We start from the raw sequence: 43,479 nt of genomic DNA on the forward strand, positions 1-43,479 counted from the left end.
TCTCACCAACCCCGACCGCGCCATCGGTCAGCCGACCATGTGCCTGACCCCGGAGACCCACAACTGGGGATGTGGCTGCCCCACCGACGAACTGCCCCCGGGGCAGCGGATCGGAGACCGGGCCAAGCCCCTTGCCGACAAGACCATCGCCCGCATCGAGGCCGGGCTGAAGAAGTTCGCTCGGCCGGTGCCGATGATGGTCCCGGCCGGAGGGACGTGGCGTGACGCGGCCGTGTCCGTGGCGGAGCCAATGCCGGCCCGCACCACGCGGGAGAACGATGCCCTGATGGTGCCGCCGCTGATGGTCCCGGTCGAAGGCCGGGAGGGAAAGAGCGCGGCATCTGCGCACGGCCCGCTGCGTGCCATGACGACGCGGAACGAGACCGGGCTCGCGTGGCTGCCGTTCATCGCCGAGCTCCGCGGCGGCGGATCCGTCGCCCGGCCGGTGTCCGAGTCCCTCGCCACCGTCACCGCATCCGGCAACCACCACGGGCTCGTCGCCCCCGACGGCACCAGCGAGCACATGCTGATCCCGTACTACGGCAACGGCACCCCCCGCTCCGTGCACGAGCCGATCGGCGCCCTCACCACCCGCGACCGGTACGCCCTCGTCCAGGGCGAGATCCGCATCGACGACGTCCTGTTCCGGATGCTCGAACCGCACGAGATCGGCCGGGCCATGTCCTTCAGCGACGACTACATCGTCCTCGGATCCAAGCGCGACAAGGTCCGCCAGTACGGCAACGCCGTCACGCCGAACGCCGCCGAAGTCCTCGTCTGCGCCCTCGTCGAAGCCGTCACCGGCGAACAGATCGAACGGCACGCCCAACCCCGCCTCGCAGCCGCCGCCTAGACCACCCACCTCTTACTCCAGGAAGCAGACCTCCCATGGCACGTGGCCACGGCCGGATCCTCACCAGCATCTGGGAGGACGCCGACTTCCTCGCACTCGGCGAGCGGGAACAGCGCCTCTACCTGTTCCTCATCTCCCAGCCCAACCTGAACCACGCCGGCCTCCTCGACCTGACCCTGCGCCGCTGGTCCCGCAAGGCGCGCGGCCTCACCTCCGCCGAACTGGAGAAGCTCCTCCAGGCCCTGGAAGAGACCCGGTTCGTCGTCATGGACGAGGACACCGAGGAGCTCCTCATCCGCTCGTTCATCCGCAACGACGGCGTCTGGAAGCAGCCGAAGGTCATGGGCGCCGCCGTATCGGGGGCCCTGGAGATCTCCTCCAAGCACCTCCAGCGGGCCCTGCTCGACGAGATGGACCGCATCCCGCTCGACGAACTCAGCAACGACCCGACGAAGTACCGCGGCGAGGACGGGCCCTCCATCCGGGCTCAGGTCGCCGCTCACATCCAAGCCCTCCACAAGGCCTTCGGAACCCTCACGCCCGACCCTTCCGGAAGGGGTTCCGCAACCCCCTCCGGACCCCCCTCGGCACCCCCCTCCGATACCCCTTCCGAAGGGGGTAAGGAGGGGGGTCCGAAAGCCTCTACGCGCGGGCGCGCGGGCGCGTCACGCGCGCATTCCCCTGCCCCTGCCCCTACCCCTACCCCAGCCCCAGAAGAAGAGGGGGTCGCTGAGGAAGTCGGTCAGAGCGAGATCGTCGTGGTCACCGAAGCCGACTTCGTCGGAGCGGCAGAAGCCGCCCCCGGAGTCGACACCGAGAAGACGGCCAACACCCAGACGATCGTCGGCGAGTGGCTGAGCCGGGTGAACAAGCGGCCTCCGAGCAACGTCATCGGTCAGACCAGCAAGCAGATCAAGAAGCTCCTCGACGAAGGCATCGAACCGGACGACATTCGGGCCGGTCTCGGCCGCTGGATGCGTAAGGGCTCTGCCCCCTCCGCCATCCCCAGCTTCGTCAACGAGGCGATGAACGCCACGTCCCAGCCCTCGGGCAACGTCTTCCGACTGCCCACCGGCCAGCCCCTCGTCGGCACCGACGCGAAGGTCGCCGGCTGGCTTGCCCTCGCCGAACAGCTCCGCCAGGAAGGAGACCCTGCATGAACGCCGACGAGGCCGCCGAACTTCTGGGCCACTGCTCTGGCTTCGATAACCGGCAGCCGTCCATCGTCGCCGCCAAGTCGTGGGCCTCGGCCCTGTACGACGTGCCGCTCGACAACGACACCAAGGCCGCCGTCGCCGCCTACTACACGACCCCGCCGCAGAACCCGAACGAGCGGCTGTGGATCCTGCCGCACCACGTCCGCACGCTCCGGTCGAAGATCCGCTCCGCCCGGCTGGAGAACTTCCAGTACGAGCCCATCGCCAACGAGACCACCGCCGAGTACCTCGCCCGCTACCGCGGCCAGGTACAAGCCATCGCCAGCGGACGATTCCCCGCCCCCACGGGCAGGCTCCAGCTCGAAGGCGGACCGCACCCCGGAGTTCAGGCCGAACTCGAAGGCCGCGGCTGGCAGGGCAACCGAACCGTGCCCGACGAGGACGCCACCATCCCGCAGCCCCGGCTCGCCGACACCGTCCGCCGCCCCGGCCCCCTCGGTGTCGTATGCCCGGCCTGCTCCGCCGAACTCGGCCGTCCGTGCAAGGGACCCGTCGCCACCGCCAAGCACCCGCTGGGCAAGCCGCTCGCCAAGCCGCACACCGCCCGAATCCGTGTCGCAGCAGGCGAAGCGGCACCCGACCCGGCCCGGCAGGCCGCCGAGGAAGACCGCATCCGCGAAGCGTCCCGCCGCGCACTGCAGCGGATCGCTGAGGAACAGGCCATCCCTGACGCCGAGATCGTCGAAGAGGAGACGCCCGATGAGTGAGCTCACCCCCGAGGACATCGCCGCGATCCGCAAGGAGGACGGCGGCCTGCGTGCCCTCCTGCGGGCCCAGATCGACATCGGCAAGGCGCGGCGCCAGCAGCCTGCCCCGAAGCCCGTCAGGCGCCCCACAGGCCGCGCGCCGGGCGCCTGGCCGACCGGGACCACCCCCGTCGAGCGGCAGCCCTCCCGGCACACGGCAGCCGACTGGACCCGCGCCCTCGACGAGTACCGCCAGTGGCTCACCACCGCCGACCACCCCGAGTTCATGGACGAAGGCCAGATCTGCGGCTGCACCGGCTGCACCCCGCCCGCCAAGAAGGAGGACCAGTGACCATCCGCCCCAACGCCCCGATGCCCGTCGAGCTCCGCCACTTCATGCGCGCCGGCCAGCACCCCGCCCGGTCCGTCGCCTGCCCCCACTGCGGGGCCGCCGCCCACCGGCCCTGCCGCATCCCCGCCAACGGCCGCACCCTCAACAAGCCCCACCCCCAACGCATCGCAGCCTGGGCCGAGACCACCGCCTGCTGCCCCCACTGCCAGGTCGCCCCCGGCACCCCCTGCCACAACGACGGCTTCCCGCTCCCCGACCAGGTGCACAACCGGCGCCTCCTCGAAGCAGAGGAGATGGCCGCGTGAAGATCCGCCCCGACATCGCCAGCCTCGTGCACGCCGGCCACACGGACGCCTCCATCGCCCACCGCCTCCGCTGCGGCCGAGGAACCGCCAACGAGACGCGGAGGGCCATCAGCGCCCTCGACCGCCTGTACGCCGAAGAGGTGCCGACCGGCCAGGTCCGCGACTACCGGCCCGAGCGAATGCCGACCTCGCCCGCACAGCAAGCCGCCAACCGGGCCGCACTCCTCGCCGCCCTCCGCACCCCCGCCGCCGGCTGACCCGCCACCACCACACACCCAGGAGACACCGTGACCGAGCAGCCCGAGCCCGTCCCCTTCGTCCAGCCGACCGGATGCTTGGTCTCCTGCCTCCCGGAAGGCCACGGCGACCGTTGGACCTTCACCGCGCGGGTCGTCCACAAAGGCGGCGGCCGGTTCGCCGTCCGTCACGGCCTGAAGTGGTGGAGCACTGAGGGCGGCTGGGAGTACGAGCCCGGCTGGACCGAGGACGACGACCCGGCCGAGGAGGCGTGGAAGAAGGCGCACACCTTCGACTACGACACCGCCGTCCAGCACGCCTGCCGCTTGGCCCCGACGCTCACCTACCGCGGCTACACCGTCGCGGACGCCCTCGCTGCCGCCTGACCCATGCCGCAGCCCTCCCCGCAGTCGAAGTGCGGGGAGGGCCAGGCACCCACCGTAAACCGACAGAAGCACGCCATGCCCATCACCGCCACCTACCAGGTCCGTTGCGACGCCTGCTTCGGCGTCATGGACGGCGACTACGACACCCGCGACGACGCCGAGAACGCCCGCCAAGCCCTCGGCTGGGACGACCTCAACGGCGGGACCGCCTGCCCGGAGCACAACACCCGCCCGTCCGCCTGACCCCAGCCGTCTGCCGGGTCGTCCCCGTGACGGCCCGGCCCACCCACCAGGAGCAAACGTGATCCGCAACCTCACCCCGCACCCCATCCGCGTCTACGAATGGGCCCGCGAGGACGGCAACGACGACCTCGACCTCCAACTCAAGTACGTCATCGACCCCGAACCCGTTCCCGCCCGCCTCGCCACCATCGAACTTGGCACCCAGGCGGACGGCACAGAGCTTGTTGAGTACGGGCACTCCGAGAACCTGCCTCGTAAGCAGGACGGCTACCGGTACGTCGTGTCTCTGCCCGTCGCCCTGGCCCTGGCGCCCCGGCGCAGTGACCTCCTCGTCCCGTATGCCGAGGTCCGCAACGCGTCCGGCACCGTCATCGGCTGCCGTGCCCTCGCCCAGCCCGTCTGACAGTCAGGAGCCCACCATGACCTTCGAGTACCGCGACCACACCGGCGACGCACTGGTCGTCCACCAAGCCGCCACGACCTCAGGCCCCGAGGTCGCGATCCGGGTCAACGACGGCGTCGCCGTGTACGTCCCCCTGGACCGCGTCGAGGAGGTGGTCGCCGGGATCCGGGACGCCGCCCGCCAGACCGGCGGACAGCAGCCGGACACCGAGACCGTCGTCGCCTACCGCAGCGTCTACGCACCCGACCTCCTCTTCTGCCGCGCGCACAAGCAGGACTGGCCCGGCTTCACCCCGCTCACCTCCGACGACCTCCCCGACGGCGGCATCTGCACCTGGGGCCGCGAGTACGGCCACGAGTGCGGACGGGACGTCCTCATCCCCGCCGCCGCCGGGATCCGGGACGCCGCCCGCCAGACCGGACAGCCGGACACGGCGCCGTGGATCGCCGACGGACGGCACGGACCCACCCCCGACGAGGCCCAGCAGTTCATCCGCCACATGGCCACCGAGCACTCGGCCGCCACCCACGTCTGCGGCAACTGCGACGGCGTTGACCCGGCGACTTGTCTCACCAACCCCGACCGCGCCATCGGTCAGCCGACCATGTGCCTGACCCCGGAGACCCACAACTGGGGATGTGGCTGCCCCACCGACGAACTGCCTTCCCGCCGGATGGAGGAGGCGATCACGATCCTCCACGACGCCATGCAGCAAGGCGTGCAGGACCCTGTCACCCGGCAGAAGCTGATCGGCCAGCTCGTTGCCGCGTGCCGCCATGTCGAGGAGCTGCGCCCCGTTGCCGGGCTGGACGCCGCCCAGCCGGCCAACGAAGCCCGGCCCGCCCAGCACCGGTGGCACATCCAGGGCCACGACGCCGACGAGTGGAACCCCGTCTCCAGCTACAGCCAGGACTGGGAGACTGCGCAGCTTCGACGCTCCCAGGTCCAGGCCCGCTACCCGGACATGCCCACCCGCGTCGTGCGGGAGACGACCACGTGGACCGTCGAGGAGGACGAGACCCGATGACCCAGCCCAACGACCGCGTCCAGCTGCGAAGCGGGCGCCTCGCCCACGCCGCCCACCCCGGCGCGGAACGACGCTTCACCCTCTGCGGATACCCCACCAACAAGCGGGACCACTGGCTCCCCGACGACGAGCCCGTCACCTGCCGCACGTGCCTGCGCCGCATGGCCGACGAGGAGACCAGCCGATGACCCAGCCCAGCCCCGCCGACTTCCCGCCCGGCCTACTCGCCTATTTCGAGGAGAGCGTCCGACGCCGAGAGGCGGACATCGACGCCCGCCTCGCCGAACTCACCCCCCGCGAACGGTCCCTCGTCCGCGACGCCGCCGTCATGGGCTACGTCCTCGGCCGCCGCCACCCCGACGACGAGCCCCACCCGAAGGACGAGCCGGTCTTCCGGGGCGTCGTCTACGCCACCCTCCGTGAGACCGGCAACTACTACGCCGTCCTCCGAGGCGCCGCCCACCAGTACACCGAGCAGGGAGACGACCAGTGACCCAGCCCGAGCCCGCCCAGACCCGGCACACCGTCGACACCATCACCGACCCGGAACTCACCCGGCTGTACGACGAGCGCGAAACCCTTCGCGCCGTCTGCGCCAGCAACAAGCGCGCCTACGTCGGAGCCGTCACAGACGCGATGGCCGCCGACGAACGCGCCAAGGAGGCCGAGGCCAAGCTCGCCGGATACGAAGCAGCCGTCGCTGAGATCCGCGCCGAACTCCTCCACTGGGACGGCGTCGTCATCCACCGCATCCGTGCCGCCCTCGACGCGCACACCACCGGGCCGACCACCACCTGACACCCACAGACCCCCGACAAACCCCCGGGGCGCGCCACCAACCGGCGCGCCCCCAGCCCCACCCGCAAGGAGAGCGCCGTGACCGCCACGCAAGAGCCGCTCTGGCCCGACGGCTGGGAAGCCGAAGCCGACGCCAAAGCCGGCACCTACCGCCGACGCCGCCGCTGGGCCAAGACCGTGCCCGCCGACCACGGCCGCTCACCCGCCCGGCCGCAGATACCCCACCGGCCCGTCGTCAACGTCTGCAGGAGCCTGTGATGGACCTGTCCCCGCGGCAACTCGACATCGTCCGCCTCGCCGCCGACGGACACACCGACCAAGCCATCGCCCACCACCTCGGCCTCAGCCTCCACACCGTCCGCGACCAATGGCGCGCAGGCATCAAGCCCCGCCTCGGCGCCGTCGACCGCACCCACGCCGTCGCCATCGCCGTCCTCGCCGGCCTCGCCACCGCCGACCACATCCACCCCCGACAGGAGACCGCCGCCGCATGAGCCGCTATCTCGACACCCTCCTCGCGATCGCCAGCGCGGCCGAACAGCGGCCCCTCACCGCATCCGAAGCCGAGACGCTCCGCGAGCAACTGCGGGCCCTGGACGCCAACCGGCGGCAAGTCCAAGGGCTGCAGACCGCACTCCACACAGCCCGGCAGGAAGTCGACCTGATCGCCGGAGTCGTGGGGCCCCTCATCGGAGGCAGCGCGAGGGACGTCAAGCAGTACCTGGCCGCCCGCCGCACCTAGCCCCTGAGCCAGAACAGGCCCGAGACGGCCCGGAAAGGGGCCTCTCGCGGCCTGGGGGCCGCCAGACGAACTCCGCGACGCTGGGCCGCGAAAGCGCCAGCGAGGCCCACGGCCCTCCCGATCCGCCAACGGCGGCCGAAAGGAACCGAAATGACCGATCCCGCCCCCGACCCCCGCGCCGTCCTCCTCGACACCATCTCCACCGCGCTCAACGCGGCCGGCCTCTGGCTCCCCGTCGAAGGCAAGAAGGCCGTCGCCGACGCCGTGCTTGCCCTCCAGGAGCAGGCATGCGTCCGCGCCGAGACCACCGACGAGGAACTCGTCGACCAGATCGCCGCAGCCATCTATGAATGGGCCGCCCAGCCCCACAAGTGGCCCGACGCTCACCACCACGACGTCCTTGCCTACCGCGGCGATGCCCACGCCGTCATGCCCATCGTCGAGCGCCTCCGCGCCGACGACCAGGCAGCCATCACGCGCCTTCAAGCGCTCGCCGACGAACTCGCCGCCGACTCGCCAGACATCTCCCAGCGTATCCGCGACGCCATCAAGCCGAAGGAGCAGACGTGAACAACCGCATCGACTGCGAGCAGTCCTGCGCCATCCCCGACGGCGTCGAACTGAGGGAAGTCCCGCGCCCCCGGCATGACTGGGGCGACGTCTTCAACTGCCCCAACGACGGCTGCGAGAAGTCGTTTGTCGTCCGCCAGGGCGAACAGCCCGTCGATCAGTCCGAGGAGCAGTCGTGACCCAGCCGTACCGGATCCTCGTCACCGGCAGCCGCGACTGGCCCGACATGGACCGCCTCTACGCCGTCCTCGCCACCGCCGTCTACCAGCACCTGCCCGCCGTCATCGTCCACGGAGCCTGCCCCAACGGAGCCGACGCCCAAGCCGCCTGGTGGGTCCGCATGCACGGCCGAACCCTCGGCATCACCGAAGAACGCCACCCTGCCAACTGGCGGCCCCACGGACAGTTCGACAGGGCAGCCGGCTTCCGCCGCAACGCCGAGATGGTCGCCCTCGGCGCCGACATCTGCCACGCCTTCATCCACAACGGCAGCCGCGGAGCCACCCACACAGCCGATCTCGCCGAGAAAGCTGGCATCCCCGTCCGCCGCTGGACCACCTGACCCGCCACAGCCCGAACGGAGACCGCCGTGGACCACGACCCCGCTATCTGCCTCCGCACCCAACTGAAAGCGGCACTCCAGCACGCGGGCCTCAGCCAAGCCCAAGTGGCCCGCGAACTGGGCCTCAGCACCAAACACATGAGCCACATGCTCACCGGCCGGGCCCCACTCACGATCACCTGGGCCAGCCGCATCGCCGCCCTCTGCGACGCCCGCATCGAAGTCCACGTCCTCGCCGGCCGCACCACCCGCTAGGAGACCGCCGTGAACGACCTCGCCACCTGCACCGGATGCCACCGTCAGCTGTACAACGACGAACTCCAAGTCGGCCGGTACGCGTGCCGCCTCTGCGAGCAGCGGACCTTCGACACGCTGCGAGCCCTCCCCGCCCTCTTCGCTCAGGTCGACAACCTCGCCAGCCTCCTCAAGGGAACCGGTCAGACCACACGCACCAGCGGCGGACGGGAAGCCCCCGCTCCCGTCCGCATCCCCGTCCTCAGCGACATGTCTGACGGCGGCGTGGTCACCGAACTCCAGGCAGTCGCCGACGCCTGGTTCATTGCCCTCGGATTCACCCCCGGCCGCAAACTCCACCACAGCGAAATAGGGCACGCCGTTACCCCGCTCATCAACAACCTGCGCTGGGCCTGCGAGGACTACCCCGAGGTCGCCACCGACCTCACGACCATCAACGGCATTCACGCACGGCTCACTCAATACGTCACAGGCGACCGTGGCCCCCGCAAATTCACCGTCTACTGTGCCACCGGCGACTGTGCCGGCGAGATGCTGATCAGTCTCGCAACCGACGATCGCAAGTGCTCACAGTGTGGCACCGAGTATGGGCGACGCGAACTCCTCAATCTGGAGTCGAGTTTCACTGGACGCCGCGAAAAGAAAGTGAATGCTGCATAGGAAAAGCCCCCATAAGGGGGTTGGAGCAGCGACAATTAAAGAACCCCGGGGTCGGCGCAACGACGCCCGGGGCAAGCCGACTGGATAGGAGTCGACATGACGGATCGTACATGCCTTCTGTGTCATCAGAGGCACTACGCCCGAGGCTGGTGCAAGAGTCACTACAACCGCTGGAACCGATACGGCGACCCCCTGCACATCCCCAAACGACCGACAGACGTCGAGCGCTTCTGGAGCAAGGTTGCCAAGACGGAAACCTGCTGGCTATGGGAGGGTCCCGCCCGGAACGGATACGGGCTGTTCGCCTGGGGTGGGAGGAAGGCGCATCGGGCCACCGGAGCCCATCGGTATTCCTACGCTCTCGTCAACGGGGAGATCGACGCAGGACTCGTAATTGATCACCTTTGTCGCGTCCCCCTCTGCGTCCGCCCCGATCACTTGGAGCCGGTCACGCAACGCGAGAACATCCTTCGGGGTGTTGCTGCGCCAGCGTTCAACCATGTCAAGACTCACTGCCTCCATGGCCACGAGTTCACGGAGGAGAATACTAGGCGAGGAGTAAACGGACATCGCGCCTGTCGAAGCTGCGACAAAGAGAACGCCCGTAGGCGCCTCAGAGAAAGGGGCCTCGCCGGGGTTGTGAGCACTAAGTCCCGCATCCAGTTGCGCGGCATAGTGGAGCAGAATCCTGAGGCATCCACCAAGCAGCTCGCGACGCTGCTGGGATGGAGCGTGAGCCACACAGCACGCGTGAAGGCGGTTGAGTTCGGGACCAAGCCGAGGGCCCGTAGCGCTTGCCGGATAGATGAATGCGATGGTCCGGTCGCAGGAAGAGGTTGGTGCAGGAAGCACTACTGGAAGTTCCGCACATACGGGGACCCCCTCTTTGAGTATGTCCGGGTCGAGCGTAAGTGTGAGATGGAAGAGTGCGACCGTAAGCACCTTGCACGTGGACTTTGTGGGGTTCATTACAGGCAACAGCACCGCACGGCGTAGGCCGCAAGCAGCGAAGATGCAGGAGAGCCGCCACCCCTCTGGGTGGCGGCTCTCTGTGCGTTCAGCCTCAGGTGCCCAGCGTCTCATTGAGGTACTCCTGCACCGGCCCGAAGAGCCCCCACGGCACGTAGTCGGGGATCTCGCCCAGCCGGATCCAGGCGACCTCCGCCAGCTCCTCCTCGTCCGCGACCCGCGCCTCGCCGCCGACGACCTCGCAGGCCACATAGGACATGTGCCGGCCGGTCTGCGGGTGGACGCGCTCACCGAGCGAGCGGACTGCCTTCACCTCCAGGTCGACCTCCTCGGCCGTCTCCCGGACCGCGGCCTGCTCCGGGGACTCGCCCGCCTCGATGCCGCCGCCCGGGAACGCCCACAGGAGCTTCCCCTCCCGCTCCCGACGCCGGATCATCAGCACCTTGTCCCCAGCGGTGATGATGGCCGTCGAGATGCCCTGCTCAGTCGTCTGCTCGGTCACGCCAGTGCCTCCAAGATCAGGGCAGCTCGATGTGGTAACCCATCTTGAACCGATGCGCGGGCTTCGCAAGCACCGTCACTTCGATCGGGGTCACGTCGTCGCTGTACACAACACGGAAGACCTCCAGAACCGGGACATCCCGCGGGATCTCCAGTGCCACGTACTCCTCGGTTGTAGCTGGCCGCGCTGCCACCACGTCGTCCTGCGAACGAGTCGGGTAGCCCATCTCCTCCAGCAGCGCCGGGGATCCGCCGGGGATGAGTCGACGATCAGCCAGCCTGGTTCCGCGCGCAAGCTCGATCGGGTAGTACGAGTGGACGAGCTCGGCAGGCCGGTCGTCAAGAAACCCGATGCGTGATCGCAGCATCGCGCTACCACCCGCTTCGAGTCGCATGGCGCGCGCCACCTCGGCTGGTGGAGTCACCTCCGCCACTTCCAACATGCGGTACTTTCCGCGCTGCTGGCGCTTGCTGGCTTCGGTCAGCCAGCGGTGCGACTGGCCGGCCGCCGCTGGCGCGATGTAGTGGGCGGGCGTAATCGTCTGTGAGTACTCGTTTCGAACGAAGACGCCAACGCCAGCACGCCCCTCAAGGAACTTCTCGTCTTTGAGGATCTGAAGGGCCTTCTGGATGGTGACGTTCGTCGTTCCGTAGAGGCGCTGCAGCTCCTCGTTCGACGGGGCCTTGCGGCCCGGCTCCCAGTCGCCCGCCATGATCTTCTTGCGGATGTCGGCGGCAATCCGTTGGATGAGAGGCCGCTTGTCCTCGTGCGCCTCGGGCATGTCAGCCGACCTCGATCTCGTAGTGGAGGCGGCGGGGCGCCTTCATGACCATGAGCTGCACTTCGTAGGGGTTCCCATCTTCGGTGGATGTCGTGCGGAGCAAAGCGAGAACGCTTGCGCCAGTCGGCAGGGAGAGGGCCGTGCGTTCAAGGTTGTCGGCGGCACGGAACTCCAGGTCCTCGGCTACGTGGCGCGGCTGATAGCCGAGCTCCGCGAGCAGGGTTGGCGCACCCCCTTTGATCTTGCGCTTCTCGGCCAGCGCAGTACCCTGCGCGACCGTCAGGGGGTAGAAGGAGTCGGCGAGCTCGATTGCGGCGCCATCCATCAGGATGAGCCGCCGGCGGACCACCACCCTGTCTGTAGGGCGGAGCCGGAGAGCCTCGGCTACTTCCGGCGGGGCGGGCACCTCGGTTACCTCCACCAGCCGCTGGGCGCCTCGCTGGCCAGCTTCGAGGGTCCAGGCGTCGGGTTGGCCCTGGTCTTGCGCGGTCACGTAGTCAGCTGTCTGAGACTTTCGATCGTTCTCGGCCATGTGGTGGCTCCCCTTCCTGGACGGCGATCTGCCTCCTGACCTCTCCAACCTTAGTCCCTTGATACTACGGCAAGTCCTACCTCGCCCGTCTGGTTGCCGCCGCGGCAGCCCTGGACCCCAGCGTTCGGATCGTGCTCATCTCCGGCAAGGTCAGCCCCGACTGGCTACCCCTGGAAGAGATCGCCGACAAGTACGTCGTCGGCGCCGACCCCGACGCCGTGCGGAAGGTCCTCGACGTCCTCGACGAGACGATCGCCGACATGCAGGGCGTCGGCGCCGAGCTGACCCGCCTGTACCGCGAAGAGCCGGCCAGCTGCCCCGAGGGCAAGCTCACCAAGGACCTGACCCAGCGCCCCGGCATGGGACCCACCCTCGTCATCGTCGAGGAGCTGCAGGAACTCCTCGATGCCGCCGCCCTCATGAAGGTGAAGACCAACGACGACGAGGACGGTGAAGGAGCCCGCTCCCGGCCCGCCAAGGACGTCATGGTCGAGTCCATGGCCCGCTTCGTCCGCGTCGCCCGCTTCGTTGGCGGCATGGGCATGTTCATCACCCAGCGGCCCGACTCGAACTCGGTGCCTACCGCCCTGCGCGAGGTGTGCGTCAAGCGCGCCAGCTTCCGAGTCAAGGGCGACAACAGCGCCAAGATGGTCCTCGGCAGCGACGCCGTCACCAACGGCGCCGCGCCGCACCTGCTCACCGAGGACTCCAAGGGTGTCTTCGTCCTCGACCAAGGCGCCGAGGAAGGCCACTCCACCCAGCGCGGCGACGTCATCGACCTCCCCGACTTCCTTGCCATCTGCAGGCGCGGCCGACAGCTTCGTATCGACGCGGGCACGCTGACCGGGTACGCCGCCCAGCGCGGGAAGCCGGCCGAGGTGCCGCCCGAGGCCCAGCTCGTTGCTGACGCGATCACGGTCATGCGCCAGGCCGGTGTCACCCGGATGCGGACGGAGGACCTTGCGAACGAACTGGGCGTGGAAGCTGGCGACCTGCGCGACCTCATGGAAAAGGCGGGCGCTGGCAAGCCCGGCGGACTGGGCGAGATGCCCGGCGCGAAGAACCCCCGCGGCTACAAGCTCGACACCCTCCAGGCCCTCGCTCGCCGCCCGTAATGCCCTGATCATCCCCCTGCTCGGGCCTGCTCGCAGCTGCTAAGTCGCAGGTCAGGCCCTGCTCACTCCGCTGCTAGCCGCTGCTTGAACCCTGCTCGCGAGCACCTGCCGAGCAACATCCCAACCACTCCTGACCTGCGCCTTAGCGGCACCCTCATGCCATCGAGCACCCGAAATCACCCAATATGCACCCACCCCGGAAGGGGTCCGCGCCATGCACCTCAAGCCCTGCTACCAGCCCACCCGGACCGACGCCGCCGCCCTCGCCCGCGACGCCCAACCCGGCGACCGGCTCTACGCCTTCTCCGCAGAGTTCATCGTCACCAACGACAAGAGCGCCCTCGGCAGCCCCATGGTCCGCCCCGCAGACAACACCGCCAGCGCCGGCTCCATCACCATCCCGCAACTCCTCGCCCACTGCGGCGCCGTCTTCACCCAGCCCCTCAACCACGCCTGACCCCACCCACCGAAAGGACCCCGACATGAGCCTCCAGCCCACCTACCAGGCCACCCGCGGCAGCGAGAAGAAGTTCCTCCGCGACATCAAGCCCGGCGACACCCTCTTCGTCATCAACGAGCACTCCGACCGCGGCAAGACCTACAGCGAGTGGGTCGTCACCAACAAGACGGACTGGGTGGGTCACCGCATGGTCGAGTCGCCCAGCCACGGCGGACGCATGAGCGCCCAGAGCCTCCTCCGCCAGGAACGCGAAGTCCTCACCAAGCGGCCCACCCACCTTCCCAACCTCGGCGCCCGAGACAGCCACAGCGCCTACACCGAAGACGCCCAGCGCACCGCCAAGCTCGTCGGCGACCTGCACGCGATGGAAGCCTCCAACGCCCTCGCCGAGCGCTACCGCCTCGCCCGCCGCTGACCGACTGCCCGCTGCCCGATCCGCCTGACACGCACGGGCGGTGAGGGGAGCCGGGACAGCCCCGACCCCAGAAAGGGACCAGCCATGAGCAAGCCGAGCATCGGCGACCGCATCGGAATCGCCCTCCACAACACCGGCGTCCGAGTCGCCGGCGCCAAGGGAGCAAGGGCCGCGGCCGCCGTCTCTGACGTCCTCATCGGGCGTCACGTCGAGGAATGTGACGACCGCTGCGGCGACTGCGGAGAGATCGAAGCGCTGCGCCGCCAGCGCTAACGCCCTCGCCAACCACCTGCCACCACCCGAAGGAGATCCGAGATGACCGCGTCGACCGCCACCCGCCCGACCGACCTGACGGTCGACGCGGCCAGCCTCATCGCCGACATCGAGGCCTACCTCGCCGACCAAGCCCCGCGCACCGCCCACCCGCTCGTCACCAAGACCACCGACCAGCTCGTCGCCGAAGCCCTCACCGCCCCCGCGGCCCAGCCCGGCACCACGGCGCCGGCCCTGACCGCCCCGCGGCGGCTGTGGCGGATCATCCCCGACTGGGCCCTCACCCTCACACCCGCCCGCCGCCTGCACGGCGCCGGCCGCCAGATCACTGTCACCCAGCACCTCGAACTCACCGCACTCGTCATCCAGCAGTACGGATGGAACCCCCGCGGACTCCGGACCCTCAGCGGCCGACGGTGCATCCTCGGCGCACAGGAAGTCCTCTACCGGCTCGGCTACGGCGACGAGGACACCGCCCTCGCCGCCGGGCGGGCCATACAGAACGTGCTCCGGCGGCGGGGGATCAGCGAGGCGTACCCCGCGTGGAACGACCGGCCTGGGCGGACCCTAGAGGAAGTTCTGCACCTCATTCGCGAAGCCGTCAACAGCTAGCCCGCATAAGGAGAAACTGAATCCATGAGCGACAACATGCCCTGCGGAGAATCCGGCTGCTTCTGCCACGGCGGCGGACCGGAGCACGCCGACTGCGCGTGCGGATGCGACTGCCCGCGCTGCTGGGACTGCCTTCAGAAGACCGACAACTGTGACTGCTGACAGCAAGCCGGAAAGTTGAAGCTTGCAACGAACTGTCCGTGAGCGTAAGGTGTGCTTCGCTGGACACTTTGTGACTCCCGAAGGCCGCCCATGATGGGCGGCCTTTCGCGTTCCCGCGGAGGTGACCATGCCTGAAGGCCTCGCGCTCGTCGACGACGAGACCCTCGCCTACTACACGGGCCGCCCGGCCTCCACGATCCGCCGCTGGAGAGCCGAAGGGCGCATAGCCCAATACGGCAACGGGCGGGGCAAGGTCCTCTACGACGCCCACGAGTTCGTCGCTGCAGAACGAGACGAGTGGACCGGCAAGGTACTCAAGGTCGGCGGTATTCCGGAACTGATGCCCGACCACCGCAGGGCCGCATAGGCGCTAAAGCATTCACCGGAAGGAGCCGACGATGGCAAACCTCGTCTTCACGATCGCGTTGGGGCGTGTCGCGTCGCTTGCCGCCCTCCCGGCCGCCAACGACGCCCTCGTCGCCGTACCCCTCGAAGCGTCCGGCCTCGTCTCCGACGCGACGATGCGCGACTACGACGACCTCGCCTCGCTCCTGGCCGGCGCGTCCAACGAACAGACCAGCATGGGCAGGAAAACGCTCGCGTCCGTCACCGTGACTGTCGACGACACCCTCGACCGGGTCGCCGTCGACTCCGCGGACATCACCTGGACCGCCGCGTCCGGCAGCGCTGTGGGCGCCGTCGTCATCTGCTATGACCCCGACACGACCACCGGCACGGACGCGGACCTGATCCCGCTGACGAAGCACGATGTCAGCCTCACGCCCGACGGCAACAACTTCACTCTGTCCGTGGCCGACTTCTACCGCGCCACCTCCACCGCGTGACGGCCGGCTTACCGACGGGGGCGGGAGGTCGCTGTGGCCACCTTCGCTGACGACTTCAACCGCGCCGACAGTGCCGATCTGGGCGCCGGCTGGGTCGAGGTGACTGGGGACTGGTCGATCGTCTCCGGCCAGCTGTCCCCGGGCTCGACGGGCGGCACGATCATCCTGCGTGCGGCTGGCGCGATGGACAGCAGCGACCACTCGGCGCAGGTCACGATCGCCGCCACCACCGCGGCGAGCCACGGCGTATGGTGCCGCGGCAACTCGGGCATCAGCAACGGCTACTTGTGGCGCAACGACGGCGCCGAGTGGACGCTCTTCAGCGTCGTCTCCGGCACCTTCAACGTCATCGGCAGCTACGCGGCAGCCGCAGCACCGGGCGACGTCGCGAAGATCCAGGCGGTCGGGTCGACGATCAAGGGGTACGTCAACGGGATCGAGCGCGTCTCCGTCACCGACACGACAGTCGCCTCGGGCACCAGCGTCGGCCTCCGCGCCATCTCCTCCAGCGCCATCCGCTTCGACGACTTCACCGCTGGTGACGTGACCGCCGGCGTCGCCCTCATTGCAGCCGCGGAGACCGACGCAGCCCAATCACTGGCCGGCAGCAAGACGACAGCACTCGGCATCACACTGGAGGCCGACGGCGCGCAGACCCTCACCGGGGCCAAGGCGGCGCTGCTGCTGGCCGCGGCGACAGGCGAGACCGCACAAGCCCTCACCGCCTCCACGAGCCGCAGCCTCACTGCGGCCGGCGCCAGCGAGACGGCCCAGCCGCTGACCGGCGGCAAGACCGCCGTGCTCGGCGTCGCCGTCGAGACCAGCACCGCACGGTCACTCACCACAGAGGACGGCCAAGGCATCGACACCGTCACCGTCGGAACACCCCACAGCCTGTGGGCAGCCGGACGGACGCGTACACCTGCCTGGACCGCCGGCACTCCACGGACGTAAGGGGGCCCGGTGGACCGCAGCAGCCTCGAAGAGCTCCTCACCCCCATCACCTCCACCGACGACCCCACGTCGTACAGCGTCCGCGTCGCCGTCCTCGCTGACGGCGCGCGCCCGGAGGCCAGCGACTGGCACGACGCCGAGTGGCAGACCGTTGACGGCACCCCGCACGCCAGCATCCTCGTCGGCCCAGGCGGCGCCGTAGAGCTCGACCCTGGCGCCTACAGAACCTGGGTAGAGATCACCGCCCCGCCGGAGAAACCGGTCCTGTCCAGTCAGCGCTTCTACGTCACCTGAGGTCCAGCTCAGCTCGCCTTGCGGCGCCAGGGCCGGTTCGGGTCGCGCTCAGAGTCAGCCGGCTCGTCCGACTTCCCTCGGCCGGCTGTGGCAACCCCTACACACAGCAGGATGAGCCCACCGATGAACATCGGCAGCACGGCGAACCGCGCGATCGCACCGATGATCAGCAGCGCAAGGCCGACAGCCGCCAACCCCCGTGCCCAGTCAGGCTTCTGCTGCTCGGCCATCACCACTCCCTCGCTCGTCGAGGGCCACACGCTACGCCGATGGAGGTGACCGTCGTGGCCAGACGAGCAGGATGGCGAGTGTGTTCGACACCCGGCTGCCCCGACTACACCGACCAGGGCGGCCGCTGCCCGGACCACAGGCAGCAGGCCGAGACCAAGCGCGGTACAGCCAGGCAGCGGGGCTACGACCGCGGGCATGAGGCGACGTTCAGGCCGGCCGTGCTGGCGCGGGACCCGGTGTGCGTGCTGTGCAGCACGGCTCCCTCGGTCCACGCCGACCACCACCCGCTCAGTCGGCGCGAGCTCGTCGAGCAGGGCCTCGACCCCAACGACCCGCGGCATGGTCGTGGGCTGTGCGGCCCGTGCCACAGCCGCGAGACAGCACGGCACCAACCCGGAGGGTGGAACCAGTGAGCGGCTGGGACGAGAACGCCGAGGCCCCCACCCGGACCATCGGCGACGTCATCGACAGCCTCGGCATCGAGGCCACCGTCCGCGAGGGCGAGCTTGTCGCGGCAGCCATCGTGCTGCTCAAGGTGATCGAGGACAACGGCGACACCCGGCTCAGCCTGACCTACAGCGAGGGCCTCGGATGGATCGAGCGAGCCGGCATGCTGCGCGTGGCCGAGACCCTGGAGACCGGGTCGGCAGCCGCTCCGAGAGGCGACGACTGACAGGCCGCCGTGGTCAGCCAAGCGACCACGGACCCTGGCCGGCACCGAGGGGCCTAACTGCCCCGTCCGTCCGGCTGGCCGGCGGCTCCCGCCGGGTGTCCAGCTGGCCGCCTGCCTGTCACACACCGTGAACGACCCCCTGGGGAGGGGCCCCCTCGGCGGCCAGCTGACGGACCGCCGGGGAGGGCGCTCGGGCTGAGTACGGGTCTGGGAGGCCCATGATCACTACCCGGCATGACACAGCGTGACCCACGGGCCGACTGCAACGGCTGGCCCTGACGTGCCGCAACGGCGCGAGGAGATGATCACGATGGCAGGTATGGGACCCCCTCCCAAGCCGGCCGGGGAACGACGCCGGCGCAACGCCACCGTGTCGATGACCCGACTGCCGGCAGGTGGCCGCACAGGTGAACCGCCACGCTGGCCGCTGAGGGAAGACATCATCACGGCCGCCAAGCGCGATATGGCGCAGCGTCAGGCCGACGAACTGGAACTGCGACTGCTCGAGCCTGACCTCACCGGGCGAGAGAAGAGCGCCGTGCAGCGAAAGCTCGACGCGGCGCAGTCTTCCGCGTTGATCCTCGACAAGCAGCTTGAGGCGCAGGCGGCTCTGGAGTGCGAACTGTGGACCGACCTGTGGGCGACCCCGCAGGCCGTCGCCTGGGAGCGGCTGGGGTGGACTCGAGAGGTCGCCCAGTACGTCCGGTGGAAGGTGCAGGCGGAGCTCGGGGACTTGGATGCGTCAAAGGAGGCACGACAGCTTTCCGACAGGCTGGGCTTGTCGCCTCTGTCCATGCTCCGGCTCCGCTGGGAAGTGGCGGCCGACGAGGTTGCCGACCAGCGCCAAGAGCGAGCGGCCCGATCCGTAAAGCGCACGCCGCAGCAACGGCTGCGGGTCGTAGATGCAGACGCGGCTGGAGGTTCCTGATGGCGCAGGTCGTGATCGTAGAACCGGGCGACATCCTGGTCTTCGGCAGTCAGGCCGGCTTCGATGAAGAGCGGCTGGCACCGTTGATGGAGAAGCTCAAAGCTCTCCTCGATGTTCCGTTGATTGTGGTGATGGACAACCCAGTCGACCTCGGAGTCGTGCGGCGGCAGCTCGTAGAGGGCGGCGCCGATGCCGTGGCGGGGACCTGACCACGCTGGCGAGTTCCCCACGCTGGGATGGATGGTTGGCGAGTGGATCGAGGCGCACTGCGTCATTCCTGACGGCGACCAGATCGGCGACCCGTACCTGCTGACCGACGAGATGTGGCGCTTCCTGGCCTGGCACTACCGGCTACGGGAGGACGCCTCCGAGGAAGGCTGGCGCTCCGCTTGGTCCTACCGTCGCTCGCAGCTGGTCCGCCCCCAGAAGTGGGGGAAGGGGCCGCTGACGTGCGCCATGGTGTGTGCCGAGGCCGCTGGACCGGTCCGTTTCGCTGGCTGGGACGCGGCCGGGGAGCCGGTCGGGCGGCCATGGGAGACGCCGTGGATCCAGATTGCGGCGACCTCCGAGGACCAGACGGACAACGTCTATCGGGCCTTGGTCCCGATGATCGACGAGGGTCCTCTGTCCGACTTGATCCCGGACACCGGGGAGACTCGCATCAACGTCCCGGGCGGCGGCCGTATCGAGCCGGTGACGAGCTCGGGACGGGCCCGCCTCGGCCAGCGCATCACCTTCGCCGTGCAGGACGAGACGCACTCGTGGCTGGAGGCGAACGGCGGTTGGAAGCTCGCGGAGACCCAGCGCCGGAACCTCTCCGGCACGGGTGGCCGCGCGGTGGAGACCACGAACGCCTGGGATCCGTCCGAGCAGTCGGTGGCCCAGCGAACCGCGGAAGCGTCCGTGAAGGACGTGTACCGCGATCACCGGATCCCGGCGCCGGCATCGCTCGCGAACAAACGGGAGCGGCACAGGGCTCTAAAGACTGCCTACGGCGACTCATCCGTACTCGCAGGCGGCTGGGTTGATCTCGACCGCATCGACGGCGAGCTTGTGGAGATCGCCGAGAAGGATCCGGCGCAGGCGGAGCGGTTCTACCTGAACCGTATCGTCGCCGGTACGGGTGCCTACATCGACGGCGACCGCTGGGATCTGCTTCGCGAGGAGCGCGAGGTTCCTGCGGGCGCCGCTGTGACACTCGGTTTCGATGGTTCTGACATCGATGACTGGACCGGCATCCGGCTGGAGACCCTGGACGGGTTCCAGTTCACGCCGGTCTACGGGCCCGACCGGCTGCCGACCGTGTGGAATCCGAAGGACTGGGGCGGCCAGGTGCCGCGCCTGGAGGTCATGGCAGCGTTCGACGAGGTGTTCTCGACGTACAACGTGGTCCGTGCGTACCTGGACCCGCCGTACTGGGAATCCGAGGTCGACACGCTCGCTGAGAAGCATGGAGAGAAGGTCGTCACCCGCTGGTACACGAACCGCGTTGCGCAGATGCACGGCGCAGCTGAGCGGCTTGCCACGGACGTGTCGAAGAAGGACTCGGCTCTCCGGCATGACGGCTGCCAGTGGGCGGCCCAGCATCTGCGGAACATGCGTAAGGGGGCCCGCCCGGCCGGACGGTACGTCCTGAAGAAGGCGTCCGAGGCTCAGAAGATCGACCTCGGGATGTGCTCAATCCTCGCCCACGAAGCAGCCGGCGACGCTATCGCCGCCGGCCAGGCCAAGACCAAGAGGCGCCGCGCCCGCGGCTTCTGACCGAGAGGGGGCCTCATGCCTCAGCCCCCCAAGGTGCAGTCGCCGGAGTGGTGGCGCGACCGCCTGTACGCCGCGCTGTGTAAGCGGACGGCGGAGACGAACGTCTTCGACGACTACTACGAATGCGAGCATCCGCTGCCGTTCCTGCACGAGAAGGCCCGGGATCCGTTCCGGCGGCTGCTGCGCATGTCGAGGGCGAACTACATGGAGCTCGTGGTCGACGCGCTGGTCGGCCGCCTGGAGGTGGCCGGCTTCCAGTCGGACGTCGAGGGCAAGGCGGACAAGCGGGCTTGGCAGTTGTGGCAGGACAACAACCTTGACAGCGGCAGCCAGCTCGGCTTCCTGGAGGCGGCTATCCGGGGCAACGCGTACCTCATGGTGTCGCCTCCGGAAGGGCGCCAGAAGGACTTCCGGATCACGCCCGAGCACCCCACGCAGGTGATCACGGAGGCCATGCCGGGCTCGGCGTATGAGCTGGCTGCTGCCCTGAAGTTGTGGATGGATGAGTGGACGGCGAATCTCTGCTGCACGCTCTACCTGCCGGGCAACATCTACAAATTCGATGCGCCGGAGCCCAAGACAGGAGGCAAGCCAGTCTGGCGGCGCCGCGAGGTGGCCGGCGAGGAGTGGGGCGGCAAGAACGCTCTGGGCGAGGTCCCGTTCGGGGAACTCGCCAACCGACCGCGGATGCTGAAGCCCGGTGCCAGCGAGCTTCGTTCGGTGACGGGCATCCAGGACCGGATCAACAAGACGATCGCCGACCGGATGATGACCCAGGAGTTCGCCGCGTTCCCGCAGAAGTGGGTGACCGGCATGGAGATCCCGGTCGACGAGAACGGCCAGGACATCGAGCCCTTCGACGTCGCGGTCAACAAGATCCTCATCGCCGAGGAGAACGGCGCCAAGTTCGGCCAGTTCGCCGCCGCGGACCTGAGCGGCTACCTGAAGGGCAAGGAAGCCGACGTCCACGACATCGCCGCGATCACATCGACGCCGCCGCACTACCTGCTCGGTTCCATGGTGAACCTGTCTGCCGAGGCCCTCAAGGCCGCCGAGGCGGGCCTGATCCACAAGATCTACCAGCGGCGACGGTTCCTCGAGGAGGGCCTGGAGGAGACGATGCGGCTGGCGGGGATCGCCTCGTCGCAGGCCCGCATCGTCTGGAAGTCACCCGAGTGGCGGACCGAGGGTGAACTCGTCGACGCCCTGGTGAAGATGAGCACGCTCGGCGTCCCGCGCGAAGTCCTGTGGGAACGCTGGGGCGCCACCCCACAGGAGATCGAGCGCTGGCGCCTTCTCAACGAGCAGGCACTGGAGCGCGCGATGGCGGGTGACCTGGCAGCGGAGTACGGGCCCAAGCCTGGTGCCGAGCCCGATCTGCCGGAGCTGTAGGTGGCGTCCGATCCGGCCGAGGTGGCGCTGGCCTACTACGTGCGGCAGCAGCGGATCGTCCGCCGCACCGCGGACCAGGTCCAGGCGACGTGGCGGCTACTGGACCCGCGAGACTGGGACGCGTCCTGGCAGTACGTGGTGTCCACGGGGCTTGTTGGCACTGTCACGGCAGGCCAGAAGGAAGCAGCCGCGCACTCGGACGCCTATGTTGCCGCGGTCATCGCGGCGGACGGACTGGACTCGGATCCGGCCGGGAAGCTCGATCCGCTTGCCTTCGCTGGGGCGGCGTCGGATGGCCGGCCGCTGAAGTCGCTGTTCTACGAGTCCGTCCTGGAGGCGAAGTGGCTTCTGGAGGAGGTCGGCCAGTCCGAGATCGATGCGATGATCGGCGGCCTGGAGAAGCTCCTCAAGGCGGCGTCCACTCAGGTGGCCGACGCTGGACGCACGGCGACCGGGGCGTCGCTCGCGGGGAACCGGACGATCAACGGCTACATCCGGGTGGTGAACCCGCCGGCATGTGCCAGGTGCCTCATCCTGGCCGGTAAAGAGTTCGGCTGGAACGCGGGTTTTCAGCGGCACCCGAAGTGCGACTGCGTCCACATGCCGGCCCGGCTCATCGCCCGCGGCCGGCATCACCCCGGGGCCTTCGACGCCAAGACCTACTTCAACGGCCTGTCCGCCGCAGAGCAGAACCGGATCTTCACCAACGCTGGCGCGCAGGCCATCCGGGACGGCGCCGACATCGGTAGCGTCGTCAACGCCCGACGCGGCATGTACACCGCGGACGCCTACGGCCAGAAGGTGCGAGCTACCCGAGACTCGGCGACCCGCCGCGGCGCCTGGTACCGCCAGGAGCGGCAGCGTGCCATCGAACGCGGCCTGGTGCCGCGCTCCGGCCGCGGCTTCCGGCTTACGAGCCCGCGCCTGCTGCCGGAAGAGATCTACCGCTTGGCCGGCAGCCGCAGTGAGGCCCTCGCCATGCTGCGCCGCTTCGGCTATCTGACCTGACCGCGCGGAACGCGCGGTCGACCACCTATCCCGAAACGGGAGTCCTTCATGTCCGAACCCATCTCCGAAACTCCTGCCGCCCCGGCCTCGGAAGCGCCCGCAACGGGCCCGGAGCCCACAGCGGAGGAGCGTCTCGCGGCTCTCGAAGCCGAGCGCGACAAGTGGCAGTCGCTGTCCCGCAAGCAGGAGGAGCGGGCCAAGGCGAACGCCGACAAGGCCAAGCGATTCGACGAGCTGGAGGCCGCCTCGAAGACCGAGGCGGAGAAGCTCGCCGAACGGGCCACAGCAGCCGAAGGCAAGGCGACCGCTCTGGTGCAGCGAGCCGTCAGGGCCGAGGTGAAGGCCCTGGCCGCCAAGGGCTTCGCCGATCCGTCCGACGCGGCCGCCTTCCTGAACCTGGGCGACTACGTCGACGACGCCGGCGACATCGACGAGAAGGCCATCGAGAAGGACCTCGCGGACCTCCTCAAGCGCAAGCCGCACCTCGCCAAGGAAGCGGCTCCGCCCTCGTTCGACGGCGGAGCCCGCCGCTCGGCCGACAAGCCCACCTCCATGAACGACCTGATCCGCCAGAAGGCGGCCAAGTAACCATCTCCGGCCCGGCTTGATCCGGCCGGCCATTCCCAAGGAAGGCAGGCACGAAGCCGTGGCCTACAACAACCTCACCTCGCGGACCGACGCCGCAGCCCTCATCCCCGAAGAGGTCTCCAAGGAGATGCTCGGCAAGGCTGTCGAGGACTCCGCAGCCCTGAAGCTGTTCAAGCGGATCCCGGTGGCCCGCGGCCAGCTCCGCCTGCCGGTCCTGTCGGCCCTCCCGGTCGCCTACTGGGTGTCCGGCGACACCGGCCTGAAGCAGACCACCGAGGTCAACTGGGCGAACAAGTTCCTGAACATCGAGGAGATGGCGACGATCGTCCCGTTCCCCGACAACGTCCTCGCCGACACCGACGCGGACCTGTGGGACGAGGCCGAGCCGCTGGTCCGGGAGGCTTTCGGCCGCCTGCTGGACTCCACGATCTTCTTCGGGACGAACGCGCCCAGCTCCTTCCCGACGAACATCCTCGCCGCGGCCACCGCGGCCGGGAACAGCGTCAACGAGGGATCCACCGCAGCCAACGGCGGGTTCTACGGCGACATCGACAACGTGTACGAGAAGGTCGAGGCCGACGGCTTCGAGGTCAACGGCTGGGTCGCCGCCACCTCGGCGAAGTCCAAGCTCCGCCGAGCCCGCGACACCCAGGGCCGCAAGCTCGACGAGGCGCGGGCTTCGGGCGACCTGCGCACCCTCGACGGGTACCCGATCGAGTACGCGATGAAGGGCCTGTTCCCTCTCGCGGGCGGCGTTGGCGTCGACGGAGTGCGTCTGTTCGGCGGCGACTGGGACGAGTTCGTCATCGGTGTCCGCTCGGACATTTCGATGAAGATCCTCGACCAGGCCGTCATCCAGGACAACACCGGCGCAATCATCTACAACCTGGCCCAGCAGGACATGACTGCGGTCCGCCTGACCTTCCGCGTCGGCTGGCAGGTCTCGAACCGAATCAACAACGAGCAGCCCACCGAGGCGTCCCGCTACCCGGTCGGCGTTCTGAAGACCGTCGGCGCCTAACCCAGCCCTCACGAAGGAGACAGACATGGCTGACACCGCCCCCTACGTGCGGGTCCTCGAGGCGGACGTACCGTCCGTCAGTACAGCCGGCAACGACGACGACACAATCGTCACGCAGGCGCCGTTCGACTGCACCGTCACGGCGGTTGAGTACGTTCCCGAGGCGGCGATCACCGGCGCTGCCACGAACCATCGGACTTTCTCTCTCGTCAACAAGGGCCAGGCCGGCAGCGGCAGTACTACGGTGGCGAGCCTCGCGTTTGACTCGGGCAGCGTCACCGCTTCCGCGAACAACGAGAAGGCGATCACCCTTTCGGGCACGGCGGCGAACCTGGTGCTTGCCGCCGGCGACACGCTGCTCTGGCGTTCGATCCACATCGGCACTGGCATCACCGACCCGGGCGGACTCGTCCGCATCACCGTCTCGCGGAACTAGGAGGCCATCATGGCTGCAGCAGGACGCAAGGATGACAGCAAGCCGGCCGGGGAGCCGCAGAACCAGCCGGTGCCCGCGGGCGACGAGGTGGCCGCCGCAGTGCAGCACGCCACCGACCAGGCGCAGGCTCAGGGTTTCTACGGCGTCGAGACCGACCCGACGCCCAACGAGCACTACACGGTCTCCGGCGTCACCGAAGGGCTGCCGACCCCGGAGACCGACAAGGACGCGGCGGCCGACGCGCGCCGGGCCGCCGGCCTGCTCTGACGGGAGGAGGCCACCGTGATTCCCCCTCCCTTTGCCACGGTGGCCGATCTCGCCGCCGCCACACAGTCCGAACCCAACGCTGGTTCCGCTGAGCTGGCCCTGGCGTCCGCGTCAGCGATCATCCGCAGTTGGACGAAGCAGACCATCACCCGTGTCGTCGATGACATCGTGACCTTGCGGGTGCTGAACGAGTGCGAGCTTGTGCTCACTCAGCGCCCGGTCATCTCCGTGTCGCAGGTCAGGGTGAACACTCTGGTGCTTCAGGACTGGGTGCTTTCTGGCGACCGGCTTCTGCGGACGGGCGGCTGGCGGCGCCTCCCGGGGACGACCACCTACCCGGATCCGGGCCTCGTGGAGGTGACGTACACCCACGGCTACGAGCAGGTCCCTGACGACGTCCGCGCTGTCTGTCTCGACCTGGCCGCCATGACTCTGACCAACCCGCGGGGGCTGCGCGAGTCCGAGCGTCAGATCGACGACTGGCGCCAGCGCGACGTGTACGCCACGGAGACGCTGGGGTCGGGGACGCTCTCGGATGCGCACAAGGAGATGCTGGCGAGCTACCGGCGCCGCATCGGAACGGTGGGCCTGCGGTGAGCGAGCTCGAAGCTGCTCTCGCCGCCGGTCGGGCCGCTGCCGCAGAGTTGCGGCGGGAAACAATCACGCTGTATCGGCCGGGGAGCTCGGCTTTCGACTGGGACACGGGCACGGACGGCTCCGCTACTCCGCTGACGCTCTACTCGGGCCCTGCGCGCGTGAAACCCGTGGCCCGCTCGCGCGGCGAAGAGGTCGAGGCGGGCGAGGTCAACGTCACGCTCCGCGAGTACACGGTGTCCCTGCCCTGGGATGCTGTGGCGAGCGAGCGGCCGGCGATCGGCGACCTCGTCGATGTGACCGCGTCCCCGGACGGCCGCATGGTCGGTCTGCGACTGTGGGTGAGTGGTGTCGAGTTCAGTTCCACGGCCACGGCGTGGCGGATCTCTGCGGAGGACAGGTCATGAGCGAGATGAACGTCCGTGAACTTGTGCAGCTTGCGGCGGTGCTGCAGGAGAACCTCGCCGAGGCCGAGCCGCAGATGGTGGCAGTCGTTACCCGCGGCGCGTTCAACGTGAAGAACGCCTGGAGGGCCAATGCGATCGCCTCGTCGGGCCGGCATGCGCGCCGCTACCCGTACAGCGTCGGCTACGACGTGACGCCCATTCCGGGCGGCGCGACCGCCGAGGTCGGCCCGGACAAGGGCAAGGCGCAGGGCCCTCTCGGTAACCTGCTCGAGTTCGGCTCATCGAAGAATCCGCCGCACAACGACGGCGGGCGGGCTCTGATCACCGAAGCGCCAGCTTTCGAGGCCCATGTAGCTGCGCTGGTTGAGCGTCTGGGGCCCGCCTAGTGGCCGCCCCAGACATCAAGCCGCATCTCGACGCCGTGATAGCAGCACTCACGGCAGGGGGCCTGGTCGTCGGGGACGGCGTCGCCCCACCCGCTGCATCGATCCCCGCGAACGGCGTTTACGTGGTGCTGTATGCCGACCCGGGCCAGTCGGTGCGCGAGTCCCTGGCGGATGCCCGCACGGACTTCCGGCTCGGCTTCCAGCTGACGTGCGTGGCGCCGACGGCGGAGAAGGCCCGCTGGGCTGCCCAGCGGGCCCGCATGGCCCTGCACGTGCCGCTGACGGTGGCGGGCCGGACAGCCTGGCGGCCGGAGGAGCTGGGCGGGCCTCCAGTGCAGCGCGATGACGACGTCTCCCCGCCCGTGTTCTTCCTGCCTGTCCAGTACATCCTGCAGTCCACGTCCTAGGAGATCGTCATGCCTCTGCTCGCCCAGCAGGCCGTCGCGCTGAGCGGCCTCACCCCCTCGTACTCGGCCGCCGTCGCATCCACCACGGTGACGTGCGGTGAACGTTCCTTCCTGCACGTCAAGAACACGGCCGGCTCGTCCATGACGGTCACCCTGACCTCGACGGCCAGGGTCCGCGGCCAGCTCGCCGCCGACGTGGTGGTCACCGTGCCCGCGACCACCGGAGACAAGCTCATCGGCCCGATCACCAGCGACCTCTTCGCCGGCGTCTCGGACGGGACGTGTGCCGTCACCTACTCGTCCACCACGAACGTGACCGTCGCGAACCTCGTCATCTGACCTCGCCCCACCACCTCTCGCCCGGCCCCTTCTGGGGCTTTTTTCATGCCCCGAGGAGGGCCGCCCCATGGCTGACCTGATCAACGATGGCAAGACCCGGGTCTACTGGGTCCCGTCCATCTCCAACATCAACGCCCCGACCACGACCGAGCTGAACGCCGGCTCGGACTACACGCAGCGCATCACCCCGGACGGGCTGAAGCTCGACCCGAGCACCGCCGACGTCGACACCTCCTCGCTCGCCAGCACCTTCGACACCAAGACCGTCGGCCGCGTCGGCTTCGACGTCGAGGTGACCTTCAAGCGCGGAGACACCGGACCCGAGGACCTGCCGTACACGACCCTGAAGTACGGCGTCTCCGGCTACCTCGCGGTCCGCCGCGGCGTCGCCTACGCCACCGCCTGGGCAGCCGGCCAGAAGGCTGAGGTCTACCCGATCACCTGCGGCGAGCCGCAGAACGTGTCCCCGGCGGCGAACGAGGTCATGAAGTTCGTCTCGCCGATGAAGGTGACGTCGGCCCCGGCGACCGCGGCGACGGTGGCCTGATGCCCGACATCTCCGAAATCCTTAAGAAGGCGCGCCGCCGTCAGAAGTCCGTGCACCTGTGCCTCGCCGGCGACCTGGTCGCGGAGCTGGAGGAGCTGGAGCGGCAGCTCAACGACGCCGGCGACGCCTGGTCGCCGGACAGCCTGGCCGCCACGGATCCCCGTGTCGCGCTGACGAAGAAGGTCGCTGCGGCCCGCGACAAGGTCCGCAAGAGCTACACCGAGTTCCGCTTCCAGGCGCTCGGCGACAAGCGTTGGTCTGACCTTCTTGCCGAGCATCCCGCCAAGGAGAAGGGCCATGCCTGGGACCCGGAGACGTTCCCGAAGGCCCTGATCGCGGCCTGCGCCGTGGAGCCGGAGATGCTGCCCGAGCAGGTCGGTGAGCTGTTCGAGGTTCTCAACGAGGGTCAGCGGACCCAGCTGTTCCAGTGCGCCTTCGACGTGAACAACGAGGCACCCGGCATCCCTTTCTCGCTGAGCGCCTCCGGGATCCTGGAAGCCCTCACCGCAGAGAGGTAGAGACGGCCCGAGCCTGGGGCGTGCCGCGTTCCGTCTTCATGGGCCGCGTCGTCGCCCCAGGCGAGCCGCTGTGGCTCGACGAGGACCGGACCTGGGCTCTGGCGCTGGCCCAGGTCGAGCGCGACTCATGCCCCGAGTGCGGTCAGCCGTGGGCCGAGGCATCGCACCAGGACAACGAGTTCCACTACGAAGCCGAGTTGATCCGCTGTCACGCCTGCTCTACCGGGGCGAAAGCGTTGCACGCCTACCAGGAGTCGGGCGGGAACGCCCGCGGCCTGCACGTCTCTGTCATGAAGAGGGGGTAAGCCGTGGCTGACCGTACTGTGCGTGTGGTTCTGACGGGCAACGTGGCCCCTTATGTTTCCGCGATGCGGACGGCCGCCACGCAGACGCAGGCGGCGTCCCGGCAGATCGCCACGTCGTCGCAGACTGCGGCCAACAGCAGCGAGCGTGCCTTCCAGCGCATGGCCGGTATGGCGGCTACCCAGGCAGGCCGGGCGTCGTCTGCGGTGAACCGGTCCGTGGCCAGCACAGGCGCGCAGATGAACCAGCTGGCGGCCCGCAGCACTGGGGCCATGAACCAGATGAGCCGGTCGGCTACTGCGGCATCGCGGGAGGCCGCGAACTCGTCGTCGGCTGCGTTCCAGCAGATGAGTCGCATGGCCCAACTGCAGGGGGCCCGTGCCGCAGCGGCCCTCAACTCAAGCTTCGCCTCGACCCGGGCCCAGGCCGTCGGCCTCGGTACAGAGGGTGCGGCCGCTCTGAACCGGGTGGGGGCCAGCGCGATCAACGCTGGCTCGGCTATGCGTACCAGCATGACGTCCGCGGCGGCAGCCTCCACCCAGGCGATCAACTCGACCTCTGCGGCCTTGGCCCGGATGTCGGCACTGACGCAGGCAGGGGCTGTCCAGTCCGCTGCGGCCCTGAACGCGAGTGCTGGAACGACGGCTGCGCAGATGGCCGGTCTGGGTGCCGCGAGCGCCCTGGCCATGAACCGGGCGACGTCTGCATCGGTGCAGGCTGCCGCCGCAGTTCAGGGCGCCGGTGCGGCCTCGACTGCGGCGGCGGCAACGACCTCGTCCCGGTGGGCGTCTGCATGGATGGCGCTGAGTGGCGGCGCCCGCTTTGCCGCACACACCGTGGGCACCAGCATGGTGAACGTTGCCAATACGTCCGAGAAGAGCTTGAAGGCCGCGCGCAACGCCTCCCTGGGCCTGGCGGCCGTCTTCGCTCTGGCGGCGGTCGCGGCGGCCCGTTTCGACAAGGCGATGTCGGAGGTCCGGGCCGTCACGAACGGGTCGGCCGACGAGATGAAGAAGCTGTCGGACGCAGCCTTGCAGGCTGGTCAGTCCACGGTCTACACGGCTTCGCAGGCCGCGAACGCCGAGGCCGAACTGGCCCGCGCGGGCATCTCCACCGCCGACATCATCGGCGGGGCGCTTCGCGGTGCCCTCGACCTGGCGGCGTCCGGGCAGCTGGAGCTCGGCGAGTCCGCAATCATCTCCGCGCAGGCCATGAACGCCTTCAAGCTGCGTGGCCAGGACGTCGGCCACATCGCCGACGTCATCTCGGCCGGCGCGGGCAAGAGCGCCACGAACGTGCATCACATGGGGATGGCGTTCCGGCAGGCGGCGCTTCTGTCGTCGCAGACCGGGCTGACGCTGGAGCAGACGGTGGGAACGCTGTCGCTCTTCGCGCAGAATGCTCTGACCGGCTCGGATGCAGGTACTTCGCTGAAGGTGATGCTGCAGCGGCTCGTCCCGCAGAGCAAGGAAGCCGCTGCGATGATGGAGCAGATCGGCTTCAAGGCTTACGGCGCCCAGGGCGAGTTCATCGGCCTGACGGCGCTCGCGGGCAACATGGCCCGATCCTTCTCGAAGCTGACGCCCGAGGCCCGGAACGCCGCGATGGCGACGATCTTCGGTTCGGACGCCGTCCGAGCTGCGACGATCTTGTATGAGGCGGGTTCCAAGGGCGTCGACCAGTGGGTCGGCGCGGTCAATGACACCGGGTACGCGACCCGCGTCGCAGCGACCATGACCGACAACCTGGCCGGCGACCTGGAGCGTCTCAAGGGCAGCCTCGAGACGGCCCTCATTCAGTCCGGATCGGGCGCCAACGCGATCCTCCGGGACATGGCGCAGGCGCTGAACGCGGTAGTCGGCTGGTACTCGCAGCTGTCCCCGAGCGCCCAGAAGTCCGTGACCGTCCTTGCCGGCCTTGTCGGCGTTCTCGGTTTGATCGGGTCGAGCCTTCTGCTGATGCTGCCGCGCATCATGGCCGTCCGGACCGAGCTGGTCGCACTCGGCGTCACGGCGGCCCGCGTGCGGACGGCGATGCTCGCACTGGGCCGCCTGAGCCTCGTCGTCATGGGCATCGCCGCGGTCAGCTACGGCGTCAACAAGCTCACGGAAGGGCTGCGCGAAGCCCCGCCGAATGCAGCCCGCTTGTCGAATTCATTGGTCGACCTGGCGCAGAAGGGCAAGGCCGCAGGTGAGCTGACGAAGGCGTTCGGGAACAACCTCGATGGCTTCGGGGAGGCGGTGTCGCGTATCGCGCACCCCGATGTTCTCGACCGCGTGACCGACTTCTTCTCCGAGCTGGACCCCTTCGGCCCGGATGGCTTCGGTGACCTGATCGCCGCTCGCGACAAGGTCCGGGCGCTCGACGAAGCGCTCGCCGGTCTTGTGCAGGGCGGTGCTGCGAAAGAGGCAGCGGCGGCCTTCTCGCAGATGGCGGCCGAAGCCGAGAAGCAAGGCACTAGCACCGCCAAGCTCCGGACACTGCTGCCGCAGTACTCCGAGGCTCTGACCGCACTGGACACCCAGAACAAGCTGTCTGCGGGCTCGCAGAAGGATCTCGCCGACGCGACTGCCATGACCGCCGATCAGATGGCGGACACCCGTACCGAGGCCGAGAAGCTTGCCGATGCCCTGAAGACTCTCAACGGCGTCGCGATCACGGCGGCAGAGAAGGAGATCTCCTTCCGTGCGGCACTGACCGACCTCACCGAGGCGGTCACGGAGAACGGCCACAGCCTCGACATCACCACCGAGGCCGGCCGTGCCGTCAAGTCCGCGTTCCTTGACGCCGCGCAAGCAGCCATGAGTCACGCCGAGGCGGTAGCTCAGCAGAAGGGCTCCATCGAGGCCGGAAACGCCGTTCTCGACAAGGACATTGGGCTCCTGCGAAGCCAGATGGTGCAGGCCAATTTTTCGACAGAGGCGATAGACGGCCTCATCGGCGCCTACGCCAAGCTGCCGACCAACGCCTCTACCAAGGTGGCCGCACCGGGCGCTGTGAGCGCCACGGCTGAGCTGCAGGCGCTGCACACCCGCCTGACTGGGCTGCCGCCGGGCAAGACGATCCCGATCAAGGCTCCGACGGGTCCTGCGATCGCGGAGCTGCAGGCCCTTGGCTACAAGGTCGACAAGCTCCCGGACGGCTACGTCAAGATCACCGCGCCGACCGGGCCGGCAATCTCATCTGTCGATGCTCTGCAGAGGCGGATCGACGCTCTCACAGGCAAGACGATCGACGTCACCACCCACTACCGCACGACCGGCAGTCCTTACCCGCCTTCAGGTGGCCGATCTAACCGTGAGGCCGACGGCGGACTCATCCGCGGGTACGCCGCAGGCGGTGATGTGCAGTGGATGCCCTGGGGCGGGGCAGTGTACGGACCGGGCACCGCAACGTCGGACAGCGTCCCTACCTGGCTGTCGACTGGCGAGTACGTCATCAAGGCCGCGTCTGTGCGCAAGTACGGGCTCGCGATGTTCGACGGACTCAACGCCGGCAGGTTCGCCTCCGGCGGCTCGGTGTCGTACACGCCGACGCAGGCTCCGATGCTCCGGACGCCCGGCGACGCCAAGAGTCAGTATGACGACCTGGTGAAGAAGCTGGCAGCGGCATGGGCGACGCTCAACAAGGCCCTGGCGACCAGCAAGGACAAGACGCGGGCACTCAAGGACGCCGAGGCGAATCTGCAGCGGGTCCGCTCGCACAAGCACACCGCAACCCAGCTGGCTGTGGCGGAGAAGAAGCTCCGGGACGCCCGTGCCGCGTCGGTGAAGGCCGCTGCGGCGGTCACCTCGGCCCGGGGCCAGGTCTTCAACCTGGACAAGGCGCTTGGCCTGGCGAAGGGGGCCCAGACCCCGAAGGGCTTCAACCTGGCGAGCTACGGCAAGCTGCTGGGCGACTCGCTGAGGCAGACGTCTGCCTGGCGCCGCAACCTGGACCGTATCCAGGCCCGCGGCGGCAGTCAGGTCCGCGACATCCTGGAGCAGATGGGCGAGGACGGGTACGGGCTCGTCGACCAGCTGGCCAAGGCCAGTGACAAGCAGTTCCGCGACATTGTCGCGAAGCTGAAAGCGACGAGTGGTGTCGCATCGGCGTCTCTCGCTGACTTCACCAAGCAGGTCGATGGGGCGAACAAGGTCAACGCCCAGTTCTCCGCCGACTTGCAGACCCTCGCGGCCCGCGGATACGGGGACCTCGCCCAGGCCCTCGCAGGTCTGGGTGGAGAGGATGCCGCGGCCCTGGCGCGGCAGGCTGTCACCGGCGGCGCCGCTGGAGTCGTGGCGGCGAACAATGCGGCGAAGGCGGCCGGCTCGACTCTGTCCGGCGAAGACCTGACCGCGGCGCTCACGCTGCTGTCCGTCCTGCGGGGCGGGCCGAACCGAGGGTTCGCCGAACTCATCGCGGCCGGCCTCGACGTCGGATCCATCAAGGATCTGGCGCCCCGCATCATGGGCCAGATCAAAGGCCTGCCCGAGGCGAACCGCAAGCATTTCCTGGACCAGTTGGCAGGTCAGGGCGGTGTGACGGCGATGGCGAGGGGAGGGATTCTCACCGCACCAGCGACCGTCCTGGCCGCCGAGGCAGGCGACCGCGAGGCATGGATCCCCCTGAACGGCTCCCAGCGCTCCCGGGCGCTCCTCATGTCGACGGCACGGCTCATGGGTTACAACGCCCGCCCCGCATCCCAGTGGGCGGGCAGCGGCGGTGCAGCGCCGGTCGTCCAGAACATCACCAAGCACTACGAGGTCCACCTGCACGGGGCAAAGCAGTCCTCTGCCGCGCAGGCCGCGGACATCGCCCGCCACCTGGCTTTCGTCGGCTGAGAAAGGCAGGTGGGCTGTGGGCTACACCCCGGACACGGATCTCGACGGACGCCGCGTCGACCTCGGCAGCGTCTCCCTGGGAAGGGTGGACGCTGCCGGGGTGGCTTGGCACCTGCAGGAGATGGAGGGCTGGGACGGCAGCGAGGTGCGGGCCGAGTATCAGGTCCGCGAGTACGACCACGGTGCCTGGGCTGCCCCGGTGTACCTGAGCGAACGCCCCATCACTCTCGCGGGGAAGGTGGTGGCGCCGGACCTCGTCGCCCTCGACGGGGCGATGGAGCAGCTCCGGGCGGCTGCGGCCCTGACGGCGACCGTGCTTACCGTGTACGAGACGATCCCCAAGCAGGCCACGGTCCGCCGGTCCGGCAAGCCGCTGATCAGGCCGCTCAGCGACCGGGTCGCGGAGTTCTCTCTGCTGGTCACGGCGGCCGACCCGCGCCGGTATGCCACCGCCCTGCAGTCCCTGACGACGGGCTTGCCCGTCACCACCGGAGGCCCCTCGCCGCCCCTGACGCCGCCGATCACCCTGTCGGCATCGTCAGTGACGGGCACGATCAATGCGGCGAACGCCGGGACGATCGACTGCCCGCCGGTGTTCACGATCGCGGGACCGGTCACGGCGCCACGGATTCTGGTGCAGCAGCCCGACGGCACCGTCCAGACCCTCAGCTACTCGCAGAACCTCCTGGCCGGCGAGGAGCTCGTCATCGACTGCAACGCGCGGACGGTCGTCCTCGACGGCACAGCCTCGCGCCGCCGGTACCTGTCCCTGCCGCTCGGCTGGCCCCTCATCCCTGCGGGTGGCACAGCGGTTGTCCAGTTCCAATCCACGGTCTACAACGCCTCAGCCATGATCACCGCAGAGTGGCGGTCTGCATGGCTCTGACCCCGAGGAGGGCCGATGGCTGACCCGCTGTGGGAGGACTCCCTCACCTACACCGGCCTGGAGTTCCGCCAGTCCGACTCGCCGATCGTCATGTCCGACGGCACCGCCATGGGCTCCCGGCCTGGCGTCCGTCCCGGCGACACCGGCCTCACTACCAGCCTGGCCGGCTCCACCATCAACGTCTCCGCCGGCGTGGCTACCCTGTACTGGTCTGGGCAGGGCGTCTACCGGGTAGCCATGCCCGCCTCGACGAGCCCCGGTACCGTGGCCGCCGCCCACGCGACCCTCGCGCGGATCGACTTGGTCTACCTGCGAGTGTGGGACACGGACGTGGACGCGTCCGGCCTCCGCAAGGCCGAGGCCGTCTACCTCGCGGGCACCGCGGCCGCCAGCCCGGTCGCGCCCACTCCGGCCGGCACACAGATCTACATCCCGCTGGCGACGATCTCCGTCCCGGCGTCAGGCGGCGGCTCGCCATCGGTGTCGACCGCAGTCCGCCCCGTCACCGTGGCACCGGGCGGGATCCTGCCCGACACCGCACTCGCGTCCGGCTACTACGTCGGCCAGTACCGCGACAACTCCTCAACGGGCGCCCTGGAACGCTGGGACGGCAGCGCATGGCGCCCCTGGTCGTCCGCGACCCGCGGCATCGCCCCGTCCGGATACGCCACCGGCACGTACACCGGGCAGTACCGGGACAACACGACCAACCTGGTACAGGACCGGTGGGACGGCTCGGCGTGGACGACAACGGAGCAGCCGACCGGCAGCGTCTACAACACCGCGGTCTCTTTGTCCTCGCACGCCTCGAACTACTTCGCCGTCACCTGGACGGGGCTCCGTTCCTCGAACCGGACGGCCATGTGGGCCGGTGGTAACCCGACCAGGCTCGTGATGCCGCTCCCGGGTACCTACCTCATGGACGGGGTCGTGGTCTGGCCAGGCACGCTCGGCTCGTCCGATGGTCGCGGCGAAATCCGCGTCAACGGAGTGGCCGCCCCCGATGCCCGCGTGAACATCGCCCGGGGCTCCGGAGGCAACGCCGCCGCCATCATCGGCGGCCGCGTGATCGCCACCGCCGCCAACCAGTACGTCGAACTGTTCCTCAACCAGAGCACGGGCAGCACGGTCACCGGCATCATCGCCAACATGGGCCTGACCCGCCTCACCGCCAACACTTCATGACCATCGGCTGGGACAGCATGCACGGCAGCCCCCATGACCCCCGACCCTACGAACTGGTCTGGTACGCCTGCGACGCCACCACGGGCGGCATCGTCGAAGAGCTACCAGGCCTCACCACGCCGACCATCGGCCGGCGGCTCGGCGCGGCCACCACATCGTCGTTCGCCCTGTTCCTGCCCAGCGCGCCCACGGACTGGGAAGCGGCCACCCAGCAGGGCCGGGCCCTGCTCCTCGCCGTCGACCCGGTGACCGACACCCCGCTGTGGGCGGGCCTGATCCTCACCAGGGACGGCGGCAGTTCACAGACCGTCGACCTGCAAGCCATCTCCTTCGAGGGATACCTCGACCGGCGCTACGTCGGCGACCTCACCCTCATCGGCCAGGATCAGGCCACCGTCATCACCAACCTGATGGCGGCCCCGCTCAGCCAGGGCCCGCCGTTCGTAATGGACACTGTCGCCACCGGCGTCACCATGGACTGGATCTCCCTGGACGCCGATGACCGCACCGTCCTGTCCGCCATGCAGCAGGTCATGGGGGCAGACGGTGGCCCCGAATGGACCATCGACCCCATCTGGGCCGACGCCGCCCACACCGCCATCGACCTGTCCGTCCGCGTCCGGTCCCAGATCGGCAGCCAGAGCGGCGACCCCGAAGCGGTCTTCGACTTCCCCGGCTGCATCGCCGCGTACCGCCAGGCCGAGTCCTACGAAACGGGCAAGGGCGCCACGGTCGTCACTGCCCGCGGCGACGGCGAGGGCGAGTCGCGCCTCACCAGCGCCCCCCAGGTCGCCACCGTCCTGGAGGCGGCTGGCTGGCCGCGAACCGAGTACCGCTGGACGCCCGCCAGCGGCATCACCGACCCCGACGAACTCACCGCACACGCGACGCGCGCCCTCTCCCTCATGGGCGCCGGCGCCAGCGTGTGGACCCTCGACGCAACCGCCTCCCGGTCCCCCCGACTTGGCACCGACTGGTCTCTCGGCGACGACATCACCATCGCGATCGCCGAGTCGGCCCGGCACCCCACAGGCGCCGTCAAGGTCGGCCGGGCCTGGTCATGGGACTTGGACCCCAGCGGGGACCGGATCAGCCCCATCCTCGTCGAAGAAGAGGGGATCTGATGCCGACTCCCGCCGACATGCTGCCCCCGGGCCCCGACGCCCTCATGCGCCGAATCGCAGCACTCGAACGCCAGATGCGCGAGCTGATGGCCAGCCGGCGGGCAGAGAGCACCACTTTCGGCAGCGGCCAGCTGACCGTCAAAACACCCGGCGGCACAGGCCTGATCACCACCAGCCAGGACTCGATGAGCGGCCGCTACCAGGTAGCCATGCGGCGAGACGACGGAACCATCGGCCTCGCACTCTCCGCACAGGGCTCCGGAGAGGACGACACCACAGCCATCCTCACCCGCAGCGGCCAGCGCATCCTCTCCGACGATGCTCACGCCGATGACTGGCTCGGTCGGCCGTGGATCCCCGTACCCATGCATGCCGCGGTCAGCTTCACTGCCGGCGCCTGGACGACGACACACACAGGGCTGTGGCTGGCGCAGCACCGGGTCCTGTACTTGCAGGCCATGCTGTCGGCGCCGGTGGCCAGCACTGCGCAGCTCCGATTCACCGGCTCGGTCGGTGGGGGCGGCGCCATCGCCACCCTCGGCCCGGTAGTGACCGTCAGCGGCGGCGACAGCTACATCCAGTACCGCGCGACAGCCGCCGACTTGGGGGTCGTCCAGTACGGCGACCAGATCACTATTCGCCTCGAGGCCCAACGCACCGCCGGCGCTGGCACGTGCAGCGCCACCTGTATCGGCGTGTGGGGGACCGAGGCGTACACCGAGACAGAGACCTGATCTGCCCCACCCACTCGCCCCGCGCCGCCGGCCGGGGCCTTCGTCACGCCTGGAGGCTTCGTGCCTGACTTGTGGATGCCGGGCGCAACCCGGCTCGATGTCGGCGACCACGCGCCGACCGATGGCGGACCACCTAAGGCCATTGGCCACATCACCTGGGATGTCAACGCGACCGCAGCCAAGCCTGCGGACCTCATCCCCTATGAGCGGCTCGTCGACTGGTTCGGCCGCAACCCGGCTGGCAAGCCCTCAGCACCGACCGTGCTGTGGGATCCGTTCACCGGGCGAGTGACCCAGTTCCTCCCCGCCAACAGCCGGTCCAAATCCCTCGCCGACGGCCCCGGCGGCACCCGCACAAACCGTGCTGGGGATGTCGTCATCCAGGTCGAGGGGCTCTTCTTCCCCTTCTGTCGTGTCGGCGGCAAGGTGTACGCCCGCCTCATCGACACGCCCTGCAAGGGCTGGCCGCAACTCAACGCCTGGATCCGCTCATGGGGTGTCCCCGACCGCTGGCCCATGGGGCGCCCCACCGACTTCCGGTCCCGGCGCGACGAGGAGATCTGGGAGACGCAGGCCGGCTGGTACGCCCACGCCCACGTCCCCGAGAACGACCACCAGGACCCGGGCAGCTGGCCCGCGTTCACTACTGAGGAGGCTCCCGACATGGACGCCACACAGGCCAAGCAGCTCGCTGAGGTCCACGCGATCCTCAAGCCCTACATGGGCTGGCAGTACAAGGGCACGGGCGAAACGGATGCCTGGGGCCTCCTGAACGTCGCCTCGACCCAGGCCGCGACGGCAGTGAAGTCCGTCGCGACACTCGGCGCCAAGGTCGATGCCCTCAAGCAGCCTGCCCTCACCCCCGAGCAGCTGGCCGCCATCGCCGACCAGGTCGCCGCCCACCCTGCCCTCGCGGAGCAGATCGCCGAGCGCGTCGCCGACAAGCTCGCCGCCCGCCTCGCCGACTGAGGCCCTGACTACCCCCTCCTGAAAGGCCCCCCATGAGAATCTTCGGACGAGAGCCGGCGCTGATCCTCGGCTTCCTCACTGCCGCGCTCAAGCTGCTCACTGCCTTCGGCCTCGACGTCTCCGCAACGCAGCAGACGCTCATCAACACTGTCCTCGCCGCTGTAGTCGGCGTGTGGATCGCGATCGTCGCTCACAACGGTGCTCTCGGCGCCGCCATCATGCAGCTGGCTCAGGCTGGCACCGCGCTGTTCGTCGGCTTCGGTCTCGACTGGTCCGCAGAGAAGCAGGGCATGGTCATGGCCGCGGTCGCCGCGTTCCTCGCCCTGTGGGAACGCACCCAGGTCACAGCGCCTGTCGCCACTACCCGCCTCGAGCAGACCAGCCCCGTCAAGGCGGCCAGCCCGGCTGGGGTGTAGATGCGATGTGCGGCGCTGCGGCGGGCCCGTAAGCACCTGGGCCGCCGCGGCGTGATCCTCCTGATCCTCGGTGTCGGCAAGATCTGCTGGGGCACCTCGTTCCTCGTCGACCCGCCGGAAGCTGTCGGCCTGTCGCTGCTCACCCGTTTCTGTGGGCTGCAGCACTGGGCGTTGCTATGGATCGTGTGCGGTGCTGTCACCGCAGGGTGCGCGTTCGCCCGCATCGGCCGTGACCGCTGGGGGTTCTACGCGGCACTGCTTCCCCCCACGGTGTGGGCGTCCGCCTACCTGGCGGCCGTCCTCGTCGGCGACTACTCCCGCGGCCTGTGGGTCGCGGTCTGGTACCTGACCTCCCACATCGGGGTCATCATGTGGGCCGCGACGGTGCCCGAGTTCTCGGTCCCCCCTGTACCGCGCGGCCGGAGAGACGAGGCCGTATGAACGTCGGAGAGTGGTCTGCTGTCGTGGGCGCAGCGGGCAGCATCCTGGGCGGCGGCGGGTTCTTCGTGGCCCGAGCAACGGTGAAGGCTGCGCGGGCCACGGCCGCGGCTACGGAGGCTGCGGCCCGCGCGAACGCAGCGCCGGTGCAGCAGGCCGCGGATCTCGCAGTGCTGCAGGCGACCGTGAAGCGGGTCGACGAGGAGAACGGATCCCTGCGCGGCCGGGTGTTCCGCCTGGAGTCGCTGGTCCGTGCGTTCTCATGGACGGTCGACGAGCTGTATCGGTGGGCCCGTGAACCGGCTGGCAACCCGCCCGAGCCGCACGACCTCGTCAAGGAGTACAACCGGACCGGAGCGTGATCCGTGAGTGAGCCCTCCCCCGACCATCCGGTGCAGCCGGTCGTCGACGTGACGGCAGCCGACGGGGGAATCCTGGCCGCCATGGGCGTCCTTGAGCTGCAGCCTGAACCGGAACCCCCACCCGAGAACTGACGCAGCCCCCTCCCGCCGAAGCGGGAGGGGGCGTTTTGTCGTGCCTGACAGTGGCGGGCATCTGGTGGATTCGGCACCTCGTCGGCGAGACTGCGCCATGGACAACAGCGACAACGTGATCCCTCTCTTCAAGGCAGGCAACGACTCGGCCGAGCTTCGCTACCTGGTCGAGACCTGGCAGGCCCTATACCTGAAGCACGGGCAGTCCCTGACTGACCCCAAGACCGCGGCTTCACTGCACGTGGCATTGGAGACGGTGGAGCTTGCCCTGAACGGCGCGTGCAAGCACGGGGTCATCACCGAGGACCAGAGGGATCAGCTGTTGGGCATCGTCGACGTTGGTCGGACCGCAGCAGACGAATGGCAGAAATAGCCTCTTACCCCACCTCGTACCGATGCGCTCGCCCGCCCACCACTCCGCCCAGGCCAGCATCAGCTTTGCCCCTGCTGTCAGCAGCGGCTCGTACAGTGGGGTCACCATCCGCGTCTTCTGGCTGACGTGGCACTCGGACCCGCCCCGGCGTGATGCACCGGGGCGGGACGCATTCTGGAGAGCTCATGGACGACTTGATCGCGTTCCTCCGCGCCCGCCTCGACAACGACGAGCAGACCGCCCGCGCAGCCACCGAAGGGCCGTGGACGGTGGACAACGAGCAGTACGCCGAAGCCGTCTCCACGGCCGATGGAGCGACAGTCGTCGGCGGCGCGCGGTGGGGTGGTGAGGCGTCCGTTTTCGAGAGCACTGGGGACGCGCTGCACATCGCCCGTCACGATCCCGCGCGGGTGCTGGCCGAGGTCGACGCCAAACGACGCATCCTCGCCGTGCACAACACCCCTGCGGTCGTATCCCCCAAGATGGCCTCTCTCGGCCTGCGCGAGGGCGAAGCGCCTGAGGATGACCGTCGATGCGTGGGGTGCGGTCTGGACCGCATGGACGAGCCGCTCACGCCCGACACCAACGAGTGCCCGATCCTTCGCGCGCTCGCTCTCCCCTACGCCGACCACTCCGACTACCAGGACGCGTGGCAACCGTAGGCCTACTCGGCTGGCGGCTCGGGGTTCCGTACCTGCTTCTTCAGCGCCATCTCCACCTCGTACCGGGACTGCCCGGTCGCTGCGGCGTGCTCCGTCACGGCGGCCTGCACGGCGATAGCGGTGTCCACGGTCAGCGCGCCCGCCTGCATCTCCGCCCAGGCAGCGGATTCCAGCTTGATCAGTTCGTCAGAGAGTTCGATCGCCACGAGGCGGATCCTAAGCTGCGAGCTCCTGCTCGTCCTGTACCGCCTCGGTCCACGCGGCCACGAGCACCTGATAGATCCGCTGCTCGTCTGCCGTCAGGGGGCGGTGCTCCTCGCCGGCGCGGACCCACAGGGTGCGGATGGCGTCGTTCAGGGCGGCGGGGCTCAGGGGCTCTCTGTGCGTGTCGGGCATGCCGTCCAGCGTAGGCGGCGGGTCTGACAGACCACGCACTCGACGGGCGTGGGATCTGACACGGCCCAGGGCGCACCCCTGAACGTGTCCGACGGTAACCAAAACGCACGGGGTGCGAACAGAGCGTGCAAGTTTTACTCGCACACCCGTTCCCAGGCATATGCCTGATGGGGCATGCTGCGTAATGTGCGTTAGGCCCTGCACTACTGGGCGCCCCCGCTGACGTGCTACTTCATGCCGCTTAGGCGGATCAGCCACCTGTCCATAGGGAGGACGAGATCAGCGGTTTCCACGGGGCGCCCAGCGCCGTCCACCCTCGTTCGCACGATCCTGTAGGCCACCGCGTCGACCAGCATGCCGAGCGACCGCGCCTCCATCTCCGTGATGGGGCGGGCGCCGACTTCGGCGACGAACGAGGCATGCGGCCTGTGTCTGCCCCGCCACCAGGTAGTGACGAGCATCGCGGACCGGCCTCCGGGGTCCATGCATTCGACGACCTTCCTGTGCAGGCTCACGCCGACGGGGACCTCGAGCCGCGCGGCGAGATCTTCCGTGGCCCGGCATGTTGCCGTGTCGGTGGTCTCGGTGCCGTAGGGCCACGGGGCGTCTGGGTCGGTGAGAGTGCGCATGGCAGGAGGGTGCGCCACGTACACGCCGCGGCGCTGCTCTCCGTCGAGAATTCCAGTCTGGCGGAGGAGTACGTAGGCGAGCCGCATGGTCTGCTCGTGGACCTCGTACTGGGTGGCCATGGCGGACCGGGATGGGAGCGGGTCTCCTGGCATCCACTCGCCGGCCTGGATGCGGGCGTGAATGTCGGCGGCGATGCGGCGATAGCGCGCGTCGGCTGACATGGCGACCCTCTGATCATGATCACTGCTGAGGGCCGCAGGCTACGAGTCGCGCCGCTTGCTTGATATATCCAGGGTGTGCACTCTGAGTGCTACGAGGTAACTGAAGAGGGAGAAGAGTTCGGCGCTGCGGGTTCAGGTCTCGCTGGTGCCGACGGGGCCGCCTCCAGTTCGCCTGTACCCCGCGTGTGAACAGGAGGCGGCCCCACGGTCACCCGCCCCACTATGGCGGGTGGTCGCACCGACGAGTGTCTCTCAGGGCGTGATCCCTGTACGAGGCATTCGTTGGCCAAGTGCCAGGGCTGGGCCGCCGCGAACGCCTTCGAGGGTGTCAGGTGGCCTGGCCCTGGTGCGTTGTGGGGGAGTAGTGGGAAACAAGTGGGAGATGATCTTGTCCGACGGGTAACGGCCACCGACCAACTTGCAACGTACTAGCAAGGGAATGCGCAGGTCAGGCTGCTGTGACGTAGGAACCCTGCAGGCCGAAGGATCCTGAATTTACCGCCTGCGGAATCCACGAGATCTCGCAGTCCTCGAAGGTCATGTCCCCGATGAACACCGCCGCCAGGCTTGTCAGCCGGTCGTTGGCGGCGATCAGCGCGGTGACGATGTCGGCCGACGAGGTCTCGTACGCCTCGTCCCAGCCGCCGACGACGAGCGCGCGCACCCGCCGAGGGTCGACCGTCTTCAGGAACCGCTGGAACCGGGACGCCCACAGCTCGTCCCCGGGGTCGGAGTACGTCGGGGCGGAGATCCGCCAGGCGACCCGGTCCGCCTCGGGCAGCTCGACCCGTGCGTCCTCTCCCGGGAAGTCGAACACGGGCAGGCCGTGGAGTTCCTGCAGGTAGTGACCAACGGTCATGGCGGTGCTCCAGACAACGGACGAGAGGGGTCGGCTGACGGGAAGAGTTCTACCAAGCGCCACCGACAACGCCCGGGCCGGGGCGCCCTCGGGCTCCTCCGAGCCGGTTCCCGGTCGGTGCGGGCCGTCCCCGAACCGCCTCCGCGGCGCCGACGGGCCGCCTCCGCGGCGCCGACGGGCCGCCTCCGCGGCGCCGACGGGCCGCCTCCGCGGCGCCGACGGGCCGCCTCCGCGGCGCCGACGGGCCGCCTCC

At 69.0% G+C, this 43,479-nt stretch carries 70 protein-coding genes; 62 read left to right on the forward strand and 8 right to left on the reverse strand.

The features are described 5' to 3' along the window. From AC067A_RS30055 to AC067A_RS30160, 22 genes are all read left to right on the forward strand, one after another. On the forward strand, window positions 1-853 hold an 853-nt coding region (locus AC067A_RS30055; RefSeq protein WP_479245743.1), incomplete at its 5' end, for a DNA cytosine methyltransferase. A gap of 35 nt (window positions 854-888) precedes the next feature. After that, complete coding sequence (locus tag AC067A_RS30060) at window positions 889-2,013, forward strand: hypothetical protein (RefSeq protein WP_479245745.1); 1,125 nt, start codon at window positions 889-891, stop codon at window positions 2,011-2,013. Further along, window positions 2,010-2,777, forward strand: a complete 768-nt coding sequence (locus tag AC067A_RS30065) for a zinc finger domain-containing protein (RefSeq protein ID WP_479245747.1) — start codon at window positions 2,010-2,012, stop codon at window positions 2,775-2,777. Before AC067A_RS30060 ends, AC067A_RS30065 begins: the two co-directional genes overlap by 4 nt. After that, a complete protein-coding gene (locus AC067A_RS30070; protein ID WP_479245748.1) occupies window positions 2,770-3,108 on the forward strand; it encodes a hypothetical protein in 339 nt (112 codons plus the stop codon). The genes AC067A_RS30065 and AC067A_RS30070 overlap by 8 nt, the downstream gene beginning before the upstream one ends. Then, window positions 3,105-3,413, forward strand: coding sequence for a zinc finger domain-containing protein (locus AC067A_RS30075; RefSeq protein WP_479245749.1), 309 nt, complete (start codon window positions 3,105-3,107; stop codon window positions 3,411-3,413). Before AC067A_RS30070 ends, AC067A_RS30075 begins: the two co-directional genes overlap by 4 nt. Further along, window positions 3,410-3,670 carry a helix-turn-helix domain-containing protein gene (locus AC067A_RS30080; RefSeq protein WP_479245751.1) on the forward strand — a complete coding sequence of 87 codons (261 nt, stop codon included), beginning with the start codon at window positions 3,410-3,412 and terminating at the stop codon, window positions 3,668-3,670. The genes AC067A_RS30075 and AC067A_RS30080 overlap by 4 nt, the downstream gene beginning before the upstream one ends. Window positions 3,671-3,700: 30 nt before the next feature. Further along, a complete protein-coding gene (locus tag AC067A_RS30085) occupies window positions 3,701-4,036 on the forward strand; it encodes a hypothetical protein (RefSeq protein ID WP_479245753.1) in 336 nt (111 codons plus the stop codon). A 75-nt stretch (window positions 4,037-4,111) separates the two neighbouring features. After that, window positions 4,112-4,279 (forward strand): hypothetical protein, encoded by a 168-nt coding sequence (locus AC067A_RS30090; RefSeq protein WP_479245755.1) that lies wholly within the window; start codon window positions 4,112-4,114, stop codon window positions 4,277-4,279. A gap of 58 nt (window positions 4,280-4,337) precedes the next feature. After that, the gene (locus tag AC067A_RS30095; protein ID WP_479245757.1) at window positions 4,338-4,682 is read left to right on the forward strand and encodes a hypothetical protein; all 345 of its coding nucleotides are present in this window, start codon (window positions 4,338-4,340) and stop codon (window positions 4,680-4,682) included. 16 nt (window positions 4,683-4,698) lie between these two features. Continuing rightward, window positions 4,699-5,709, forward strand: a complete 1,011-nt coding sequence (locus AC067A_RS30100; RefSeq protein WP_479245759.1) for a hypothetical protein — start codon at window positions 4,699-4,701, stop codon at window positions 5,707-5,709. Then, window positions 5,706-5,897, forward strand: coding sequence for a hypothetical protein (locus AC067A_RS30105; protein WP_479245761.1), 192 nt, complete (start codon window positions 5,706-5,708; stop codon window positions 5,895-5,897). The genes AC067A_RS30100 and AC067A_RS30105 overlap by 4 nt, the downstream gene beginning before the upstream one ends. Continuing rightward, window positions 5,894-6,202, forward strand: a complete 309-nt coding sequence (locus AC067A_RS30110; protein WP_479245763.1) for a hypothetical protein — start codon at window positions 5,894-5,896, stop codon at window positions 6,200-6,202. The genes AC067A_RS30105 and AC067A_RS30110 overlap by 4 nt, the downstream gene beginning before the upstream one ends. Then, on the forward strand, window positions 6,199-6,507 hold the full coding sequence (locus AC067A_RS30115; RefSeq protein WP_479245765.1) for a hypothetical protein: 309 nt from the start codon (window positions 6,199-6,201) through the stop codon (window positions 6,505-6,507). Before AC067A_RS30110 ends, AC067A_RS30115 begins: the two co-directional genes overlap by 4 nt. Window positions 6,508-6,585: 78 nt before the next feature. Then, entirely contained in the window at window positions 6,586-6,765 is a 180-nt protein-coding gene (locus tag AC067A_RS30120) for a hypothetical protein (RefSeq protein ID WP_479245767.1), read from the forward strand. After that, window positions 6,765-7,001, forward strand: coding sequence for a response regulator transcription factor (locus AC067A_RS30125; protein ID WP_479245769.1), 237 nt, complete (start codon window positions 6,765-6,767; stop codon window positions 6,999-7,001). The genes AC067A_RS30120 and AC067A_RS30125 overlap by 1 nt, the downstream gene beginning before the upstream one ends. Continuing rightward, window positions 6,998-7,249 carry a hypothetical protein gene (locus AC067A_RS30130; protein WP_479245771.1) on the forward strand — a complete coding sequence of 84 codons (252 nt, stop codon included), beginning with the start codon at window positions 6,998-7,000 and terminating at the stop codon, window positions 7,247-7,249. The genes AC067A_RS30125 and AC067A_RS30130 overlap by 4 nt, the downstream gene beginning before the upstream one ends. Window positions 7,250-7,399: 150 nt before the next feature. Then, window positions 7,400-7,819 carry a hypothetical protein gene (locus AC067A_RS30135; RefSeq protein WP_479245772.1) on the forward strand — a complete coding sequence of 140 codons (420 nt, stop codon included), beginning with the start codon at window positions 7,400-7,402 and terminating at the stop codon, window positions 7,817-7,819. Further along, complete coding sequence (locus tag AC067A_RS30140; protein ID WP_479245774.1) at window positions 7,816-7,998, forward strand: hypothetical protein; 183 nt, start codon at window positions 7,816-7,818, stop codon at window positions 7,996-7,998. The genes AC067A_RS30135 and AC067A_RS30140 overlap by 4 nt, the downstream gene beginning before the upstream one ends. Continuing rightward, a complete protein-coding gene (locus AC067A_RS30145; protein ID WP_479245776.1) occupies window positions 7,995-8,381 on the forward strand; it encodes a DUF2493 domain-containing protein in 387 nt (128 codons plus the stop codon). The genes AC067A_RS30140 and AC067A_RS30145 overlap by 4 nt, the downstream gene beginning before the upstream one ends. Before the next feature lie 27 nt (window positions 8,382-8,408). Beyond that, window positions 8,409-8,636, forward strand: coding sequence for a helix-turn-helix transcriptional regulator (locus tag AC067A_RS30150; RefSeq protein ID WP_479245778.1), 228 nt, complete (start codon window positions 8,409-8,411; stop codon window positions 8,634-8,636). Window positions 8,637-8,645: 9 nt separating this feature from the next. Further along, on the forward strand, window positions 8,646-9,296 hold the full coding sequence (locus tag AC067A_RS30155; protein WP_479245780.1) for a hypothetical protein: 651 nt from the start codon (window positions 8,646-8,648) through the stop codon (window positions 9,294-9,296). A 96-nt stretch (window positions 9,297-9,392) separates the two neighbouring features. After that, entirely contained in the window at window positions 9,393-10,292 is a 900-nt protein-coding gene (locus AC067A_RS30160) for an HNH endonuclease signature motif containing protein (protein ID WP_479245782.1), read from the forward strand. Between the two features lie 67 nt (window positions 10,293-10,359). Here the strand turns inward: AC067A_RS30160 and AC067A_RS30165 are convergent, their stop codons facing one another. Genes AC067A_RS30165 through AC067A_RS30175 form a run of 3 tightly spaced genes read right to left on the reverse strand, consistent with a single transcriptional unit; the run spans window position 10,360 to window position 12,080 of the window. Further along, window positions 10,360-10,767 (reverse strand): NUDIX hydrolase, encoded by a 408-nt coding sequence (locus tag AC067A_RS30165; protein ID WP_479245784.1) that lies wholly within the window; start codon window positions 10,765-10,767, stop codon window positions 10,360-10,362. 16 nt (window positions 10,768-10,783) lie between these two features. Next, the gene (locus AC067A_RS30170; protein ID WP_479245786.1) at window positions 10,784-11,548 is read right to left on the reverse strand and encodes a GntR family transcriptional regulator; all 765 of its coding nucleotides are present in this window, start codon (window positions 11,546-11,548) and stop codon (window positions 10,784-10,786) included. A 1-nt stretch (window position 11,549) separates the two neighbouring features. Then, a complete protein-coding gene (locus AC067A_RS30175) occupies window positions 11,550-12,080 on the reverse strand; it encodes a UTRA domain-containing protein (protein ID WP_479245788.1) in 531 nt (176 codons plus the stop codon). A gap of 131 nt (window positions 12,081-12,211) precedes the next feature. Here AC067A_RS30175 and AC067A_RS30180 point away from each other — a divergent pair, with 131 nt between their 5' ends. The 10 genes from AC067A_RS30180 (at window position 12,212) to AC067A_RS30225 (ending at window position 17,210) form a co-directional block, all read left to right on the forward strand. Further along, window positions 12,212-13,195, forward strand: a complete 984-nt coding sequence (locus tag AC067A_RS30180; protein WP_479245789.1) for a hypothetical protein — start codon at window positions 12,212-12,214, stop codon at window positions 13,193-13,195. A gap of 214 nt (window positions 13,196-13,409) precedes the next feature. Beyond that, window positions 13,410-13,652, forward strand: coding sequence for a hypothetical protein (locus tag AC067A_RS30185; protein ID WP_479245791.1), 243 nt, complete (start codon window positions 13,410-13,412; stop codon window positions 13,650-13,652). Between the two features lie 25 nt (window positions 13,653-13,677). Continuing rightward, complete coding sequence (locus AC067A_RS30190; protein ID WP_479245793.1) at window positions 13,678-14,070, forward strand: hypothetical protein; 393 nt, start codon at window positions 13,678-13,680, stop codon at window positions 14,068-14,070. Between the two features lie 84 nt (window positions 14,071-14,154). Next, on the forward strand, window positions 14,155-14,343 hold the full coding sequence (locus AC067A_RS30195; RefSeq protein WP_479245795.1) for a hypothetical protein: 189 nt from the start codon (window positions 14,155-14,157) through the stop codon (window positions 14,341-14,343). Window positions 14,344-14,385: 42 nt separating this feature from the next. Next, window positions 14,386-14,955 (forward strand): DUF6197 family protein, encoded by a 570-nt coding sequence (locus AC067A_RS30200; RefSeq protein ID WP_479245797.1) that lies wholly within the window; start codon window positions 14,386-14,388, stop codon window positions 14,953-14,955. Between the two features lie 24 nt (window positions 14,956-14,979). Next, on the forward strand, window positions 14,980-15,117 hold the full coding sequence (locus AC067A_RS30205; RefSeq protein ID WP_479245799.1) for a hypothetical protein: 138 nt from the start codon (window positions 14,980-14,982) through the stop codon (window positions 15,115-15,117). 127 nt (window positions 15,118-15,244) lie between these two features. After that, entirely contained in the window at window positions 15,245-15,484 is a 240-nt protein-coding gene (locus AC067A_RS30210) for a helix-turn-helix domain-containing protein (protein WP_479245800.1), read from the forward strand. Window positions 15,485-15,515: 31 nt separating this feature from the next. Continuing rightward, window positions 15,516-15,962 carry a hypothetical protein gene (locus AC067A_RS30215; RefSeq protein WP_479245802.1) on the forward strand — a complete coding sequence of 149 codons (447 nt, stop codon included), beginning with the start codon at window positions 15,516-15,518 and terminating at the stop codon, window positions 15,960-15,962. 33 nt (window positions 15,963-15,995) lie between these two features. Beyond that, window positions 15,996-16,916 (forward strand): hypothetical protein, encoded by a 921-nt coding sequence (locus AC067A_RS30220; RefSeq protein WP_479245804.1) that lies wholly within the window; start codon window positions 15,996-15,998, stop codon window positions 16,914-16,916. Window positions 16,917-16,925: 9 nt separating this feature from the next. After that, window positions 16,926-17,210 carry a hypothetical protein gene (locus tag AC067A_RS30225; RefSeq protein ID WP_479245806.1) on the forward strand — a complete coding sequence of 95 codons (285 nt, stop codon included), beginning with the start codon at window positions 16,926-16,928 and terminating at the stop codon, window positions 17,208-17,210. Window positions 17,211-17,218: 8 nt separating this feature from the next. Here AC067A_RS30225 and AC067A_RS30230 read toward each other — a convergent pair whose 3' ends face one another. After that, complete coding sequence (locus tag AC067A_RS30230; RefSeq protein ID WP_479245808.1) at window positions 17,219-17,440, reverse strand: hypothetical protein; 222 nt, start codon at window positions 17,438-17,440, stop codon at window positions 17,219-17,221. 410 nt (window positions 17,441-17,850) lie between these two features. Here AC067A_RS30230 and AC067A_RS30235 point away from each other — a divergent pair, with 410 nt between their 5' ends. From AC067A_RS30235 to AC067A_RS30380, 30 genes are all read left to right on the forward strand, one after another. Further along, the gene (locus tag AC067A_RS30235) at window positions 17,851-18,114 is read left to right on the forward strand and encodes a hypothetical protein (protein WP_479245810.1); all 264 of its coding nucleotides are present in this window, start codon (window positions 17,851-17,853) and stop codon (window positions 18,112-18,114) included. Between the two features lie 301 nt (window positions 18,115-18,415). Beyond that, the gene (locus tag AC067A_RS30240) at window positions 18,416-19,042 is read left to right on the forward strand and encodes a hypothetical protein (RefSeq protein ID WP_479245812.1); all 627 of its coding nucleotides are present in this window, start codon (window positions 18,416-18,418) and stop codon (window positions 19,040-19,042) included. Beyond that, window positions 19,042-19,251: a hypothetical protein gene (locus tag AC067A_RS30245; RefSeq protein WP_479245814.1), complete on the forward strand. Its 210-nt coding sequence runs from the start codon at window positions 19,042-19,044 to the stop codon at window positions 19,249-19,251. The genes AC067A_RS30240 and AC067A_RS30245 overlap by 1 nt, the downstream gene beginning before the upstream one ends. A gap of 31 nt (window positions 19,252-19,282) precedes the next feature. Further along, window positions 19,283-20,803 (forward strand): hypothetical protein, encoded by a 1,521-nt coding sequence (locus AC067A_RS30250; RefSeq protein WP_479245816.1) that lies wholly within the window; start codon window positions 19,283-19,285, stop codon window positions 20,801-20,803. Between the two features lie 15 nt (window positions 20,804-20,818). After that, window positions 20,819-22,195, forward strand: a complete 1,377-nt coding sequence (locus AC067A_RS30255) for a phage portal protein (protein WP_479245817.1) — start codon at window positions 20,819-20,821, stop codon at window positions 22,193-22,195. Further along, window positions 22,196-23,203: a VG15 protein gene (locus AC067A_RS30260; RefSeq protein WP_479245819.1), complete on the forward strand. Its 1,008-nt coding sequence runs from the start codon at window positions 22,196-22,198 to the stop codon at window positions 23,201-23,203. Between the two features lie 48 nt (window positions 23,204-23,251). Next, window positions 23,252-23,791: a hypothetical protein gene (locus tag AC067A_RS30265; protein WP_479245821.1), complete on the forward strand. Its 540-nt coding sequence runs from the start codon at window positions 23,252-23,254 to the stop codon at window positions 23,789-23,791. Between the two features lie 58 nt (window positions 23,792-23,849). Next, entirely contained in the window at window positions 23,850-24,812 is a 963-nt protein-coding gene (locus AC067A_RS30270; RefSeq protein WP_479245823.1) for a phage major capsid protein, read from the forward strand. Between the two features lie 25 nt (window positions 24,813-24,837). Beyond that, window positions 24,838-25,248 (forward strand): hypothetical protein, encoded by a 411-nt coding sequence (locus tag AC067A_RS30275; RefSeq protein WP_479245825.1) that lies wholly within the window; start codon window positions 24,838-24,840, stop codon window positions 25,246-25,248. 9 nt (window positions 25,249-25,257) lie between these two features. Beyond that, a complete protein-coding gene (locus AC067A_RS30280) occupies window positions 25,258-25,515 on the forward strand; it encodes a hypothetical protein (RefSeq protein WP_479245826.1) in 258 nt (85 codons plus the stop codon). A gap of 15 nt (window positions 25,516-25,530) precedes the next feature. After that, on the forward strand, window positions 25,531-26,112 hold the full coding sequence (locus AC067A_RS30285; protein WP_479245828.1) for a hypothetical protein: 582 nt from the start codon (window positions 25,531-25,533) through the stop codon (window positions 26,110-26,112). Next, entirely contained in the window at window positions 26,109-26,516 is a 408-nt protein-coding gene (locus AC067A_RS30290) for a DUF6093 family protein (protein WP_479245830.1), read from the forward strand. Before AC067A_RS30285 ends, AC067A_RS30290 begins: the two co-directional genes overlap by 4 nt. Beyond that, window positions 26,513-26,902: a hypothetical protein gene (locus tag AC067A_RS30295; RefSeq protein WP_479245832.1), complete on the forward strand. Its 390-nt coding sequence runs from the start codon at window positions 26,513-26,515 to the stop codon at window positions 26,900-26,902. Before AC067A_RS30290 ends, AC067A_RS30295 begins: the two co-directional genes overlap by 4 nt. A 35-nt stretch (window positions 26,903-26,937) precedes the next feature. Continuing rightward, entirely contained in the window at window positions 26,938-27,309 is a 372-nt protein-coding gene (locus AC067A_RS30300) for a hypothetical protein (RefSeq protein ID WP_479245833.1), read from the forward strand. A 9-nt stretch (window positions 27,310-27,318) separates the two neighbouring features. Next, entirely contained in the window at window positions 27,319-27,648 is a 330-nt protein-coding gene (locus AC067A_RS30305) for a hypothetical protein (protein ID WP_479245835.1), read from the forward strand. A gap of 67 nt (window positions 27,649-27,715) precedes the next feature. Further along, on the forward strand, window positions 27,716-28,195 hold the full coding sequence (locus AC067A_RS30310; RefSeq protein WP_479245837.1) for a phage tail tube protein: 480 nt from the start codon (window positions 27,716-27,718) through the stop codon (window positions 28,193-28,195). Then, on the forward strand, window positions 28,195-28,713 hold the full coding sequence (locus AC067A_RS30315; RefSeq protein ID WP_479245839.1) for a hypothetical protein: 519 nt from the start codon (window positions 28,195-28,197) through the stop codon (window positions 28,711-28,713). Before AC067A_RS30310 ends, AC067A_RS30315 begins: the two co-directional genes overlap by 1 nt. A 20-nt stretch (window positions 28,714-28,733) precedes the next feature. Continuing rightward, on the forward strand, window positions 28,734-29,018 hold the full coding sequence (locus tag AC067A_RS30320; protein ID WP_479245841.1) for a hypothetical protein: 285 nt from the start codon (window positions 28,734-28,736) through the stop codon (window positions 29,016-29,018). A gap of 3 nt (window positions 29,019-29,021) precedes the next feature. Further along, the gene (locus AC067A_RS30325) at window positions 29,022-33,839 is read left to right on the forward strand and encodes a phage tail tape measure protein (RefSeq protein WP_479245843.1); all 4,818 of its coding nucleotides are present in this window, start codon (window positions 29,022-29,024) and stop codon (window positions 33,837-33,839) included. A gap of 100 nt (window positions 33,840-33,939) precedes the next feature. After that, complete coding sequence (locus tag AC067A_RS30330) at window positions 33,940-34,725, forward strand: phage distal tail protein (protein WP_479245845.1); 786 nt, start codon at window positions 33,940-33,942, stop codon at window positions 34,723-34,725. Between the two features lie 15 nt (window positions 34,726-34,740). After that, complete coding sequence (locus tag AC067A_RS30335) at window positions 34,741-35,910, forward strand: hypothetical protein (protein WP_479245846.1); 1,170 nt, start codon at window positions 34,741-34,743, stop codon at window positions 35,908-35,910. Continuing rightward, window positions 35,907-37,034 (forward strand): hypothetical protein, encoded by a 1,128-nt coding sequence (locus AC067A_RS30340; protein ID WP_479245848.1) that lies wholly within the window; start codon window positions 35,907-35,909, stop codon window positions 37,032-37,034. The genes AC067A_RS30335 and AC067A_RS30340 overlap by 4 nt, the downstream gene beginning before the upstream one ends. Continuing rightward, window positions 37,034-37,768, forward strand: a complete 735-nt coding sequence (locus AC067A_RS30345; RefSeq protein ID WP_479245850.1) for a hypothetical protein — start codon at window positions 37,034-37,036, stop codon at window positions 37,766-37,768. Before AC067A_RS30340 ends, AC067A_RS30345 begins: the two co-directional genes overlap by 1 nt. A gap of 288 nt (window positions 37,769-38,056) precedes the next feature. Next, entirely contained in the window at window positions 38,057-38,737 is a 681-nt protein-coding gene (locus AC067A_RS30350) for a hypothetical protein (protein WP_479245852.1), read from the forward strand. Window positions 38,738-38,769: 32 nt separating this feature from the next. Continuing rightward, window positions 38,770-39,153, forward strand: coding sequence for a hypothetical protein (locus tag AC067A_RS30355; protein ID WP_479245854.1), 384 nt, complete (start codon window positions 38,770-38,772; stop codon window positions 39,151-39,153). After that, complete coding sequence (locus AC067A_RS30360) at window positions 39,154-39,594, forward strand: hypothetical protein (RefSeq protein ID WP_479245856.1); 441 nt, start codon at window positions 39,154-39,156, stop codon at window positions 39,592-39,594. After that, window positions 39,591-39,953, forward strand: coding sequence for a hypothetical protein (locus tag AC067A_RS30365; RefSeq protein WP_479245858.1), 363 nt, complete (start codon window positions 39,591-39,593; stop codon window positions 39,951-39,953). Before AC067A_RS30360 ends, AC067A_RS30365 begins: the two co-directional genes overlap by 4 nt. A 3-nt stretch (window positions 39,954-39,956) precedes the next feature. Next, window positions 39,957-40,085, forward strand: a complete 129-nt coding sequence (locus tag AC067A_RS30370) for a hypothetical protein (protein ID WP_479245859.1) — start codon at window positions 39,957-39,959, stop codon at window positions 40,083-40,085. 97 nt (window positions 40,086-40,182) lie between these two features. Next, the gene (locus AC067A_RS30375) at window positions 40,183-40,458 is read left to right on the forward strand and encodes a hypothetical protein (protein ID WP_479245861.1); all 276 of its coding nucleotides are present in this window, start codon (window positions 40,183-40,185) and stop codon (window positions 40,456-40,458) included. 185 nt (window positions 40,459-40,643) lie between these two features. Further along, window positions 40,644-41,120, forward strand: coding sequence for a DUF6221 family protein (locus tag AC067A_RS30380; protein WP_479245863.1), 477 nt, complete (start codon window positions 40,644-40,646; stop codon window positions 41,118-41,120). 2 nt (window positions 41,121-41,122) lie between these two features. On the opposite strand, the gene AC067A_RS30385 is transcribed toward AC067A_RS30380, so the two are convergent. The 4 genes from AC067A_RS30385 to AC067A_RS30400 all read right to left on the reverse strand — a co-directional run bounded on the left by AC067A_RS30385 (window position 41,123) and on the right by AC067A_RS30400 (window position 43,226). Further along, window positions 41,123-41,326 (reverse strand): hypothetical protein, encoded by a 204-nt coding sequence (locus AC067A_RS30385; protein WP_479245866.1) that lies wholly within the window; start codon window positions 41,324-41,326, stop codon window positions 41,123-41,125. A gap of 10 nt (window positions 41,327-41,336) precedes the next feature. After that, window positions 41,337-41,516: a hypothetical protein gene (locus tag AC067A_RS30390; protein ID WP_479245867.1), complete on the reverse strand. Its 180-nt coding sequence runs from the start codon at window positions 41,514-41,516 to the stop codon at window positions 41,337-41,339. Window positions 41,517-41,743: 227 nt separating this feature from the next. After that, on the reverse strand, window positions 41,744-42,367 hold the full coding sequence (locus tag AC067A_RS30395) for a GntR family transcriptional regulator (protein ID WP_479245869.1): 624 nt from the start codon (window positions 42,365-42,367) through the stop codon (window positions 41,744-41,746). Between the two features lie 448 nt (window positions 42,368-42,815). After that, window positions 42,816-43,226, reverse strand: a complete 411-nt coding sequence (locus AC067A_RS30400) for a hypothetical protein (RefSeq protein ID WP_479245870.1) — start codon at window positions 43,224-43,226, stop codon at window positions 42,816-42,818. Between the last annotated feature and the right edge of the window lie 253 nt (window positions 43,227-43,479).

Source organism: Streptomyces sp. NPDC043176, from assembly GCF_056436715.1.

Excerpts from the sequence above, each read along its gene's own strand:
- AC067A_RS30060 (WP_479245745.1), top strand. The coding sequence starts at position 889 with ATGGCACGTGGCCACGGCCGGATCCTCACCAGCATCTGGGAGGACGCC.
- AC067A_RS30065 (WP_479245747.1), top strand. The coding sequence starts at position 2,010 with ATGAACGCCGACGAGGCCGCCGAACTTCTGGGCCACTGCTCTGGCTTC.
- AC067A_RS30070 (WP_479245748.1), top strand. The coding sequence starts at position 2,770 with ATGAGTGAGCTCACCCCCGAGGACATCGCCGCGATCCGCAAGGAGGAC.
- AC067A_RS30090 (WP_479245755.1), top strand. The coding sequence starts at position 4,112 with ATGCCCATCACCGCCACCTACCAGGTCCGTTGCGACGCCTGCTTCGGC.
- AC067A_RS30100 (WP_479245759.1), top strand. The coding sequence starts at position 4,699 with ATGACCTTCGAGTACCGCGACCACACCGGCGACGCACTGGTCGTCCAC.
- AC067A_RS30105 (WP_479245761.1), top strand. The coding sequence starts at position 5,706 with ATGACCCAGCCCAACGACCGCGTCCAGCTGCGAAGCGGGCGCCTCGCC.
- AC067A_RS30110 (WP_479245763.1), top strand. The coding sequence starts at position 5,894 with ATGACCCAGCCCAGCCCCGCCGACTTCCCGCCCGGCCTACTCGCCTAT.
- AC067A_RS30125 (WP_479245769.1), top strand. The coding sequence starts at position 6,765 with ATGGACCTGTCCCCGCGGCAACTCGACATCGTCCGCCTCGCCGCCGAC.
- AC067A_RS30130 (WP_479245771.1), top strand. The coding sequence starts at position 6,998 with ATGAGCCGCTATCTCGACACCCTCCTCGCGATCGCCAGCGCGGCCGAA.
- AC067A_RS30135 (WP_479245772.1), top strand. The coding sequence starts at position 7,400 with ATGACCGATCCCGCCCCCGACCCCCGCGCCGTCCTCCTCGACACCATC.
- AC067A_RS30160 (WP_479245782.1), top strand. The coding sequence starts at position 9,393 with ATGACGGATCGTACATGCCTTCTGTGTCATCAGAGGCACTACGCCCGA.
- AC067A_RS30170 (WP_479245786.1), bottom strand. The coding sequence starts at position 11,548 with ATGCCCGAGGCGCACGAGGACAAGCGGCCTCTCATCCAACGGATTGCC.
- AC067A_RS30175 (WP_479245788.1), bottom strand. The coding sequence starts at position 12,080 with ATGGCCGAGAACGATCGAAAGTCTCAGACAGCTGACTACGTGACCGCG.
- AC067A_RS30185 (WP_479245791.1), top strand. The coding sequence starts at position 13,410 with ATGCACCTCAAGCCCTGCTACCAGCCCACCCGGACCGACGCCGCCGCC.
- AC067A_RS30190 (WP_479245793.1), top strand. The coding sequence starts at position 13,678 with ATGAGCCTCCAGCCCACCTACCAGGCCACCCGCGGCAGCGAGAAGAAG.
- AC067A_RS30195 (WP_479245795.1), top strand. The coding sequence starts at position 14,155 with ATGAGCAAGCCGAGCATCGGCGACCGCATCGGAATCGCCCTCCACAAC.
- AC067A_RS30200 (WP_479245797.1), top strand. The coding sequence starts at position 14,386 with ATGACCGCGTCGACCGCCACCCGCCCGACCGACCTGACGGTCGACGCG.
- AC067A_RS30205 (WP_479245799.1), top strand. The coding sequence starts at position 14,980 with ATGAGCGACAACATGCCCTGCGGAGAATCCGGCTGCTTCTGCCACGGC.
- AC067A_RS30210 (WP_479245800.1), top strand. The coding sequence starts at position 15,245 with ATGCCTGAAGGCCTCGCGCTCGTCGACGACGAGACCCTCGCCTACTAC.
- AC067A_RS30215 (WP_479245802.1), top strand. The coding sequence starts at position 15,516 with ATGGCAAACCTCGTCTTCACGATCGCGTTGGGGCGTGTCGCGTCGCTT.
- AC067A_RS30230 (WP_479245808.1), bottom strand. The coding sequence starts at position 17,440 with ATGGCCGAGCAGCAGAAGCCTGACTGGGCACGGGGGTTGGCGGCTGTC.
- AC067A_RS30240 (WP_479245812.1), top strand. The coding sequence starts at position 18,416 with ATGATCACGATGGCAGGTATGGGACCCCCTCCCAAGCCGGCCGGGGAA.
- AC067A_RS30245 (WP_479245814.1), top strand. The coding sequence starts at position 19,042 with ATGGCGCAGGTCGTGATCGTAGAACCGGGCGACATCCTGGTCTTCGGC.
- AC067A_RS30250 (WP_479245816.1), top strand. The coding sequence starts at position 19,283 with ATGGTTGGCGAGTGGATCGAGGCGCACTGCGTCATTCCTGACGGCGAC.
- AC067A_RS30255 (WP_479245817.1), top strand. The coding sequence starts at position 20,819 with ATGCCTCAGCCCCCCAAGGTGCAGTCGCCGGAGTGGTGGCGCGACCGC.
- AC067A_RS30265 (WP_479245821.1), top strand. The coding sequence starts at position 23,252 with ATGTCCGAACCCATCTCCGAAACTCCTGCCGCCCCGGCCTCGGAAGCG.
- AC067A_RS30275 (WP_479245825.1), top strand. The coding sequence starts at position 24,838 with ATGGCTGACACCGCCCCCTACGTGCGGGTCCTCGAGGCGGACGTACCG.
- AC067A_RS30280 (WP_479245826.1), top strand. The coding sequence starts at position 25,258 with ATGGCTGCAGCAGGACGCAAGGATGACAGCAAGCCGGCCGGGGAGCCG.
- AC067A_RS30295 (WP_479245832.1), top strand. The coding sequence starts at position 26,513 with ATGAGCGAGATGAACGTCCGTGAACTTGTGCAGCTTGCGGCGGTGCTG.
- AC067A_RS30305 (WP_479245835.1), top strand. The coding sequence starts at position 27,319 with ATGCCTCTGCTCGCCCAGCAGGCCGTCGCGCTGAGCGGCCTCACCCCC.
- AC067A_RS30310 (WP_479245837.1), top strand. The coding sequence starts at position 27,716 with ATGGCTGACCTGATCAACGATGGCAAGACCCGGGTCTACTGGGTCCCG.
- AC067A_RS30315 (WP_479245839.1), top strand. The coding sequence starts at position 28,195 with ATGCCCGACATCTCCGAAATCCTTAAGAAGGCGCGCCGCCGTCAGAAG.
- AC067A_RS30335 (WP_479245846.1), top strand. The coding sequence starts at position 34,741 with ATGGCTGACCCGCTGTGGGAGGACTCCCTCACCTACACCGGCCTGGAG.
- AC067A_RS30340 (WP_479245848.1), top strand. The coding sequence starts at position 35,907 with ATGACCATCGGCTGGGACAGCATGCACGGCAGCCCCCATGACCCCCGA.
- AC067A_RS30345 (WP_479245850.1), top strand. The coding sequence starts at position 37,034 with ATGCCGACTCCCGCCGACATGCTGCCCCCGGGCCCCGACGCCCTCATG.
- AC067A_RS30355 (WP_479245854.1), top strand. The coding sequence starts at position 38,770 with ATGAGAATCTTCGGACGAGAGCCGGCGCTGATCCTCGGCTTCCTCACT.
- AC067A_RS30360 (WP_479245856.1), top strand. The coding sequence starts at position 39,154 with ATGCGATGTGCGGCGCTGCGGCGGGCCCGTAAGCACCTGGGCCGCCGC.
- AC067A_RS30365 (WP_479245858.1), top strand. The coding sequence starts at position 39,591 with ATGAACGTCGGAGAGTGGTCTGCTGTCGTGGGCGCAGCGGGCAGCATC.
- AC067A_RS30375 (WP_479245861.1), top strand. The coding sequence starts at position 40,183 with ATGGACAACAGCGACAACGTGATCCCTCTCTTCAAGGCAGGCAACGAC.
- AC067A_RS30380 (WP_479245863.1), top strand. The coding sequence starts at position 40,644 with ATGGACGACTTGATCGCGTTCCTCCGCGCCCGCCTCGACAACGACGAG.
- AC067A_RS30390 (WP_479245867.1), bottom strand. The coding sequence starts at position 41,516 with ATGCCCGACACGCACAGAGAGCCCCTGAGCCCCGCCGCCCTGAACGAC.
- AC067A_RS30395 (WP_479245869.1), bottom strand. The coding sequence starts at position 42,367 with ATGTCAGCCGACGCGCGCTATCGCCGCATCGCCGCCGACATTCACGCC.
- AC067A_RS30400 (WP_479245870.1), bottom strand. The coding sequence starts at position 43,226 with ATGACCGTTGGTCACTACCTGCAGGAACTCCACGGCCTGCCCGTGTTC.